The sequence below is a fragment of the Janthinobacterium sp. GW821-FHT03A03 genome (genome assembly GCF_059421435.1).
Genome location: NZ_JBWKUZ010000005.1, coordinates 126,417 through 182,938, shown reverse-complemented (window position 1 = coordinate 182,938; position 56,522 = coordinate 126,417). Strand labels below are relative to the sequence as shown.

Below are 56,522 nucleotides of genomic sequence, written 5' to 3'. Positions count from 1 at the left end.
CGTACTTGCGCAGCGCCGCCTCGACGAAAGGCACCGTGCGGTCCTGCGCAAACTGTTTGCCCGACAGGTTGACGGCCACCTTGATGCTGCCCAGGCCCGCGTCGTGCCACACGCGGATCTGCGCGCAGACGCTTTCCAGCACCCACTCGCCGATGGCCGTGATGGAACCGTATTCCTCGGCCAGCGCGATGAACAGGCCGGGCGGCACCTTGCCCAGCACAGGGTTGTTCCAGCGCAATAACGCTTCCGCGCCCAGCATGGCGCCCGTGCGCAAGCACATCTGCGGCTGGTAATGCACTTCGAATTCGTCGCGGCCGATGGCGCCGCGCAGCTGCTGCTGCATGGCCAGGCGGGCGCGGATATCGCTGCCCATGCGCTCCGTGAAAAACGCATAGTGGTCGCGCCCCATTTCCTTGGCGCGCACCAGGGCCGTGTCGGCATGGCGCAGCACGTCGTCGAGGCTGTTGCCGTCGGCCGGGCACAGGGCGATGCCGATGCTGGTGGTCAGCGCCAGGCGCTCGCCGTCGACGCTGAGCTCTTCGCGCAGGCCGGCCAGGATGGTTTGCGCCAGCGCCAAGGTGCGCCCCAGCAGGGGATCGTCGAGCAGCAGGATCTGGAATTCGTCGCCGCCCTGGCGCGCCACCGTGTCGCCTTCGCGCACGCAGCCCGTCAGGAAGCGCGCCACCACCTGCAGCGCCTTGTCGCCCACGGCCTGGCCGTGCGAGTCATTGATGTTCTTGAAGCGGTCCAGGTCCAGGCACATCAGCACCACCTGCTGGCGGTCGCGCACGGCGCTCACGCGCGCCTGCTCGAAGCGCTCGCGCATCAGCACGCGGTTGGGCAAGCCTGTCAGCGCGTCGTGGTAGGAGAGGAAATCGATCAGGTGCTGCTCGGCCTTGCGCTCGCTGATGTCGAGGAAAACGCCCACGTAGTTGATGACGGCGCCGTCCGGGCCATGCACGGTGGAGACGCTGAGCAGGCAGGGATAGGTGTCGCCGCTCTTGCGCCGGGTCTGCACCTCGCCCGACCAGCAGCCGCTGCTGTGCAGGCCCTGGCGCATGGCCTGCAGCACCGCTTCGCCCGTGTATTCGGCATGCAGGCGCATGATGTCGGTGCCCAGCACCTCGCGCGCGGCGTAGCCGGTGATGCGGGTAAACGCAGGATTCGAGGTGACGATGATGCCGGCCGGGTCGGTGATCAGGATGGCGTCCTGCGTGGCTTCGAAGACCTGGCCCGACAGGCGCAGCAATTCCTCGTTGGCGCGGCGGATCTGCACTTCGCGCGCCAGCGTGCTGGCCACTTGTTCCAGTTCGGCCGTGCGCTCGGCCACGCGGCGCTCCAGGTTGGCGCGCTCCTGCGCCAGCTGCAGCTGCGCCCGCGCCAGGCGCACATGCGCATCGGTGCGGGCGAGGATTTCCTCGGCCTGGAAGGGCTTGGCGATGAAATCGACGGCGCCCAGCGCAAAGCCGCGCACCTTGTCGTCCGTGTCGTACTGCGCCGACAGGAAGATCACGGGCACCTGGCGCAGGGCCGGCATTTCCTTCAGGCGCCGGCACACTTCAAAGCCGTCGAGGCCGGGCATGCGCACGTCGAGCAGGATCAGCTCCGGCGGGCGCGCCTGGGCCGTCCACAGGGCCAGTTCGCCGTTCGGCGCCTGGCGCACCGCGTAGCCGGCGCCGCCCAGCAAATCGCTCAACAGCTTCAGCGACGCCGGCGTATCTTCAACGATCAGTACTTCGCCCTTCGAATTCACTTCCGAAAAATCGCGGTGCATGTAGCAGTTCTCTCAGCTTTGGATGAGGCGCGGCGCTCTGGCGCCACGCTGGACAAGACATTTTTTTGCGGTGAACTACGTACTATCATCATAATCTTTATTGCAATTTAGCACCATCCATCGGCGCCACTTAGTCCGTCTTTTCAGCGAAACCGATGTTGTCAGCCCACACTTTTACGCGAGCGCCAGCGCGCCCTCATTCGCCAGCAAGTCGCACAGCTGGCGGTACTGATGCTGGTCCAGCATGGCTTGCAGCGGCGCCAGCAACGGTGCCGCCGCCGCCGGCAGGGCCGCCAGCAGCGATGCCACCCTGGCCAGGTTCAATTCGCGCAGCGCCACCAGTAAGGCGGCGCGCTCTTCCCCGGCCAGCAGCAGCAAGTCCTGCGCCCGCAGTGCCGGCGGGGCCTCGTGCGCAGGCGCCGCCGGCGGCGGCACGGACGCCTGCACGGGCGCCTCGGCCGCCTGCGCGGGGATGCTGAAACTGAACGTGGCGCCCCGCCCCGGCTTGGACTCCAGCGTCAGCTCGCCTTTCATCAGCTGCACGAATTCGCGCGAGATGGCCAGGCCCAGGCCCGTGCCGTCCTTCGGTCCCGCGCTGTCGGCCTGCACGAAGGGCTCGAAGATGCGCTGCTGGTCCGCCGCGGCGATGCCGATGCCCGTGTCGCTGACGGCGAACGACAACATCCATTGCTCGCCCTCGCGCCGCTCGCCGCGCACGCGCAAGACGACCTCGCCGCCGCCGGCGAACTTGACGGCGTTCGACATCAGGTTGAGCAGCACCTGGCGCAGCCGCGTGGCGTCGAGCAGCACGGCCGGCGGCACGGCGACGCAATCGAGGCGCAGCGCCATGCCCTGCTGCTCGGCGCGCATGCCCAGCATGTCCATCACTTCCTGCAGCAGCGGCGCCAGCGCCACCACCTCCGCCTGCGCCTGCAGGCGTCCCGCCTCGCCCTTGGACAGCTCGAGGATTTCGTTGATCAATCTCAATAAATGATTGCCGGAGCGGTGGATGATGTCGAGATTGCGCTTTTCATCGGCCTGCATGTTGGGCGAGGCGGCCATCAGGCGCGAAAAGCCGATCACGGAATTCAAGGGCGTGCGCAGTTCATGGCTCATGTTCGCCAGGAAGGTGCTCTTGGCGCGGTTCGCCGCCTGCGCCTGGCTGACGGCCACCGACAGCGCGCCCGTGCGTTCGGCCACCAGCTCTTCCAGGTGGTGGCGGTGGCGCAGCAGCTCCAGTTCCGCCTCGCGGTGCGCCGTGATGTCGTAGTTCGAGCCCACCAGGCGCATGGGCATGCCCTGGCCGTCGCGGAAGATCACGGCGTCGGCCTTGATGTAGCGGATGGCGCCATCGGGCCACAGGATGCGGTACTCGTGCGTGAACGCATGGCCTGCGTGCAGCGCCGCGCGCAGGGCCAGCTTTGCCGCCGGCACGTCGTGCGGCACCAGCGCCGCGCGCCAGATCGCTGCCGGCGCCGTGGCGCCGCCCGCATCGGCCTTGAACTGCGTATACATCTGCTCATCCCACTGCAAGTCATCGCTGACGACGTTCCAGTCCCAGATGCCGATGCTGGCCGCGCCCGTGGCCATCTGCACGCGCTCCTCGCTGCGCTGCAGGGCGCGGTAGCGGCTGTCGAGCAGCGCCACCATGTCGCGGATGCTGCGGTACAGGGTCCGCAGCTCGCCCAGGAACCAGGCTTTCGGCGGGGTGCCGAACGCTTCGCTCTGCCCCGCCCTGACGCCGGCCGCATACTGGCCGATGGCGCGCAGGGGCTTGATCATCAGGCACCACATCAGCAGCCAGATGCTGGCCACCAGGATCACGTCGAGCGCCACGATCATGGCGCCGATGGCCAGCGCGCGCTGGCGCAGCTGCGCATGCAGCAGGGCCGGCGTGGCATACACGGTGACGGCGCCGATGACTTGCCCGCCCATCGTCACCGAGCGCCGCGCCACCAGCAGGCCGGGATCGTCGGGCAGCGCGGAGACGCTCTCGAACGCGCCGTCGCCGTTGCGGCGCAGGGCCAGCGTCTCCTTGCCGATGCCGGGCGTGAGCGCGCTGGCCACCAGGTCGCGCTTGCCCAGGGTGCTGCGCATGATGGCCAGCATCTGCTTTTCATCGAGGTTCCACAGCGGCAGTTCGATGGCCACGGCCAGCTGGTCGGCGCTGACCGACAGGCTGCTGTGCAGCTGCTGCCAGCGCTGTTCGCGTTCGGACTCGTAAAACAGCACGGCGAACACCAGCAGCAGCGCGGTGACGACAAAGGTCAGCGCCACGCTGACGGCCAGCACGATGGACACGCCGCCCAGGCGCGCATGCTTGAACGACGGCTGCATCATGCGTCGGCGCCTTGCGCGAACGTCGACGCCACGGGCCGCGCCAGCGCCGCGCACAGCTGCTGGTACTGGTGCTGCTCCAGCATGGCGCACAGATGCGCGGCCAGCTGCGGCCAGCGGGTGGCCACGCCGGCCAGCACGATGGCGCTGCGCCGCAGGTCCAGCGCGCGCACCGATTCGAGCAGCGCCTGCCGTTCGGCCGCATCAAGATGGTCCAGCGCCTGATCCAGATCAAAGGCGTCGGGCGGCGCGCCGTCCGGCGCCTGTTCGCTGGCGGCGGCGCGCTGGAAGCGCAAGCCCAGCTGCTGCTCCAGCATGGCGAACAGGTGTTCCTGCTCGATCGGCTTGCGCAGGAAGCCGTCGGCGCCGGCCGCCAGCGCCTCCTGCTTTTCTTCCTCGAAGGCGGAAGCGGTCATGATCACCAGGCGCGGCTGCGCCAGGCCATCCTGCGCGCGCAGCCAGCGCGTCAGCGCCAGGCCGTCCATGTCCGGCATGCGCCAGTCGCTGAGCACCATGTCGTAGCGCTGCGCCGCCAGCATGGCTTGCGCCTGTGCGCCGCCCGCCGCCTCCTGCAGCAGGAAACCCAGCGGCGCCAGCAGGCCGGAGAGCAGCTTGCGGCAATTCTCGTCATCGTCGACCAGCAGCACCGCGCGGCCGCGCTGGCCGGGCGGCAGGCGCGCCACCCGGCCCGGCGCCTGCGGCGCGGCGGCGGGGCGCAGCACGCACGGCGCGCGCAGGTCGAAGCGGAACACGGAGCCGGCGCCCAGCGCCGATTCGACGCGCAGTTCGCCGTCCATCAGGCGCACGAACTCGCGCGAAATGGTCAGGCCCAGTCCCGTGCCGGCCTGCGCCACGGCGCTGTCGGCCTGCACGAAAGGCTCGAAAATGCGCTCCAGGTCCTCTTCCGCGATGCCGCTGCCCGTGTCGCGCACGGCGAACGCCAGCGCCACCTGCCCATCGTCTTGCGCCTGGCACGCCAGCGACAGGGTCACGCTGCCCTGCTCGATGAACTTGAGCGCGTTCGACAGCAAATTGAGCAGCACCTGGCGCAGCTTGGCGCCGTCGAGGCGCACCAGCGGCGGCACGCCCGAGCACTCGAGCCGCAAGGCGATGCCCCTGTCGCCCGAGCGCATGCGCACCATCTCGACCACCTCGTCGAGCAGGCCGCGCAAATCCACGGGCCCCGTCTGCAGCTGCATGCGGCCCGCCTCGATCTTCGACAGTTCCAGGATGTCGTTGATCAAGGTCAGCAGATGGTGGCCGGCGCGGTTGATGATGGCCAGGTTATGCTTTTCTTCCTCGAACATGCTGCTCGAATCGGCCATCATCTGCGAAAAGCCGATCACGGAATTCAAGGGCGTGCGCAATTCATGGCTCATGTTGGCCAGGAACACGCTTTTCGCCCGGTTCGCCGATTCCGCCTCGGTGACGGCGACGGACAGGGCCGCCGTGCGCTGCTGCACCAGTTCTTCCAGGTGGTCGCGGTAGCCGAGCAGCTCCTGTTCGCTGTGCTTGCGCTCGGAAATGTCGACGATGCCGCTGCGCACCAGGCGCCGCCCTTCCATGGGCAGCCTGACCAGCCGTACTTCGCAGGGAAAGGTGCTGCCGTCGGCGCGCCGCACATTGCGCTCGACGAGGATGGGTTCGCCCAGCATGGCGCGGCGCAAATGCTCTTCCATCATCAGTCCCAGCGGCAGGCCGTCGGGCTGCTCGCCGCTGTACAGGTCGAACGGCCCGCGCGCCAGCAGCGCTTCGCGCGACAGGCCCAGCATGCTCTGCGCACTGCTGTTGGCGTCGACAAAGCGGTCCAGGTCCAGGTCATACACGACGATGGCTTCGGGCGCATGCTCGACGAGGATGCGGAAGCGCTGCTCGCTTTCGCGCGCCTCGCTCTCGGCGCGGCGCAGGCGGCGGCGTTGCAGCAGCAAGGCGCTGAGCAAGCCCGCCATGGCGAGAAACACGGCGCCCGCCGACAGCACGGCCACGCGGTGCTCATGCCACAATTCGGGCGGACGGTTGACGAACAGGGTGTGCGGCGGCAGCCGGCCGATGTCGGCATCCCAGCGCCGCACCTGCTGCCAGTCATACATGGGCACGGGACGCGCGGGCGGCAGCAAGGCCCCGGGCGCGGCGGGCGCCTTGCCAGCCAGCAACTCCAGCGACATCTGCGCCACCTGCTGCGCAGCCCGCTCGATGTGCAGGAGGGAGCCGCCCAGGATGCCCTTGCCCACGTTCGTGTTGTACATGCCGAAGGCGGGCACGTTCGCCAGCCGCGCCAGTTCCCCGGCAAACTGCACGGGCGTGGCGATGGCGCCGGCCGCGTCGCGGTTGACATTGCCCGCCACCAGCACGCTGTCGGCCGGCAGGTGCGCGACGGCCGCGCGCATCTGCGCCAGCGTCAGGCCGTCAAGATACTCCATGGTAACTTTACCCTGCCACGCCTGGGCCGCCTGCTGCATGCTGCGCTTGAGGGCCTGGTCGGCCTCGCTTGCCCCCACGGCCATGACGATGGTCTTAGTATCGGGAAACAGCGCCATCGCCTGCGCCAGGGTGCCGGGAAAATCGACATTCGCCTTTTGCTGCCAGATGGCGGGCGGACTGCCGGGCGGCAAGGCCTGGCCCGAGGTATTGATCGCCAGCACGGGCACGCCGCGCGCCAGCGGCGCCAGGTCCGACAGCAGATAATCGAGCGCCGGCTGCTGCATGGCGACGATCAGGTCGGCCTTGCGGCCCATTATCTTGGTGTATCTTAAAAGCAACAAATCACGCATCTCGCCCCGCTGCGCGGGGTCGCCCTGGGTGTTCAGGTTCAGGTGCTCGACCATGACATCCTCGCTGGCCAGGCCGGCGGCTGTCATGGCGGCCACGTAGGTGCGCGTGTACGATTCCACGCCGGCGCGGCCGTAATCGTAGGCGTTGAGAAACAGCACGCGCTGGCCGTGCAGCGGCGCGGCAGCCGGCACGGCGGCAGGAGCGGCGGCAACGCCGAACGCCAGCAGCAATGCGCAGCAGCAGCGCACCGCTGCCCTGCCCTGCCAGCCGCCCGGCACCTCACGCATCACTCGCCATGCCCATGCTCGTCCTCGCCTGTCACCATGTTTTACCCATGGACTGAATACTCAGCCACCGACATTTACAAAAACATGATAACGTCAACAGGAGGGACAAGTCCATGCTTTGGAGCAATCATTTTCCAATGCAGCACGGCTTGACTGCCCGTGGCCAGCCATGCCGGTGCCATGTGCGCGTTCAGGTGTCCACGGAGCCACTGATGCCGAATAGCTCCAGTTTCAAACCCTTAATGCCGGAAGGCACGTAAATCGCAATCGCTTGCGCCTTGATCATGGTGTCGTACATGCTTCCCCGGTTATCGATAGAAAAATAATAAGTATTGGGCCGCACCGGTACTTCAGCAGGAACCTGCGCCATGTGACGCAGTTCGGCACCGGGCAATGCCCGGGCCAGCAGCAGTTCTATATTATCGGGTGATGAAATCTTGAATTGCAACGGTACCGTGGCGACCAGTTCCAGCGCTGGCATGTCCGCATTCACCGCGAGGCAGAGTTCGGTTTGGCGGTCGATACGCGTTGCCTCAAGCAAACCATAATAGTGGGTATTTTTTTGTTCATCATTGGACAAGCCTATCTGGAAGTAGCGTGACAGCAGCACCGTATCGATCAAATCACGGATGATGCCCTCAAGCTTGCCGAAACCAGGAGCGGGGTCTTCGTGGCGATATGCGGGCAGATCGCTCAAGGTGTATTTTTTAGAAAAGGTCATCAAGCCGCCAGCCAGCGCCATCAACTTTTCAAACAAATACACGGGATGGTGGCGCCGGTAACTGGCGCAATGACTGAGCGTCGCGCCGGCCGTGCTCAACGTATGGAGCATCCAGAAAGACGCAATATCCCCGCCATGAAATTCAACCGTGTTTTTACCGGGCTGACGGTGGCGGCCGTACAGCGCCTCAATTTTCGCGCCCATGCGGTCGATCAGCGAATCGAGCCTTTGCTGCAGCGAGGAATCGGCACTGACGGTCAGGCCAGGCGGCATGAAGGAGGCATCGATTTCAAAACCGCCGTTGCCAGCGCGGTACAAACGGATCACCGGGATGGCAAGGTAATCATTCAGAGGGTCCAGCTGGGACAGCAGATACACGCGTTTTTTCAGGTAAGCCACGTCTATGCTGACTGCCTCGCTGTACAGATCCGGCGTTTCGATATCCGCCTGGACATAGCGCGCCCCTGCCGCGCTCACATTGCCGCCATGGACCTGCAGCGCGGGCAGCGCGGCATAGAAGGTGAAACTGTGTTCGCTGGACGGCAGCTTGGACAAGTCCACTGCGCTGGGCAATATATCGCCAAGCGGAGCGTCAAATATTTCCCCATCCTGAAAAACGAGCGACATGGCGTCCGCCCGCAGGCTATTGTGGGCCAGTGCATCGGCATTCCAGCTGACGCCATGCACGCCCCATAGATGGGGATTCATCAATGAGGCCAGACGTTGCAGGCGGGCTTCATGATAGCGGTCCAGTTGCTGAAATTGCTGGGGGCCGATGGCCAGACCTTCGGACCAAAGTAACTTGGATGGCAAAGTCATAGCGTTCTCCATATTGAGCGTTGGAATCTTGCTGCCTTGCCAGTCTGATGTTGTCAGTTTGAACGTTCTTGATGTTGCGCAGCAACCCTGTTCAATTATTTGCGCAAACGCAATTTACCTTGGAGCAAACGCTCGGATACTGGCCATTCCGCTGCAAAGACACAGGGAAAGAGAGATGGAGGACTTGCTGCCATATTTCGAACGCGAGCTGGTGATGCTGCGGCGACATTGCCGTGAATTCTCCGAGCGCTATCCGAGAATCGCCGGCAAATTGCACATGTCCGGCGAGTCTTGCGAAGATCCGCACGTGGAACATTTGATCGAATCGGTGGCCATGCTGGCGGCACGCATCTCGAAACGGCTCGATGATGACTATCCGCAATTTACCGAAGCCCTGTTCGAAGCCCTGTTTCCGCATTATCTGCGTCCCTTTCCATCGTGCGCCATCGTCCGTCAGTGCGCACCGGCGGCGCAAGCTGGCGTATCGCACCTGCCGGCCGGCAGTGAAATGGATACAGCGCCCGTGCGCGGCGTGCGCTGCCGCTTCAAGACGGTCTACGACATAACGACCGGAGCATCGGTACTGGACAGCGCCGTTTTCGATGCGATGGTCAAGCCGCCGCCGGGCGTGCGCCTGCCGGCATCGGCCAGCTCCTCGCTGAACATCGGCATTCGGCATCTCGATGCGGCGCCCGCGTCCCTGCGCGTTTTCATCGATGGCGAAGCTTCTTTTTCCGCCGCATTGCGCGATGCCTTGTTCATGCATGCCATCTGCGCTTTTGTGTCCATCGACACGACGCAGTGGATGGCCTTGCCCGCCGTGCCCTTGACGCCAGTCGGCTTCGCCGACACGGATGCCTTGATACCTTTTGCAGCCCGTTCGCAGCCGGCCTACCGCATCCTGAGCGAGTATTTTGCCTATCCGGAAAAATTCAATTTCTTTGACATCGATATCGCGGCACTGGGTGCCGCCTTGCCGCCTGGCTGCCAGCGCTTTACCCTGCATCTGTGCATGGCCGGCTTGCGCCCCGATTCCGCTGCGGCGCGCATGTTGTCCAGCATATCCAGCGACAACTTGAGGCTGGGCTGCAGTCCGGCGGTCAATCTCTTCCGCCAGGAAGGCGTGCCGATCGCCGTCACCCGGCAGAAAACCGATTACTCCGTGCTGGCCCATGCTACCCATGCGTATGGGTACGAAGTCGTCTCCGTCGATGCGGTGCGTTTGCTGCGTCAACGCGGCGGCGAGAGCACGCTGACCGAATTTCGCCCCCTGTACAGCCTGCGCCATGGCGAGGGTGCGGCGCAACAAGGCCATTACTGGGTCATGCGCCACGATACGGCTTTGGCCATCAGCAGTCCTGGTCACGAAAAGAAAATCACGCTGATCGACGGCGACTTCCACCCCCTGATCCATGAAAAGGCCAGCTTGTCGCTGTCGCTGACATGCAGTAACCGCGATCTCCCGCTGTCACTCAGATACGGCCAGCCGCAGGGAGACCTGCAGCCATGCGCAGGCGGACCCGCACTACTCATGCTGCGCCGCCCCAGCCAGCCGCGACGTTTTTCCCCAGGCGCGGGCCTGCACTGGCGCCTGATTTCACACCTGGCGCTGAATCATCATGCGCTGGTCCAGGAAGGCCTGCCGGCGCTGCGCGAAATGCTGACGCTCTACGACTTGTCCCAATCGGCCACCTCGCAGCGCCAGATCAACGGCATCGTCGCGCTGGCGCACTCGCCCACCACGACATGGCTGCGGCACAAGCGCGGCACCTCGCTGGCGCATGGCGTGGAAGTGCGCATCACGCTGGACGAAGAAGCCTTTATCGGCAGCGGCATGCATCTGTTTGTGCAGGTGATCGACCACTTCCTTGGCCTGTATGTGCAAATCAACAGCTTCATCGAACTGGTGGTGCTGTCACTGCAAAGCGGAGAGGAGCTGATCCGATGCAAACCAAGAAGCGGACTGCAGAATCTGGTGTAATGCTGCACTTGCTCGCCGAGCCATACCGCTATCAGTTCGTGCAGGCGGTGCGTATTCTGCTGTGCTGGCTACGCAGCCAGAACGTGAACCATACACAAGCGTTCAGCCAGGTGTTGCGCTTCAAGAACAGCCTGTCCTTGACTTTTCCAGCCAGCGAAATCGAACGGCTTGCGCTTGATGAAAGCGAACAGGTGAGCCTGGTACCGGCGTTCATGCGTTTTCTGGGCGCTGGCGGCACCTTGCCCTTGCACCACTCGGAGCGCATCGCCGCCTACCTTTTGTCGAGCAAGGACGCCGGCGTCTCGGCCTTCCTCGACATCTTTTCACACCGCATGGTCTCGCTGTATTGCCAGGCATGGGAAAAATATCGCCTCGAGTCGGCACGCGAGACCCATGCAAAAGATGTGCAACTACCGTTGCTGACAGCACTGGCTGGCGTACGGTCCGATGCGCTGCCATCGAACGGCGAAGCTGGCGCCGTGACGCAGGACGTCGCGGCCTGGTACGCGGGCCTGCTGCGCTGCCGCCCCGTTTCGGCTCAGGCGATTGCCCCCGTGCTGGCCGAGTACTGCGGCGTACCAGTCTCCCTGCAACAATTTGTCGGTGGCTGGGACTATCTGGAAAAAAACCGGCGCAGCCTGCTGGGCAGTGCCAACTTCACCCTGGCGCGCGGCGCAACCCTGGGCTTGCGGCTTTGGCGCCACGACATGCGCGTCTGCCTGCATATCGGCCCGCTGGATCCCGCCGGTCTGCAACGCTTCCTGCCGCGCAGCGCGGGCGCGGCGGCACTGGCAAAGATGCTGGTGCTGTTTGGCGTACCAGACTTGCAATATGAAGTGCGGCTGATACTGAGCCCGCCATGCATCCGCCCCCTGCTCCTGAGCGCCAGCCCTTCAGACAGGCGGCGCCTGGGCTGGACGACCTTCCTGACTACGCCACAAGGCAAGGTACGCGGCGCGCAGGTCCGTTATTTGCTGCAACCGGCTTGAGCAGTTTATCCCTGGAAAGTGAGGCAAGCATGAAACATGCGGGACGCGGCGTCATCCGGCTCGGAGACGCAACCGATCACGGCGGCAAGGTCACCAGCGCATCGTCGGGCAGCACCGTGATGGGGAAGCCGGCGGCGCTGGCCGACGACATGACTTTCTGCCCCAAATGCAAGGGCAGCTTTCCCATCACGCCGGACGGCGCCGGCGCAAAGCACATGGGCAAGCCGTACGCCTATGACGGCGACTCCACCGCCTGCGGCGCCCACCTGATCACATCGTTATAACGGAGGCAGGCCATGCATGCAAGCATACCGGCGGCGCTATCGGTCTTCGACCTCGCCGCGCAAGAGCGGCGCCTGCTGCAAATCGACTTCCCCCATGACGATGGACCGGATGGCGCCATCCTGCTGGTCAATTCGCTGTCCGCCAGGGAAGAGGTGTCGCGCGATTTCCGTTTCGAAGCCGAACTGCTGTCGGACGACGCGCACATCGCGCTCAAGGCCATGATGGGCCGCATGGTGACCGTCTCGATGGTGCGCGGCGACGGCACGCTGCGCCATTTTAATGGCTATGTGGGCGAATTTTGCCTGCTGCGCGCCGACGGCGGCTTCGCCTGGTACCGGATGGTGCTGCAACCGTGGCTGGCCTTTGCCCGGCTGCGCCAGGACAACGTGTCCTTTCATGGCCAAAGCGTCATGCAGCTGACCGAAACCACGTTTGCGCACTACGGGCAGCGCGACTGGAAAACCAGCATCCATGGCGACGATCCGCAGATCACCTGCGCCAACCAGCACAATGAAACCGACTACAACCACCTGCACCGGCGCTGGGAAGCCCTCGGCTGGCATTACTGGTACGAACACCGTGCCGATGGCCACACCTTATGGCTCGCAGACAACAGCATCCTGGCCGACACGCTCGCCACGGCATCCGGCGACGGCGCCATGCGTTTCCACTCCGAGTCGGGTTCCCTGGAAGACGACGGCCTGCAACAATGGCAAGCCGTGCGCCGGCTCGGCTCCGGGCAGCTGACCTTGGCCAGTTTCGACTATAAGAATCCGCAGCCACGCCTTGCCAGCGGCTACTCGCTGAATCGCCAGGGCGACGTCTTTGCCCACGAGCTGTACGAAAACACGGGCGCCTACGGCTACAAGAATGTCGACGATGGGGAATCGCTGGCACAACGCCGCATGGAAGAAAGCGACCATCTGCGCCAGTATTTCGAGGCGGCAGGCAATCACCGTGGCGCGCAGCCCGGCCTTTGTTTCCGTCTCGACGGCCATTTCAGCGCCGAGGAAAAGCGCTGTCAGCCTGGCCAGGAGCGCCCGGACAATATTGCCGAACGCGAATACCTGATCCTGTCGGTCGAGCATAGCGCCAGCAATAACTATCAGGCAGGCCCCAGCGCGCCTTCGCACTACGTCAACACCATGACCTGCGTGCGGCGGGACATCCGCTGGCGCCCCGGGCGCGGCTACAACAGCACGCCCTGCATCGTTGCCGGCGTGCAGACGGCACTGGTGGTCGGACCGGCCGGGGAAGAGATTCATACCGACGCCCTGGGACGCATCCGCCTGCAATTTCACTGGGACCGCCTGGGCACATTCGATGAACGCAGCTCGCCATGGATAAGGGTCATGATGCCCATGGCGGGAGCGCAAATGGGACAGATCGCCTTGCCGCGCGTGGGCCAGGAAGTGGTCGTGCAATTTCAGGACGGCAATATCGACCACCCCATCGTCATCGGCGTGGTCTACAACAGCGCCAATCCGCCGCCGTGGCAATTGCCGCAGCAGCGCGCGCTGTCCGGCGTGCGCAGCCGCGAACTGGGCACCCGCAGCGCCAATCATCTCGTGCTTGACGACACCAAGGGCGCGATCCAGGCACAGCTGCGCAGCGAGCACCAGGACAGCCGGCTTTCATTGGGCAACATCACGCGCATCGACGACAACGCCGGCCGCAAGGAAGCGCGCGGCGCGGGTTTTGAATTGGCCAGCAACGCCTGGGGCGCCCTGCGCGCCGCCAAAGGCATGCTGATCACCACAGAAACACCGGCAGGCGCCGCTCCGATCAAGCAGCTCGACGAAACGCAGTCCCGCCTGGCGCAGGCACGCCAACTGCACGAGGGACTGGCCGGCATGGCCGTCGACGCAGGCGCGCAGGACAGTACCGCACAGCAAGGCGCCGTGGCCGACGCCATCCAGCGGCAAAACGCCGCCATCAAGGGCAGCGGCGGCGATTTCCCGGAACTGTCCGAACCGCATCTGGTGCTGGCCAGCCCGGCCGGCATCGAGCTGAGCACGGCCCAGTCCATCCACCTGGCCGCCAGCGAGCATGTGGCGCTCACCGGCAGCAAGCATATTGCACTCGCCAGCGGCGACAGCATGTTTGCCAGCATCGCCAAAACCTTCAGCCTGTTCGTGCACAAGGCCGGCATGAAACTGATCGCGGCCAGCGGCAAGGTAGCCATCGAGGCCCAGAACGACGAGGTGGAAATCCTCGCCCGGAAAGTGCTGTCGCTGATCAGCGAAGCGGACTGGGTCAACATCAAGGGCAAGAAAGGCGTACGCCTGCACGGCGCCAACCACATGCTGGAAATCAGCGACAAGGTGCAGTTCTTCACCTCCTCCCCCGTGCTCTTCAACGGCAACCTGGAAACCCTGGCGCCGAAGAGCGTGTCGCAGGAATTCAATGAACGGCCAGTAGCTCGTTTTGACCAGGCCGTCCGCTTATTGCACGTCGATGGTACACCCGCCCCGGATATAGCTTTTGAGTTAATACGCGAAGATGGCCACAGAATCAGTGAAAAGAGTAGCGGTGACGGATGCACCCCAGTACAAAAAGGTGACGGCATGGATAGCTACACAATACGCTACAAGGGAGAACTTTCATGAGTGACGAGACGGATCTGAATGAACACGGCAATCACCAAGGCGAATTTCGACAGAGTGTTGGCGGATGGGCTGAGTACACAGTCAATATGACAGAAATAAACGATACCATCCGACATGACGTAACCATTCCACCCAAGAAAATAATTCCTATCATATTTCTACCTGGAGTTATGGGTAGCAACTTAAGAATGACAAAAAAACGTCAAGATTACCTGAAACGACCGGATAACAGATCGTGGAGGCCTGATGATATGGTCGACAAATCAGGAAATTTGGCAGTTGCAACCGGTAGCGGTTTGGGTGGTTGGTTCAGGAGTGCATCGCCCAGAGATCGACAATTAGCTTTTGATCCGAACGAAACTGAAGTTGAGTACTATCAATACTCAATTGAAAATGAACGTTTCTTTCCGGGTGGAGACGTCACCAAAGGATCCGATGTACGTCACAACAACGTTCCCGATGATTTTCTTGGAGTTCCCCCACTGATTTCTGTTAGTCCCAAAAAAAATGCACAGATAGATGCGATTCAAAGACCTGGAGTGTCGGGAAGATTCATCCCTCGTGAGATGCGTGAAACTCCGGCACATATTGCACGGTGGCGTGGATGGAGCGAAGTTCTATTCGCCGGCGCCTATGGCGAAATGCTTCAAAAAACAGAATTCTTCATGAATAACATAACAAAAAAAGGACAAATTTTGCCTCATTGGAAAATTGACCCGTCCGATCAATCCACCGGCAGATACTCATATGGTCAACAAGCCTATCCGTCTGTTGCCAAGCTTTTGATAAAAAATCCAAAAGAATTTGGCGGCCCTTCCGGAACAGCAATTGAAAATTCCGACATGCTAAAAATTGCTCCATGTTGGTATCCGGTTCATGCGCTGGGATATAACTTCCTACAGAGCAATGGCATTTCTGCCGCTGTTATTGCCGAACGAATACGCGGCATAGTAATAGGCTATCAGGGGTGCGGCTTCAAATGCAACGAGGTAATTCTCGTCACGCACAGCATGGGAGGATTACTCGCCAGAGCCTTAATACATCCTAGATATGGAAATATGCTTAATGATAAGGCTGTAAAAATACTTGGAATATACCATAACGTGATGCCTGCCCTGGGGGCCGCCAGTGCATACAAACGCATGCGTTTCGGTTTTCAGGAAAAAAGTGGTCCATTAAATACTCTCGCAGCCCAAGTTATTGGCGTTGACGGCGAACACGCGACGGCGATTCTCGCAAACACGCCAGCACCTCTAGAGATGTTGCCTGGTATGGCATATGGTCAAGAGTGGCTCAAGGTTGTTGACGCAAGTGATAGATTACTCTGGAGTTGGCCACGAGGTAAGGACAGTGCGCTGGAAAGTATTTACCTGCAACCTGCGAATGCTTGGTGGAGGCTAATCAATCCCTCGTGGGTGAATCCTGCAAATATTCCGCTCAACAAAGGAGGAGGTATCGACAATGTCATGCAACGATTGAAAGATGCTTCCATTCTGTTGAAGGAAATAGATAAAATTTTTCATCCAAATACATACGCAAGCTATTGTGCATCAAAGGAGTTCCTAAGCTATGGTGAAATTACTTTCAAAGTTATTGAAGGCTTAGAAATTAGAAACTCATCTAACCCGGAAAATATTACTCCTCCACCCAACAAGTGGAGGCTACTGACTGACGACGCAAAAGGCAACCTCACTGTGCAAGCAGGAACACGTATTTTGAAGCTGAAATTACAACACGCAAATTCTGCTGGCGATGAAACCGTTCCGTCGGATCGTTCAGCAAGACATATACCTGGAAATAAATTTATCCACGGAGAGAAATCTGGAACCGGGTACGAACATCAAAATAGCTATACTCATCCACATGTCCTGGCATCTATGCTTTATTCAATTGTGCAAATTGCAAAAACAGCAAAATGGGAATGAACATGCCTAATCATAAAAAATTCTTCATGCTCCTAATTTCATTTTTTTTAATACAAGCAAAGGCAAATGAAATTGAACCACACAAAATACATGAGGCAAGAAAAATGAGCAAAAATAGAATCCAAGGAAGAAAAATAGATGCCCTATTCCAAAACACAAAAAAAATATGCTTTGGAAGATACCTGATAATCCTACCAAGCGAAGCAGAATTAATAATCGGCAATTCAGCAGTAGATCTATTTAAAGGCGGCCCGGAAAATTTAAAACACCAGGCAGAAATTGATCTAAAAAGAATAAAATCCCTTAACTTATCCCCTGAAATTATTTACAATGGCAATGGCCCAATAGAAAACAGCTGGCAAATTCGATACTACAATAGCAGCTCAGCCAAAGAAGCTAATTTTACAATTTACCGAACTTTAATAAATAAAGGGGATTTTATATTTGCCATAGGCGATGCAATAGGTGATGGCGACACCGAAATGGCAACTACGGAAAGACAATTCCTTCAAGCAAAGAGTCTGCGCTTGCGTGCTACGGAAGAAATTCCGGTCGAGCCAGGCCTTTGCGTAGAACATGGATTCATGATTGAAAATCAATATAAATATCAAGAAATAGACGACGTAGGTATTTATTTACCCAGCTTGCCAGATGTAACTTTCTCCATCAGTTCAAATAAGGACGCATACGGCGACTACCCGCCGAAAGAATTTGAATCAAGGTTGCGTGGAGAACTATCACTACTCAGTCGCATACAAGACGCAAAGAAGATTCAAGGCAAGAACTATCCCAGTCGTACCTTGCTGCGTGAAGGCAAACGACAAGTGCAACATTGGCAGGGAGAGGAATCGCTGATACGACGAACAGATGGCGTGCACGATTTTGAATGGGCCCTGGTCGGCAAACCACGCGATGTCGCGTATCCATCTGTGCTGGAGGCGCATATGTACACCAAAGTCGCCCACAACATGGTCGGCGCCGCCGAAGCCGCGTCGCTGACCGACGAAGAGGCCATCGCCTTGTGGGACAAGCTGCTGTCCGGCCTGAAGTTCCGGGTGAAGGTGCCGGGCGCGCCGCCGGGCTCGTACTACATCGATCCGGACAAGCCGGCGCAGTGACGGCCAGGTAAGCGTGGCATCAGCATAACTAGCCGAATGCAGTCATCGTACTTTTGTCCGGGAAGCCTTCATGCTCACCTTGTGTACCACCCGACCTTCCGACTTTGCCGCACAAGAGCCGCATCTGCTGAAACCAGTTTTCCTTCAGAGGCCAAATTTCTTTCCGACGACGCATATATCACTCTCGAGGCCAAGTGATGCTGGCGCTCAGGATAGCACCGGACAACAAGGCTCCGCCGCAGGCGATTTCCCGGAGCTGTCCGAACCACATTTGCTGCTGGCCAGCCCGGCAAGCATCGAACTGAGCACGGCCCAGTCCATCCACCTGGCCGCCAGCGAGCATGTGGCGCTCAGCACCGGCAAGCATATTTCACTCGCCAGCGGCGACAGCATGTTTGCCAGCATCGCCAGCTACATCATTCGCTATAAGGGAGAACTGCCATGAGCAAATGTGATGACTTGAATAAGCGCGGCAATCATCCTGCAAAATTTAGTCAGGGCGTGGGAGGATGGGCGGAACTCGCCGTTTCGATGACGGAAACGAAAGATACCGCGCGACACGATGTCACCGTGCCGCCAGGCAAAGTCATTCCTGTCATTTTCCTGCCAGGCGTGATGGGTAGCAATCTAAGGATGAGCAGGGTTCGCCAAGAAGAATTGCGCCGTCCGGACAATCGGGCTTGGCGGCCAGACGATATGATGGGTGCGGGAGGCAAGGCCGCTGTCCTCACAAGCAATGGCCTGGGGGGCTGGTTCAAAGATGCGTCGCCACGGCAGCGTCAATTGGTGTTCGATCCCACAGAAACCGAAGTCGAGTATTACCACTATACCGAGAGCAATAGCCGCTTCGATCCAGATGGTGCGGAAACCAAAGCCGCGGATGCGCGGCATCAAAATGTGCCCGATAGTCTTTTCCCCATCCCACCCTTGATTGGATCCTATGGAGTATCTCCAGGAACGGGACCATTGCAAGCTCAAGCACGCGCCCGTCAAAGTCCCGCTCAAATAGCACGCTGGCGCGGGTGGAGTGAGGTGCTTTTCGACGGCGCATACGGAACCATGTTGCGCACCACAGAACAGCATCTAAACAATATGATTTCCAACGGAGAAGTACATCCGTTCTGGCGCAGGACAAGTGGCCTTGGTGCCATGCTAATGCAAGACCCAACAACTTTCGGTGCGTCATCTGGCAAGGCCATTAATGTCAACGACTTGAAGAAAATTTCGCCCTGTTGGTATCCAGTGCACGCGATGGGCTACAACTTTATAAAGAGCAATGGTGAATCTGCTATCACCATTGCAGAGAGGATACGCGGCCTGGTCAAAGGCTACCAGCAACGCGGATTCAAATGTAACGAAGTCATTCTCGTCACGCACAGCATGGGTGGTTTGCTGGCCAGGGCGTTGATACACCCCTGCTATGGAAACATGCTTGGCGATAAGGATGTAAAAATCCTCGGTATTTATCACAACGTGATGCCGACCATTGGCGCCGCAGGAGCGTATAAACGCATGCGTTTTGGCTTTCAGGAAAGAGAAGGTTCCATTGCCGAAATAGAGGCCAAAATTCTGGGAATCAATGGTGTACATGCTACCGCCATTCTGGCCAATGCACCGGCGCCACTGGAAATGTTGCCAGGTGCGGCATATGGCCAGAATTGGCTGAAAATTGTAGATGCACAGGATAAAGTTTTATGGAGCTGGCCACGCGATAAGGCCACTGCACTGGAAAGCATTTACCTTCAACCCGCCAATGCGTGGTGGAGGCTAATCAATCCAAAATGGGTAAACCCCGCAGACCTTCCTTATGAAAAAGGTGGGGGTATAGAAAGAACAATGGAGAGAATAACATCCGCCTCAAAATTTCTATCGTCCATAGAAAAAAATTCCACCCAAAGACTTATGCAAGCTATTGCGCTTCCCGAAATTTTTTAAGTTACGGCGATGTCGTATTTAAATTAATTGAAGGTCTTCATAGTGGCTCAAATGATCCGTGGAATAAATTCGAGCCGTTACCTGAAAAATGGAAGTTACTTGAAGATGATGCAAAGGGACAACTCCTCGTCCAGGCCGGAGATAAATTCTTAAAGTTAAGGCTACAAGCAGCTAATGCACGCGGTGATGGAACGGTGCCGTCAGACCGTTCTGCCCAGCATATCACAGGCACACTTTTCGTACATGGCACGGCGGAAGCGAACGGTTATGAACACCAGAACAGCTACGCAGATACAAATGTAATGGCATCCATGCTGTATTCCATCGTACAAATTGCCAAGACGGCAAAATGGGAGTAAGCCATGAACAATAAGATAGAGAAAACAATTTTCCTCACGATTACGGTTATTGCGATGGTATTCCTATCCGCCTACGCGAAAAAAAATTTAGCCAAGGAGATCATAATGCCTGAAAATTTCAAAATCAGCAAACGCCTGGAGACACTATTTTTAAAAACAAAAATAGTATGCTTCGGGCGCTATGCCCTAGAGGTTCCGCAAGAAGCACAACTCATATCAGGAGGGACAACAATTCTTTCGGAAATCAAGACCATACCAGGCGGAATAACAGAAAAAAACGAACGCATAGCAGAAGAAATTGAAAAAATAAAAAAAGATGACCCAACCTCTGAAATTACCTACAATGGAAAAGGTCCAATAGAAAATAGCTGGCAACTTCAATACTATGATGGAGAATTCTCCAAAGAAGGTGGGCGTTTAATCTTCAAAACCTACATCACAAAAGGAAACCATATATTCATTCTTGACGGATCAACACGAAAAGGTGAAACAATAGCAGATTCCATAGAAAATCAAATGGTTCGCGCTAATAACTTACGTCTGCGCGATGAAAATGAAGTTCCCAAGGAACCTGGCTATTGCGTCAAAAATGGTTTCATGACCGACAACAAATATGATAGTCAGGAAATGGCAGATGCAGGCCTGTATTTCCCCAGCTTTCCAGACGTGACTTTTTCCATCACATCAAATAAAAATGCCTACGGTGACTATCCTCCTGCCGAATATGATGCAAAAGTACGCGGGAAATTATCATTACTTGCTCGTATTCAGGAAGCAAAAGACCAGCAAGGCAAGAACTACCCTCCTCGTACTCTGCTACGCGAAGGCAAGCGTGACGTGCAGCATTGGCATGGCGAGGAATCGTTGATACGGCGTACCGATGGCGTGCATGATTTTGAATGGACGCTGGTCGGTACGCCGCGCGATATCGCCTATCCAGCGGTATTGGAAGCATCCATGTACACCAAAGTCGCCCACAACATGGTCGGCGCCGCCGAAGCCGCGTCGCTGACCGACGAAGAGGCCATCGCCTTGTGGGACAAGCTGCTGTCCGGCCTGAAGTTCCGGGTGAAGGTGCCGGGTGCGCCGCCGGGCTCGTATTACATCGATCCGGACAAGCCGGCGCAGTGACAATTGACAAGCTCATGCTGGCGCCGTGCCAGCCGTTGCGCTAGCATGCTCCTTTTGCCCGGAAAGCCGCCATGCCCATCACCCTGCGCCCCGCCCTGCCCGACGATATCGATGCCCTGTGGGCCCTGCGCACGGTGGCCGTGCGCGTCAGCTGCGCCACGCATTATGCGCCGGAGCAAATTGCTGTCTGGACGGCTACGCCCGTGCCGGCATCGTATGCGGCCATGCTGGCTGCCGGTGGCGGCATCGTCGCCATGCAGGACGGGGCCATTGCCGGCTATGCCATGCTCGATGCGGACAAGCAGGAAGTCGATGCCGTGTTCGTCGATCCCGCCCACGCGGGACTCGGTATCGGCAAGCGCCTGCTGGCGGCGCTGGAGCAGCTGGCGCGCGGGCGCGGCATAGTGCGCCTGCACCTGTCCGCGTCGCTCAATGCGGAGCCGTTTTACCGGGCCGCCGGTTTTGTTGCCTTGCGCGCGGAAGCGTATGCGCACCCGAGCGGCATCAGCCTGGCCAGCGTGGCGATGGAAAAGGAGTTGACGCCCGCCTGAACCTTCAGTCAGGCACCGCGCCTGCCTCCGACTCTGCCAGGCATTGCTGCAGTTTCGCGATCAGGGCGCGCACTTCGTCGTCGCCCAGGTCCAGCGGATCGCCGTGGGCGCCCACGGCGATCAGGCAGATGGCCGAGCCGTCGTACCAGGCGTCCAGGCGTTCCTCGCGTTCAGCGTTGCGCTCACTCATATTGTTCCGCCTCACGTTGCAAATCCCTCAGTAAATCGGCCGGCGCCGCGATGGCGCCCGCTCCTTGCGGCGCGGGAAACACGGACGCCAGCTGGCCGTTGATCGCCATGCCGGGCAGCCACCGGGTCAACAATTCGCCGAGCGCGATGGCGCGCGGCTGGAAAAGTTCCCACCCGCCGCTGGCGCAGGCCTGCGCAAACGCCGCCTCCGGCCAGAACGGTATCGCCACCTTGCCATGGGCGTGCGCCGTGGCCCAGCCGTCGTGGTACAAGCCCCACACTTCTTGCGTGTCGGCCACCTTGCGCACAAGGTAGGCATGGCGCTCGGCGGACGGCAGGCCCAGCACCTGCTTGAACTTTTCAGGATGCACGGTTTCCCCCTGCCTCGTCCCATACCCGCAGCTGCGGCGCGCACCAGCCCGTCACCATGTCGAGGGCGTCCAGTATCGCGTCTTCCCGCGCCTCCTCCTGCGCGCCGTCCCGCACGGACGCGCGCAGTTCCTGCAGCAAGGCGGTCACTTGCGCGGCCGTCACGCCGCTGGCGTGGTAGCGCAGCAGGATGGCGCGCAGAGCATGCAAACCTGCCCTGGCATCGAGCGCGGCGAGCAAGTCCCGGTCGATGTCGGCGATGATGGTTTGCGCCATGTCAATCCGCCTCCCAGGCGATGGCGGGCGGCCGCGCGCCGCCCGTCCTGAAAAAGTCGGCAAAGGCATGCTGGCAGTGTTCCACGTCCACGCACCAGCTTTCCGGATATTCATCCACCTGGCCGTTCGCCAGCAGGTAGCTGCAAACGCCCTCGGCCTCGTCGTCGCCCAGCGAATGAAAACTCAGGTCATCCTGCCCCGACAGATACATCAGCCAGGCGTTGCCGCCATTGCGCAGCATGCACAGGGCCGGGCCCTGCTCCGCATCGGCCGCCAGGGTCAGCCACAGCTCGCACTGGGCCAGGGCGCGCGCTTCCTGCAGCATTTGTTCCAGCGCAAGGATACTGTCAACGGCACGCGCCTCGCCATGCAGGTTCAATGCCATCGTCATGTTGTGCTCCCGCTCAAATCGTTCATCGCCAGCGCCGTGCTCAGGTAAAGCTTGCCGCTCAGGTCCTTCAATAAACTGCTCTGGCGCAGGCGGTCCATCACGGGCCCCTTCACTTCAGCCAGGTTCAGGCTGATGCCGCGCTTGGCCAGTGTGCTGTTGAGCTCGATCAAGCCCAGCAAGGCCGTACTGTCGATCTGATTGACTGCCGACAAGACCAGCACCAGGTGGCGCGCCGTCGGGTGCCCCCGCAGCTCGTCTTCCACGCGCTCCGTGACGGCTTCGACGTTGCCGAAGAACAGGCCCGCATCGATGCGCAGCAGCAGGACGTCGGGCAAGGTTTGCGCTTCATAGCGCTCCACGTTGCGGAAGTGCTCGCTGTTCGGAATGCGGCCCAGCACGGCGATATGCGGGCGGCTGGCGCGCCAGATCAGCGTCCCCATCGACAGCAGCACGCCGATCACCACGCCCGCTTCCACGCCCAGCACCAGCACGCCGGCCGTCGTCGCCAGCAGGGCCAGCGCATCGCTGCGGTCATAGCGCCACGACAGTTTCAAGGTATCCCAATCCAGCAGGCTGGACACGGCAAAGATGATGGTGGCCGCCAGCACGGGCAGCGGCAGCAGTGCCAGCCAGCCCGTGGGCGCCACCAGCGCCAGCGCCAGCAGTCCCGCCGTGATGATGCTGGCCAGCGGCGTGTGCGCGCCGGCCTGGAAATTGACGGCCGAGCGCGAAATCGACCCCGTGACGGGAAAGCCGCCCGACAACGCGCTGGCCACGTTGGCCGCGCCCAGTCCCAGCAGTTCGCGGTTCGTATGCAGTTTTTCGCCGCGTTTTTGCGCCAGGGTCTGGGCGGCGGACATGCTCATCAAAAAGATGATGAAGGCGATGAGGAGCGCCGGCGACAGCAAGGTGCGCCAATGGGCGCTGGAGGTGGCCAGGTTCAGCCCGGGCAAGCCGCTGGGCACATGGCCCGTCGTCTGCACGCCCATCGCTTCCAGGCCGCAATAAGAGACCAGTGCGATGCCGGCCAGCACCAGCGCCATCGGCGCCAGGCGCGCGCCCACGTCGGCCGCCACCTTGTTCAGGCCGCAGCGCTGCAGCAGGCGCGACGCGTAGCGCCTGGCCAGCCACAGGAACAGCAGGCCAGACAGCCCCAGCACGAGGCTGGGCGTGTGCCAGTGGGGTAGCGTTGCGCCCAGCAGGGGCGTGATCTGGCCCCAGATGATCAATATCGCGGCGCCGTTGCTGAAGCCGCTGATCACGGGACGCGACAAAAAGCTGGCCATGAAGCCCAGCCGCAGCACGCCGCACAGCAGCAAAACGAGGCCGCTGATGAAGGCCAGCTGGGCTGCCAGCACGATGTACAGCGAGGAGCCGGCGTCGGCCAGCGGCGCCAGGGCCGCGGCCGTCATCAGGGAAACGATGGCCATGGGGCCTACCGACTGCGTCATGCTGCTGCCGAATAAGGCGTACAGCACGGGCGGCAAGATGCTGGCGTAGATGCCCACCACGGGCGGCAAGCCGGCCACCAGCGCGTAGGCCATGCCTTGCGGCACCATCATCATGGCGACAACGATACCGGCGGTGATATCCCCGGCCAGCAGAGGACGCCGGTATTGCCTGAGCCAAAGCAGCATGAGTGATCCTGAAATCTGAAAACCGAAGCCTATCATGCGACGGGGCCGGCTGACAGGGGGGCGCGACAGGCATTGCCTCAATGACAATGCCAGCCCGCCACGCTCGGTACATCTTTCCTGTAGGAAAAATTACCGCCGCCATGTTTGCGGCACTCTGTTAGCGAGCGCACCGTAAGGCGCGCGTGCGCCGCCGATACTGGAGGCCAGCATCAGGGAGGCCAGCATGAGCAACGAGAACAAGGATCAAACCGCCGGTAACTTGCAGCGCACCGTCCAGCAGGAGCAGGATGGCCGCGACGCGGCCGGCGCCGCCAGGCGGGAGAGCAAACAGCCCGTGCAGACGGGTAGCCGCAGCCAGCCCGGCACACCCCTGCCCGCCCAGCACCTGGACAAGCCCGGCGTCGAGGGGCAGATGCAGCTGAAACCGCGCTTCCTGGCGCCCGACTATTGCGGCAGCGGCAAGCTGGCCGGCATGGTGGCCGTCATCACGGGCGGCGATTCGGGCATCGGCCGCGCCGTGGCCGTGCTGTACGCGCGCGAAGGGGCCGACGTCGCCATCATTTACCTGAACGAACACGCGGACGCCAACGAAACCAGGCGCTACGTGGAGGCGGAAGGCCAGAGCTGCCTGTTGATTGCCGGCGACGTGCGCGAACCGGGCTTTTGCCAGCAGGCCGTCAGCCAGGTGATGGACAGGTTCAGCCATATCGACGTGCTGGTCAACAACGCCGCCTTCCAGGAACACGCCGCATCGCTGCTCGACCTGAGCGAGGAACGCTTCGACCTCACCATGAAAACCAATGTCTACGGCTATTTCCACATGGCCAAGGCCGTGCTGCCCCACTTGCAGCGGGGCGCGGCCATCATCAACACGGGTTCGGTGACGGGTTTGCAGGGGTCGAAGCACTTGCTCGACTATTCCACCACCAAGGGCGCCATCCACGCGTTTACCATGGCGCTGGCCGGCAACCTGCTCGACAAGGGCATCCGCGTGAACGCCATCGCGCCCGGGCCCGTCTGGACGCCGCTCAATCCGGCCGACAAAACGCCCGAGGAAATCGCGCAGTTCGGCGCCGACACGGACATGCGCCGTCCGGCCCAGCCCGAGGAACTGTCGCCCGCCTACGTCTTTTTAGCCGCGCCCGCCTGTTCCAGCTACATCACGGGCATCGTCCTGCCCGTCACCGGCAGCGTGGGAGCGTAAGCGATGGCGCGCGCACTGTGGAAAGGCGCCATCAGCTTCGGCCTCGTGCACATCCCCGTCGAGCTGATTTCGGCCAGCCTCGACCATGAGCTGGATTTGTCCATGCTGGACCGGCGCGACTTCGCGCCCATCGGCTACAAGCGCTACAACAAGCAGACGGGCAAGGAAGTCGGGTGGGACGACATCATCAAGGGCTATGAATACAAGACGGATGAATACGTGGTGCTGTCCGATGAAGACTTGCGCCAGGCGAACGTGAAGGCCACGCAAACCATAGCCATATTGACCTTTGTCGATGCGGCGGAGGTGCCGCTGACCTTTTATGAACACCCGTATTATGTGCTGCCCGCCAAGGGCGGCGAGAAAGTCTATGCGCTGCTGCGCGAAACCCTGCGCCGGGCGGACAAGGTGGGTATCGCCACCGTAGTCATGCGCACCAAGCAGCATTTGTGCGCGCTCGTCTGCGTCGGCGACGCCATCGTGCTCAACACCCTGCGCTATGCCGATGAAATCCGCACCACGGATGACCTGGACTTGCCCGCAAGCACCATGAAGGGGGCCGGTATTTCCGACAAGGAACTCAAGATGGCCCTGTCCCTCGTCGAAGGCATGAGCGAAGCGTGGGAACCGGAGCAATACCACGACAGCTACCGCGAAGACGTACTGGCGCTGGTCAAGAAGAAGATCAAGGCGAGGCAGACCAAGACCATCACTGCTGCCGCGCCCGCGCCGGAAGAAGAACGCGGCAGCAATGTGATCGACCTCGTCGCCCTGCTGCAGCAAAGCCTGGGCAAGGCCGGCAAAGGCGGCGCCAGGGCCGCGCCGCGCAAGGCCGGCACGGGCAGGCGCAAGCTCGCCTGAGACACCCCTGCTGCATGCACAACGCTTTCATAAATGCATTGACTTTAGTCAAGCTTCTCGCTACGTTATGCACACGGCCTGCCACCCGGCAAGCACTGTCTGGCATGCGGGAAAAATGGATATTGAGTTAGATCAGCTTATCCTCAGCGAAGCCCCCGGCGGCGTCGTCGTCACGACTGCGGACCATGCCGTCGTGCGCTGGACCATGGGCGCGCAGCGCATCTTCGGCTATACGGACGACGAAGCCATCGGCCGCAACCTGTGGGAACTGATTTCACTGCCGGGACAGGCCGAGGCGGACCAGGCCATTGAAAACCGGCTGGCCCTGCAAGGCAGTTGCGACCACGAATCGCTGCGTCGGCGCAAGGATGGCGAGTTCATCTATGTCGACGTCACGTGCAAGCGCGTGAGCATGGGCCAGGATGGCCCCGGTTACCTGATTTCCACCATGAAGGACACGACCTTGCTCAAGGCCCTGCGCGACGCCCAGTTCGTCGATGCGCGCTACCGCGTGCTGTTCGAATCGACGCCCGACAGCGTCATCATGGTCAACGCCACGGGCGCCATCGTGCTGGCCAACCTGCAGGCGGAGCGCCTGTTCGGCTACGCGGAAGGCGAATTGAGCGGCAAGCAGATCGACGCCCTGCTGCCGCAGCGCTTCCGCCATGCGCATGTGGGCCACCGCTCGCGCTATTTCGACCAGCCGCGCACGCGCACCATGGGGGCGGACCTGGAACTGCTGGGCTTGCGCAAGGATGACGTCGAATTCCCCGTGGAAATCAGCCTGTCGCCCATCCAAACGGAAATCGGCTCCTTTGTCATCAGCGCCATCCGCGACGTCAGCGACCGCCGCCGCGCCGAACAGAAGTTTCGCGGCCTGCTCGAATCGGCGCCGGACGCCATCGTCATCGTCAACGGCGATGGCGAGATCGTGCTGATCAACTCGCAGACGGAGCGCCTGTTCGGCTATACGCGCGCCGAACTGCTGGGCAAAAACGTCGAAGTGCTGATCCCCGCGCGCTACGCGGCCGACCACCCGCATCACCGCCAGAGCTTTTCGGCCGCCCCGCGCGCCCGCTCCATGGGCGCCGGCCTGGAACTGTACGGCTTGCGCCGCGACGGTACCGAGTTTCCCGTCGAAATCAGCCTGTCGCCGCTGGAAACGGAGGAAGGCGTGCTGGTGTCGTCGGCCATCCGCGACATCACGGAGCGCAAGCGCATCGAACGCACGCTCAACGAACAGAAAATCGAACTGGAGCGGGCCAGCCAGGCCAAGGACCGTTTTCTCACCAGCATGTCGCACGAATTGCGCACGCCGCTCAACGCCATCCTCGGCTTTGCCCAGCTGCTGGCCAACGAATCGCTGCCCGCGACTGTCGTGCAAAAGCGCGCCTTCGTGCAAAACATCGTTACTTCGGGCCGCCACCTGTTGACGCTGATCAATGAAATCCTCGACCTGGCGAAGATCGAATCGGGCAGCCTGAGCCTGTCGATCGAGCCGGTGGCGCTGCCCGCGCTGGTCGAGGAAGTGCGCGTGATGGTGGAGGAGCAGGCGCAGCAGCGCAAGATCGACATGGTCTTTTCGACGTGCGAGCAGCTGACGGTGCGGGCCGACCATACGCGCCTCAAGCAAGTACTGCTGAACCTGCTGTCGAACGCCATCAAGTACAACCGCCCGGCCGGCAAGGTGGAGCTGGAAATCTCGCAGCCGGACCCGCAGCGCGTGCGCATCGCCATCCGCGACACGGGCAAGGGCCTGGATGACGCGCAGATGGCCGAACTGTTCCAGCCGTTTAACCGCCTGGGACAGGAAGCGGGCAGCGAGGAAGGCACGGGCATCGGCCTGGTCGTCACCAAGCGCCTCGTCGAGCTGATGGGCGGCGGCATGGGCGTGCACAGCTGCGTCGGCGTGGGCAGCGTGTTCTGGATCGAACTCGACACCATGGCCCCGCTGCCGCCCAGCCTGCTGGCGGAAACGGAAGACCTGGCCGAGTCCGGCGACGACGCCGGCGACGATGCGGGCGGCCAGGCCCTGCTGCTGTACGTGGAAGACAATCCGGCCAGCCTGCGGCTGGTGGAAGACATCGTCAGCTTCCTGCCCCACCTGCGCATGATCTCGGCCACCGATGCGCGCCACGGCATCGCACTGGCGCTGGAACGCCGGCCCGACGTCATCTTGATGGATATCAATCTGCCCGGCATGAACGGCAACCAGGCGCAGCGCATCCTGCGCAACGATCCCCGCACGGCGCACATTCCCGTCATCGCGCTGACGGCCAACGCCATGAAGGGCGACATCCGCCACGGCCTGGCCGCGGGCTTTTTCCGCTATCTGACCAAGCCCGTCGAGATTTCCCTGCTCAACGCGGCCATCGACGAGGCGCTGCAGATGGCGCGCACGGTGCTGCCGTTCAAGCCGGCGGACTGAAGCCGAGCTTTTTCATGGCCCCGTCCAAGCCCCTGGCGCTGCGCGCATAGCCGTCCCACGGCGCATTTCCCACGTCGAGGCGGCTATGGACGTTGCTCACGGTCCAGTGGTCGCCCGCCTTCAGCTTGTCGAGCTCCTCCCAGGCCAGCGGCACGGAAATGCCCAGCCCCGAGCGCGTGCGGGCCGACCATGCGCACACGGTGGTGGCGCCCCGTCCGTTGCGCAGGTAATCGATGAAAATCTTGCCGACCCGGTTGGCCGGTCCGCTTTTCAGCACGAAACGCTGGGGAATGAGCTGCGCCATGTGCGCCACGATGGCTTGCGCAAACGCCTTGACCGTATCCCAGCCGTATTGCGGACGTATCGGCACGACCACGTGCAAGCCCTTGCCGCCGCTCGTTTTCAGCCAGGCGGGCAAGCCCAGCTCCGTCAGGAAGGCGCGCAGCAGCACGGCCGCCTCGCGGATGGCGGGCCAGGCCACGCCCTTGCCCGGATCCAGGTCGAACACCAGGCGGTTCGGCGTGTCATAGGCGCGGGCCAGCGCATTCTGCGTGTGGAATTCCACCACGTTCCACTGCGCCGCCGACAACAAGCCTTGCATGGTGGCAACTTCCAGCATGGGTGCATGGTCCGGGTCGAGGCGGGGATCGAGCTGTCGCACGCCTGGCATGGCCGAGGTATCCGCATGCTTCTGGAAAAACAATTCTCCGCCCACGCCGGCCGGCGCGCGCACCAGCGACACGGGCCGGCCGCGCAGATGCACGAGCATCAGCTTGCCCACCAGCGCGTAGTAGCGCACCAGGTCGATCTTCGTCGCGCCGCTGTCCTGGTCGATCACGCGGTCCGCATGGCTGACCTTGAAACGGGACGGCAGGACGCTGTCCCGCGTGGCATTGCTGTGCATGTTCTTCTCCCTGTCGATGCGCTGCGCCCGCTCGCGCACGATGGCGGCCGGCTGTTTGTCCTGGCGCAAGCCGTGAAACACGGCATGGCGCACGGCGCCGCCGCTGGTCCATTGCGCAAAGCTCACTTCGGCCACCAGCTGCGGCCGGACCCAGATAGGCTGGCGCACGCCGCCCGCCTTGCCCGCGAACGGGCTCGCCGCGACGGCCAGCGCATCGAGGCGGCGGCGCAAGTCGCGCAGGACCGCGTCGTCAAAGCCGCTGCCCACGTTGCCCGCGTAGCGCAGCCGCCCCTCATCATCGTACACGCCCAGCAGCAGCGAGCCTATGCCGACGCGCGCGCCCTGCGGCGCCGTGTAGCCGCCGATGACGAATTCCTGGCGCAGCCCGCATTTGAGCTTGATCCAGTCGCCGGATCGCCGCGTGACGTAGGGTGAACCGCGGCGCTTGCCGATCACGCCTTCGAACCCCAGCCGGCAAGCGTGGGCCAGCAGTTGCTGCGGCGCAGCATCGAGCGCCGCGCTGAAGCGCACCAGCGGCGAGGCCGGCAAGCGCTGCAGCAGCTGCTCCAGCAGCGCCCGGCGCGCCTCGACGGGCTGGCCCCGCAGATCATGGCCGTCGAAATACGCCACGTCGAACAGGTAATACACGATCTCGCTGGTCGTTTCCGCATCGAAGGCGCGCTGCAGGGCGCCGAAGTCGGACTGGCCGGCGGCGCCCTGGACGACGATTTCGCCGTCATACCAGCCCGGCGGCAGTCCCAGCTCGTCCAGCGCCTGCCGCAGCTTCGGCAGTTTATGCGTCCAGTCATTGCCATTGCGCGTGATCAAGGCCACGCCATGACCGTCGCAGCGGGCCAGGATGCGGTAGCCGTCGAATTTCAGTTCGAAGATCCAGTCCTGCGCATCGGGCGGCGGAGTGTCAGCCAGGGTGGCCAGCTGGGGCGACAGGGTGGCCGGCAGCCTGGCGGCCGGCGCCGCCGCCGGCTCCACGGCCCTGCGGCGCCTGGGCATGGGCTTGTTCGCGACGCTGTCGGGGAATTCGTCGACGACGGAAAATTCGACGGCCGGCCGGGCAAACGCGTCCTTTTCCTTGATCAGCAGCCAGGCCGGCTGTTTTTCTCCCCTGCCCTTCATGCGCACCAGCACCCAGTTGCCGTGCATCTTGTGGCCGTGCACAGTGAATTTCAAGTTGCCAGCCGCCAGCGCCTTGCGCGCGTCCGGCGTGGCCGGCTGCGGCTGCCACGTGCCCTTGTCCCAGATGATGACCTTGCCCGCGCCATACTGTTTTTCGGGGATCGTGCCCTCAAAGCTGGCGTAGGCAATCGGATGGTCTTCCACCTGCACCGCCATGCGCCTGTCGCGCGGGTCGTAGCTGGGGCCTTTCGGCACGGCCCAGCTTTTCATGGTGCCGTCCAGCTCCAGGCGAACATCGTAGTGCAGGCGGCTGGCCCAGTGCTTCTGGATGACGAAGGCGAGCCCGTCGCCCGCCGCCTCGCCGCCCTCCGCAGGCTCGGGCGTGACGGCGAAATTGCGCTTGGCCTGGTAGGTCTTCAAGGCGGCTTTCATGGCGAACCCATGCAGTGAGAATGGTTTGAGTCTAGGCCGGCGGCGCGCGGCGCGCGGTACGCCAGCTAACAGAGCGCCCATGGCGCCCACGGTACGCACGGTGTGGACACACCAAGTGTAAGTATTTGTAATTGGCTGTCAACGCAATTGCCGCGCGGCGCGTTTTTGCCTCAGTGACAGGGGAAATGCATCTCCTGAACTACAACCCACTTCTTGAGGAACTGCACCATGAAAAAAGTAATCGCTACTCTGATCGCCGGCTTGTTCGCTACCGCAGCCTTTGCTCAAACCCCAGCGCCAGCAGTGCCGGCCAAGGCCGAAGCCAAGCACACCAAGGAAGTGGCTAAAGCAGAAGCAAAAGAAACCAAGGCCGTCGTGAAAGCCGATGCGAAAGAAGCGGCCGTCGCCGCCGACGCGAAAGCCGATGTCGCCAGCGCCAAGGCCGATGCGAAAGCCACCAAGGCCAAGGCCCATCACAAAGCGAAAAAAGCCAAGGCCAAGGCTGACGAAGCGAAGACTGAAGCGGCCGCAGCAGCAGCCAAATAATCCCCTCAGCGCGTTTTTTGCGCCACACAAAAAGACAGCTTCGGCTGTCTTTTTGCATTTTCATGCCCGCATCATGCGGCAACGGCAGATAAAAAGCTTGATTGTAAGAAAGTGTAAACGAGGTCAACGGCACGCTTGCGGGGCGCGTTTTCTGCTCAGTGATACGGGAATCATCCCGGCACCGACAGAGACACCAGACAAACCACCACCGAGGACTGCACCATGAAAAAAGCAATTGTTACCCTGATCGCCGGCCTGTTCGCCACCGCAGCCTTCGCCCAGACGCCCGCCACACCCGCCGCCTCCGTTCCGGCGAAAGTGGAAGCGGCCCACGCCAAGGCCGCCGTGAAAGCGGACGCCAAGGAAGCGCAAGCCGTCGTCAAGGCCGATGCAAAAGAAGCGAAAGCCGTCGTCGCCGCGAAAACGGACGTCGCCAGCGCCAAGACGGAAGCGGCCGCCACCAAGGCCAAGGCGCACCATAAAGCCAAGCAGACCAAGGCCAAGGCTGACGCAAAACTGGCATCGGCCACCGCCGCCGCACCAGTTTCGGCCTCGGCTCCGGCTCCAGCCAAGTAATCCAGTACCCGAATTCATTCGTCACTCCACCTGATAGGATTTCATCATGAAAAAAGTTATCGCCGCCCTGTTCGCCACCCTGTTCGCCACCGCCGCTTTTGCGCAAACCCCGGCCGCTCCGGCAGCCTCCGTTCCCGCCAAGGCGGAAGCGGCCCACACCAAAGCCGTGGCCAAGGCTGACGCCAAGGAAACCAAGGCCGTCGTGAAAGCCGATGCGAAAGAAGCGGCCGTCGCCGCCGACGCGAAAGCCGATGTCGCCAGCGCCAAGGCCGACGCGAAAGCCACCAAGGCCAAGGCCCATCACAAAGCGAAAAAAGCCAAGGCCAAGGCTGACGAAGCGAAGACTGAAGCGGCCGCAGCAGCAGCCAAGTAATCCCCTCAGCGCGTTTTTTGCGCCACACAAAAAGACAGCTTCGGCTGTCTTTTTGCATTTTCATGCCCGCATCATGCGTCAACGGCAGATAAAAAGCTTGATTGTAAGAAAGTGTAAACGAGGTCAACGGCACGCTTGCGGGGCGCGTTTTCTGCTCAGTGATACGGGAATCATCCCGGCACCGACAGACACACCAGACAAACCACCACCGAGGACTGCACCATGAAAAAAGCAATTGTTACCCTGATCGCCGGCCTGTTCGCCACCGCAGCCTTCGCCCAGACGCCCGCCACACCCGCCGCCTCCGTTCCGGCGAAAGTGGAAGCGGCCCACGCCAAGGCCGCCGTGAAAGCGGATGCCAAGGAAGCGCAAGCCGTCGTCAAGGCCGATGCAAAAGAAGCGAAAGCCGTCGTCGCCGCGAAAACGGACGTCGCCAGCGCCAAGACCGAAGCGGCCGCCACCAAGTCCAAGGCGCACCATAAAGCCAAGCAGACCAAGGCCAAGGCTGACGCAAAACTGGCATCGGCCACCGCCGCCGCACCAGTTTCGGCCTCGGCTCCGGCTCCAGCCAAGTAATCCAGTACCCGAATTCATTCGTCACTCCACCTGATAGGATTTCATCATGAAAAAAGTTATCGCCGCCCTGATCGCCACCCTGTTCGCCACCGCCGCTTTTGCGCAACCCCCGGCCGCTCCGGCAGCCTCCGTTCCCGCCAAGGCGGAAGCGGCCCACACGAAAGCCGTGGCCAAGGCTGACGCCAAGGAAACCAAGGCCGCCGTGAAAGCCGATGCGAAAGAAGCGGCCGTCGCCGCCGACGCGAAAGCCGATGTCGCCAGCGCCAAGGCCGATGCGAAAGCCACCAAGGCCAAGGCCCATCACAAGGCAGCCAAGGCCAAGGTCAAAGCGGATGAAGCGAAAGCGGCAGCAGCGGTACCCGCGGCACCAGCACCAGCGAAGTAAGCGCGGCAGCGGCCACGCGAGCGCATCCGCCGGGTCTGCGCTCCCGCGGCCACTTCGCCCGCAAGATCAAGGACAGCTTCGGCTGTCCTTTTGCATGGCGCAGCGCCACCTGGCGCATTCTGCGCCGCCGCTTCATGGAAACGCGATAAAACGGCGCGCACGCGAGACACCGGCAATCCGCCCCTCGCCACGAAAGCTACGTGCAGCGCCATTCGAAAGACATCCTGCAGGCGGATACGCGGTAGTTGTAAGCGTTTGTAATGACCGTCAACGCAAGCGTCCGGGGGCGCGTTTTATGCTCAGTGACACGGGAATCATCCCGGCACCAACAGACACACCAGACAAACCACCACTGAGGACTGCACCATGAAAAACGTAATTGCTACCCTGATCGCCGGCCTGTTCGCTACCGCTGCCTTTGCCCAGACGCCAGCAGCGCCAGCAGCCTCGGTCCCCGCCAAAGTGGAAGCGGCCCACACCAAGGCCGTCGTGAAAGCGGACGCCAAGGAAGCGCAAGCCGTCGTCAAGGCCGATGCTAAAGAAGCGAAAGCAGTCGTCGCCGCGAAAACGGACGTCGCCAGCGCCAAGACCGAAGCGGCCGCCACCAAGTCCAAGGCGCACCATAAAGCCAAGCAGACCAAGGCCAAGGCTGACGCAAAACTGGCATCGGCCACCGCCGCCGCACCAGTTTCGGCCTCGGCCCCGGCCAAGTAATCCAGTACCCCAGCACCCGGTTTCATTCGCCACATTACCTGATAGGATTTCATCATGAAAAAAGTCATCGCCACCCTGATCGCCACCCTGTTCGCCACCGCCGCTTTCGCCCAGACGCCAGCCGCACCAGCAGCACCGGCCGCTCCAGCAGCTTCCGCCGCAGCCGTTGCGCCGGCAGCCAAGGCTGAAGCACCGGCCGCGCCGGCCGCCGTCAAGCCAGCGACGCACAAGAAAGCCAAGCATCACAAGGCGAAGAAGGCGGCCACTGGAGAGAAGGCAGTTCCAGCCACGCCGGCAGCCTCCGCAGCGGCAGCCGCGCCAGCCAAGTAATCAAGGTCGCGCAAGCCAAAAAGACAGGGTTTCCCCTGTCTTTTTTTTCGCCCGCTTTTTCGTGTATTTGTTTCGGCATCAGCACCGTGTCCATGACATTGATCACGCCATTCGATTGATACACATCATAGGTACGGATGTTGGCGCTACATGCTCCAGGCCCCCGCCATGGGGCCATGGCGGCAAAGGGGGCGCCGGCGGCCAGCATGGAAACGATGAACAGTGCTGCGGGAACGAAGGTGCGCATGATGATCTGCTGATCGCTTATGACCTGCGGCGCATGTTTGCACAGTCATTTACGCGACCTGTCCGCAAACGGATTCGACTGACTGAAAACAAAAAAACGGCGCCGTGCCGTGCACGACGCCGTTTTCACGATGTTTTCCTCGCCGCGGGCCGGGAATGCCGGCCCGCGGTGCCGGAAACTAGTTGGCCGCGACCTGCGGCTCCGTCTCGCCCCAGCCGCCGCCCAGGGCGCGGATCAGCGCCACCGTGGTGACGGCGCGGTTGCCGCGCAGTTGCACGGCGTTGCGCTCGATGGCCGCCAGGTTGCGCTGCGCGTCGAGCAGGTCCAGGTAGCTGGAACGGCCCGCGTCGTACAGCTTTTGCGCCAGGTCGGCCGAACGGCGCGCCGAGACGACGGCTTCGTCGATCTGCTGCGTCTGGCCCGACAGGATGCGCAGGCCGGCTAGGTTGTCTTCCACCTCGGCGAAGGCCACCAGCACGCTCTGGCGATACGTGGCCACCGACTCTTCCAGCTGCGCTTCGCTGCGCGTCACGGCAGCCTTGTTGCGGCCGCCGTCGATGATGGGCATCGACATCAGGGCGCCCAGCAGCCAGGAGCGGCTGCTCCACTTGAAGATGTCCGAGAAGGTATCGGACGCGCCGCCGCCGGAAGCGTTCAGGGTCAAGGCCGGGAACATGGCCGATTTGGCCACGCCGATGCGCGCATTCGACGCTTCCATGGTGCGCTGCGCCGACGCGATGTCGGGACGGCGCTCCAGCAGCGAGGACGGCATGCCGGCCGGGATCACGGGCAGGAAGCCGCTGTCCTGCAGCGGGTTGACGCCCGCCGTGAAGCTGGCGGCCGGTTTGCCCAGCAGGACGGCCAGCGCATGCTCGCTGGTGGCGCGCTGGCGCTGCAGGCCGATGGCTTCGGCGCGCACGGTCGACAGCTCCGTGCGGGCACGGGACAGGTCGAATTCGCCGATGTCGCCCAGGTCATAGCGGCGCTGGTTCACATGCACGCTTTCCTCGCGCAGGCGCACCGTCTGCTCCAGAGTCGCCAGTTCGGCGTCCGTGGCGCGCAGCTGGAAGTAGGTCTGCGCCACGTCGGCCTGCAAGGACAGCAGCACCGAGCGGTAAGTCGCTTCCACGGCCAGCGCATCGCTGCGCGAGGCGCTGACGTTGGCCGCCACCCGGCCGAACAGATCGACTTCGTAGCTGGCCGTCAGGCTGGCCTGGTAGACGTTGGTCGCCGCCACCGGCGCGCCGTTCGGCAAGCCGAGCGACACGGCGGAAGCGCGGTTGCGCTGGCCGCCCACATTGACGCCCACTTGCGGGATGCGGTCCGCTTCGGCGATGCCGGCAATGGCCCTCGCCTGCTTGACGCGGGCGGCGGCGACGGCCAGGTTGGCGTTCGCCTGCGTGGCCTCATTAATCAGGCCAGTCAAGGCCGGATCATTGAAGGCCAGCCACCACTCGCCGCGCGCCTGGCGCTCCGCCGGCACGCCCTGCTTCCAGCGCGTGCCGTCGGCCGCCGTCTGCACGGCGGGCGCTGGCGCTTCCTTGAACGCCGCCGGCGTGTCGATCTGCGGCTGCTTGAACTCGGGCGCCGCGCACGCCGCCAGCAGCACGGCAGCGGCCATGGCGCTCAAGACGGGCGCCGCGCGCCGGATGATTGCATTGGTTTTCAATATATATCTCCTTCCAGGTTCAATGCTGGCGCAGCAGTTGGCTTGGCGGCAGCATCGGCTGGTTTTTTCTCAAAACGCTGCGCCAGGGTGCGCAGCAGAACATAGAACACGGGCGTCAGGAACAGGCCGAAGAAGGTCACGCCCAGCATGCCGGCGAAGACCGCCACGCCCATCGCATGGCGCATTTCGGAGCCGGCGCCGTGCGAGAACACCAGGGGCACCACGCCCATGATGAAGGCGATCGACGTCATCAGGATCGGACGCAAACGCAGACGGCACGCTTCCAGCGCCGCTTGCACGACGGTGCGGCCATGCTCTTCCAGTTCGCGGGCGAATTCCACGATCAGGATGGCATTTTTTGACGCCAGCCCCACCAGCACGAACAGGGCGATCTGGGTAAACACGTTGTTGTCGCCGCCGGTCAGTTTGACGCCCAACAAGGCGCACAGGATCGACATCGGCACGATCAGGATCACGGCCAGCGGCAGGGTCCAGCTTTCATACTGGGCGGCCAGCACCAGGAACACCAGCAGCACGCACAGCGGGAACACATAGATCATCGTATTGCCGGACAAGATGTCCTGGTAGGTCAGCTCCGTCCATTCATACGAAATCCCCTGCGGCAGCACTTCCTTGGCGATGCGTTCCAGCGCCGCTTGCGCCTGGCCGCTCGACACGCCAGGGGCGGCGCCGCCGTTGAAATCGGCTGCGGCGTAGGCGTTGTAGCGCTGCACGCGGTCAGGACCATAACTATCCTTGACGCGCATCAACGACGACAGCGGGATCATTTCGCCTTTGTCATTACGGACTTTGAGCTGCGCGATATCCTGGGCATGTGAACGGAAGGCCGCATCGGCCTGCACGCGCACCTGGTAGGTGCGGCCAAACTGGTTGAAGTCATTCACGTACAGCGAACCGAGGTTGATCTGCAAGGTCTGGTAGATCGTTTGCAGCTGCACGCCCATCTGCTTGGCCTTCACGCGGTCGACGTCGGCGAACAGCTGCGGCACGTTGATCTGGTAGCCCGAGAACACGCCCGCCAGTTCCGGCGTCTGGTAGGCCTTGGCGGCCAGCGCCTGGGTGGCGTTGTACAGCGCGTCGTAACCGAGATTGCCGCGGTCTTCGATCATCATCTTGAAGCCGCCGATGGTGCCGAGGCCGTTGACGGGCGGCGGCGGGAAGACCATGATGAAGGCGTCCTGGATGCCGCCCAGGCGCTTGTTGATCTCGGCCGCGATGGCGCCGCCCGACAACTCCTTGGTCGAGCGCTCGTCGAACGGCTTCAGGGTGGCGAAGACGATGCCGGCGTTCGGCGCATTGGTGAAGTCGTTGATCGACAGGCCGGGGAAGGCGATGGTCGATTCGACGCCGGGCACCGACTTGATGACGTCGGACATGCGGCGCACGACATCTTCCGTGCGGTCCAGCGAGGCGGCGTCGGGCAATTGCGCAAAGCCCACCAGGTATTGCTTGTCCTGCGCCGGCACGAAGCCGGCCGGCACGGACTTGAAGGTGAAGATGGCGGCAACGACGAGCAGCGCATACACGCCCAGCGAGGCGCTCTTGCGGCCCAGCACGCCCTTCACGCCCGCTTCATAGCGGTGCGAGGCGCGGCCGAAGAAGCGGTTGAACCAGGTGAAGAAACGGCCGAAGACCTTGTCCATGCCGCGCGTCAGCGCGTCCTTCGGCGCATCGTGCGGCTTGAGCAGTGCGGCCGACAGGGCCGGCGCCAGGGTCAGCGAGCTGAAAGCGGAGATCACGGTCGAAATGGCGATGGTCAGCGCGAACTGGCGGTAGAACTCGCCCGACAGGCCGGGCACGAAGGCGATCGGCACGAACACGGCGCACAGCACCAGGGCGATGGCGACGATGGGACCGCTGACCTCTTTCATGGCCTGGATGGTGGCGTCGCGCGGCGACAAGCCATCCTCGATGTTGCGCTCGACGTTTTCCACCACCACGATGGCGTCATCGACGACGATACCGATGGCCAGCACGAGGCCGAACAGCGACAGGGTGTTGATCGAGAAGCCGAAGCCCAGCATCACGGCAAAGGTGCCGACAATCGACACGGGAACGGCCAGCAGCGGAATGATCGATGCGCGCCAGGTTTGCAGGAAGATGATCACCACCAGCACCACCAGGGCAATCGCCTCCAGCAGGGTATGGATCACGGCTTCGATGGACGAACGCACGAATTGCGTGGGGTCGTACTCGATCCGGTATTCCACGCCTTGCGGGAATTCTTTTTTCAGCTCGTCCATCTTGGCGCGCACGTCGGAAGACAATTGCAGCGCGTTGGCGTTCGGCGCTTCAAAAATACCCATGCCGACGGCAGGATTATTGTTCAGCAGCGAACGCAGCGAGTAGCTGTTGGCGCCCATTTCCACGCGCGCCACATCCTTGAGGTGCGTCACGGCGCCGTCGGCATTGGTGCGCACGATGATGGCGCCGAATTCCTCGGGCGTCTGCAGGCGGCCCTGGGTGTTGACGGTCAGCTGGAAGTCCGAGTTCTTCGCTGGCGAGGCGCCGATCACGCCAGCGGCCACCTGCACGTTCTGCTCGCGGATGGCGTCGACGACGTCGTTGGCCGTCATGCCGCGCGCCGCCACCTTTTGCGGATCGAGCCAGATGCGCATGGCGTAGTCGCCGGCGCCGAAGATCTGGATGTCGCCCATGCCGGGCAGGCGGGCCAGCTGGTCCTTGACGTTCAGCACCGCGTAGTTACGCAGGTACATGTCGTCATAGCGCTTGTTCGGCGAGACCAGGTGCACCACCATGGTCAGGTTGGGCGAGGACTTGACGGTCGTCACGCCGATCTGGCGCACTTCCTCGGGCAGGCGCGGCAAGGCGCGCTGCACGCGGTTCTGCACCTGCGTCTCGGCCTGCTCGACGTTGGTGCCGATCTTGAAGGTCACGGTCAGCATCATCGCGCCGTCGGACGTGTTTTGCGAGGACATGTAGAGCATGTTCTCGACGCCGTTGATCTGCTCTTCGAGCGGCGCGGCCACGGTTTCGGCGATCACTTTCGGGTTGGCGCCCGGGTATTGCGCGCGCACCACCACCGATGGCGGCACGACGTCGGGATATTCGGAGATGGGCAGGCCGAATATCGACAGCAGCCCGGCCACGAATATGACGATCGACAGCACCGCCGCGAAGATCGGTTTGTCGATGAAAAAGCGGGAAAAATTCATGTTTATTCCTTGGAAGTCGATGCTGCCTTGGCGGCGATCTTGGCGTCTTTTGCTTCAGGTTTTGCAGGGGCGACGGGCGCGGTCGGGTCGAAATCCATCGCCACCATCTGCGGCGTCACCGGCGCGCCGGGGCGCACGCGCTGCAAGCCGTTGACGACGATTTTTTCGCCCGCCTTCAAGCCTTCGCGCACCACGCGCAAGCCGTCCGAGGTCGGGCCCAGCTTGACGGCACGGTATTCGGCCTTGTTGTCGGCACCCACCACGTAGACGTATTTGCGGCTCTGGTCCGTGCCGACGGCGCGGTCGGAGATCAGCAGCGCCGTGCTTTGTGCGTGCGGGCCGTTGCCGCCATCGAGCTGAATGCGCGCGAACAGGCCCGGCACCAGCTGGCGCTCGGCGTTGGCGAAGGTGGCGCGCATGCGCACGCTGCCCGTGGCCGGGTCGAGCTGGTTGTCGACGAATTCCAGCTTGCCCTCGTGCGGGAAGCCCGTTTCGTTGGCCAGGCCTACCTTGACGGTGACGGGCGTGCCCTTTTGCGCCGTGCCGGCCACGCGCAGATAGGTATCCTCATCGCCGTCGAAGCTGGCGTAGATGCGGTCCGTCGACACCACCGACGTCAAAATGGCGGAGGCGTCGATCAGGTTGCCGACGGTGATTTCCGCCTTGCTGACGCGGCCGCTGATCGGCGCCTGCACCTGCGTGTACGACAGGTTCAGCCTGGCCGCTTCATACGCGGCTTGCGCCGAGCGGACATTCGCGTCCAGCTCTTTCAGGCCCGAGGCCTTTTCATCGAATTCGCGCTGGGCGATGGCTTTTTCGGCCAGCAGCTTTTCAGCGCGCGACAGTTCCAGCTTGGCCAGTTCCGCCCTGGCGCGGGCGGAAGCGGCCGTGCCTTCGGCGCGCGACACTTCAGCCTGGAAGGGGCGCGGATCGATGACGAACAGCACATCGCCCTTTTTGACTTCGCTGCCCGGCTTGAAGTTGACGGCCGTGATGAAGCCGCCGACCCGCGAGCGGATTTCCACGCGCTCGATCGCTTCCAGGCGGCCCGAGAATTCCTGCGTTTCCGTGATCTGTTTTTCAACGACGGCGGCGGCCGAGATGGGCGGGCCGCCGGCCGCTGGCGCGTCGGGCACCTTGCTGTTGGCCGTATCGCAGCCGGCCAGGCTCACGGCCACGAGGCCTGCCAGCGCAAGCGAGGCAGCCAGGGGCTTCAGCAGAGTGGAAAATTGTTGAACGTTTTTCATTTTATTTCCCTGTTTTATGAAAATTTCTAATGGTATGGGCGGCAGGAAGCAACCCAGCTAAAAGTGGAAACTGCAGCGTATGGTGGTGCCATGGCGCCCGACGGCGCTCGATCAAAGGTAAACAGGCCGCCCGCTGTTTAAAAGCGGACGGGGACGACGAAGCTGGCTGTGCGAGCGCACAACGCAGACAGGATGGGAACTACACTGCGTAGTGTAGCAACCGAAACTCAAAAAGTAAACTGATTAGTGTAAGTTTTTTTGCGGTGCCGCAGATGGCGGCCTCATGACTCGGGTTCCTGCCCGAGTCCGGCGACGAAACTGCTAATTTCGCTCAATACCTGCACCTTGCAGGCGCATTCATTACGGGCGCTGGCGTCCTGCAGCGGCGCGGCAGCCATGCGCCGCACGGTGGTCTTGATGCCGCAGGCAATCAATTTGCTGCCGTATTGTTCAGCCTCGTCGCGCAATGGGTCGTCTTCGCTGGACAATATCAAGGCCGGCGGCAGGTTCTTCAGGCGGCTCGACTGCAATGGCGACGCGTACGGATGGGTACGGTCAGCGGCATTCGGCAGGTAGCCGCGGTAGGCGGCGGCGCACTGGTCGGCCACTTCGGCCTGGTCGGGGCAGGTCGGCAAGGAGCGCATCGAACAGGTCGACAGGCCGGGATCGAGCATGGGCATGATCAGCACCTGGCCCGCGAGGGGCGGTCCGCCCCGGTCGCGCGACATCATGGCGCACACGGCTGCCAGGTTGGCGCCCGCTTCGATGCCCGACACCACCATCTGCTTGCCCGTCCAGCCCAGCTTGGACTTGTTCTTTTTTGCCCACAGCAGCACGGCATGCGCGTCTTCCACGGCGGCGGGGAATGGCCGTACCTTCGCCAAAGTATAGTTCGCTGCCAGCACCACGTGGTCGGGGTTGCTCAGCACGAGGCAGCGCAGGAAGTCGTCCGCATCGTCCAGGTCGCCGGCCACAAAACCGCCGCCATGGAAGAAGACCATCAGGTTCGGCTGCTTGGCGCCCGGCACGCCGGCCGTGTAGACGCGCGCGCCGAGCGCATCCTGCGCGCCCTGCACCTCGATGTCGCGTATCTTCAGCGCCTGGCCAGGTGCCAGTTCGGCCGCGTAGTCGGCAAACGTCATTGCGCCACCACCGGCTGCACCGCAGCATCGCGCACCGCGTCGTTCAGGCACAACAGGGCGACGCCGCCCACTTCATGGGTCAGGGCGCTATAGGCACTGGCTTCGCTTTGCGCCGCCAGCGAGTAAGCATCCGTCGATACCATCGCGGCCAGAGCGAGCGAGCTCATAGCGAGAGCAAGCACTGCAAAGATTCCATTCCGGTGACCCATGATATTTCTCCTGTGAACTTCCTGCGGCAATCACATTTATGCTGCAGTACAACAACTATAGACTTGATCTACAATCTGATAAAGAGTGCAATGCCGAATTGATTGTTCAGAATTCTGAATAATCGCGCAGAAAGTGATAGGAAATCAAGTGAACAAGCTGCAAGCCATGGAAGTCTTCATTCAAGTCGTCGATGCGGGCGGCTTCACGCGCGCGGCGGAAAACATGCAGCTGCCGAAAGCCACCGTGTCGACCCTGATCCAGTCGCTGGAAAGCAGCCTGTCGGTCAAGTTGCTCAACCGCACCACGCGCCACGTCAGCATCACTTCCGACGGCGCCGCCTACTACGAACGCTGCGTGCGCATCCTGTCGGACGTGCGCGAGGCCGAGGAATCGCTGTCGCGCACGCGCTTGAGCCCCAGCGGACGGCTGCGCGTGGACGCGCCCACGGCCCTGGCCAGCGAACTGATCATCCCCGCCCTGCCCGACTTCTTCGCCCGCTACCCCGATATCTCGCTGGAACTCGGCTGCAGCGACCGGCCCGTCGACCTGATCGAGGAAGGCGTCGACTGCGCCGTGCGCGGCGGCGAACTGGGCGATTTGAACCTGATCGCGCGCCGCGTCGGCGTGCTGCATTTCATTACCTGCGCCGCGCCCGGCTACCTGGCGCGCCACGGCACGCCGCAGCACCCGAACGACCTGGCGCAGCACCGGGGCGTGAATTTTTTCTCCGCCAAGACGGGCAAGACCTTTGAATGGGATTTCACGCGCGCCGGCGAACGCATCCAGATGTCCATGCCCAGTCATATCGCCCTGAACGACTCGAACGCCTACGCGGCGGCCGGCCTGGCCGGCCTGGGCATCGTGCAAATGACGCATTTCATGCTTGCGCCGCTGCTGGAACAGGGCAAAATGGTGGAATTGCTGGGCGATTGGGAATCCGACCCGCTGCCCATCCACGTGATCTATCCGCCCAACCGCCACCTGTCCGCCAAGGTGCGCGTGTTTGTCGAATGGGTCGCCGACATGTTTACCAACCACCCGGCCACGCAGCTGAAGGGCAAGAGCGCCCTGCCCGCGCGCGCCGCCCTGACCGAGGCCCAGCCATGACCGCAGCAAGCACACCGCCGCACCCGCACCGCATCGTCTTTCTCGACCGCGACAGCCTGATCGCCACCGTGCGCCCGCCCGGCTTCGCCCACAGCTGGGAAGAATATCCACATACCAAGGGCAGCGGGCAGACGGTATCCCGCCTGCAAGGCGCCACCATTGCCATCACGAACAAGGTGCCGCTGCGCGCGGCCGAGCTGGCGCAACTGCCCGACCTGAAGATGATCGCCGTGGCCGCCACGGGCACGGACATCCTCGACCTGGCCGCCTGCCGCGAGCGGGGCATCGTCGTGGCGAATATCCGCGACTACGCGCGCGCCACCGTGCCCGAACACACCCTGGCCCTGATGCTGGCCCTGCGCCGCCAGCTCATCGCCTACCGCTTTGATGTGGAAGCGGGCCTGTGGCAGGCGTCGGACCGCTTCTGCCTGTTCGGCCACCCGATCCGCGACCTGGCCGGCAGCCGCCTGGGCCTGCTCGGCTACGGCGCGCTGGGCAAGTCCGTGGCCCAGCTGGGACGCGCCTTCGGCATGCAGGTGATCGTCCACAACCGCTCCCCGATCCAGGAGGACGGCGTCAAGGAGGTGAGTTTTGACGAACTGCTGGCCACCTCCGACGTCCTGAGCCTGCACCTGCCCCTGACGGACAAGACGCGCAACATCATCGGAGAGCAAGAGCTGGCGCGCATGCAGCCCACGTCCCTGCTGATCAACACGGCGCGGGGCGGCCTCGTCGATGAAGCGGCGCTGGCCCAGGCATTGACGCAGGGCGTGATCGCCGGCGCCGGCTTCGACGTGCTGTCGAAGGAACCGCCGCCGCCCGACAATCCGCTGTTGAATTTGCGCCTGCCCAACTTCATCCTCACCCCGCACACGGCCTGGGCCAGCGGTGAAGCCATGCAGAAACTGGCCGACATCCTGATAGGCAATATCGAAGCGTTCGAACGCGGCGCTCCAGTGAACGTGATGGCATGAGCATACTGACCGAACTCGATGAACTGCTGCGCGGCGACGACGAGGAATACGACCGCCTCGACCTGTTTCTCGAAGCGGACGAGCTGGTCGGACAGCTGCGGACGGCCGACGCGCCCGCGCTGCTGGCCCTGTGGCCGCAACGCAGCCTGTGCTGGCAGCGGCGTTTCACGCAAGCGAGCACCAACATCGACGGCGCCGCGCTGCGCGCGCTGCTGGCCGGTTTGCTGCAGATCAAGGAGACGCCTCACGGCGTGTTCGAACTGATGTCGCGCTTGCCTGCGACAGCCGACGCCTCCCCGCTCAGCGACGCGCTGCTCGATTATGCCGAGCAAGCCTGGCATGCGGACCAGGGGCGGCACCGGCAAATCCAGATCAGCTGCTGGAGCTGCGGGCTGTCGGGACGGCTGTTGAAGCGGCTGGGGTTGGCGTCGTGGCAGGAAGCGGGCTTGTAGGCGCTACGGCGCGGCGGGATGCTCGAAGCTGAAACCCGGCGCGTAAGCATGATAGCCGTCGAAATCGCCCTTGCCGATGGCCGCGCCGGCGCTGCGCGCAATCGCATACGCCATGCTGAAGTGAAAGTAAAAATTCGGCAAGATGTACAAATTCAAATATTCATTGGCTGGCAGCGCGATGTCGGCAAAGCCGGCGCGGTCGCGGCAGATGCGGTCTGGCGGCCCGTCGAAGCGCTCTGCGGGAATGTCCTTGAGGTAGCGCATGGTCTGCGCGATCTGCTCCTGCAGGCTGGCGGCGCCGCTGAAATCGGCCACCTCCAGCCCCGCCAGCGGGCAGCAGCCGCGCAGCGAAAAACTCACGGCCGCGCGCACCTGCTGGGCGAACGGCAGCATGTCCGGGTGCAGCCGCGCCGCCAGCAGCTGCGGTTGCGCGTCGAGCTTGTCCAGCATGGCCGACAACTGGCCCAGCGAACGGCAAAAGATGGCGACGGGGTGGCTGTTCATCATTTCCTCATGCAAGATTCAAGATGACAAGAGTGTGCCACAGGCACCCGCGTCCCCGCAGCGTTATCGCCGGTGCTTGCTGAAAAATTCCCACATCACCTCATTCGCATCGATGGCGCGCGTGGTCTTGCCGATGGGCAGGCCAATATTAAAAGCGTCGGCGCCCGGCCAGGTGTGGCCGCCCTCCTTGACGGTGAGCAAGGCCACGCCGGCGCCGCCCGCACCCTGCTCCAGCCAAGTCACTTGCGTGGCGTCGCCGGCAGGACCTGGCATCAGGCGCGGCTGCGGCGCGGCGCCGTCGATGCCGTTGTGCCTGCGCCAGTAGGCAAACGTGTCTTCGGCCGACAGGTAGCTGGCGGCCTTGCCCTCGAACAGCACGACCTTGTCGGCCGTACCCTGTATCAGCAGCATGCCGACCTTGTCCTTCTGAATGTGATGCTGCCGCACCGGTTCCGGCATGGGCGCCCCCACCGAGGCGACGGCGGCGAACTGCTGCGGCAGCTCGGCCGCCAGGCGCAGGGCAAAGAAGCCGCCGCGCGACAGGCCCGTCGCATACACGCGTTTCTCGTCGACGCGGTAATCCTGCTTGAGCTTGCTCAACATCGCCTGCGTAAAACCGACGTCATCGGTGCCCGCCAGGTAATCCATGCCGAAGCCCACGTTCCAGTCCTGCCTGATGCCTTGCGGGTAGACGACGATGAACCGGTGCCGCTCGGCCGTCTTGTTCATCTGCGTGTACAGCATCTGTTCCGCCATGCTCATGCCGCCGCCATGGAAATTGAAGACGACGGGAAACGCCTGCCGCGGCGCCTGGTCGTAGGCGGCGGGCGTGTAGACGATGTAGCGGCGTTTTTCGTCTTTGTGGACGAGACTGCTAACTTGCGCCAGCGCGGGGAAGCTGGCGCACGCCAGCACCAGCAGACTGATAAGACATTTCATGCGGTTTTCTCCGTTGATCAAGAGCTTGCAGCTTACGCATGCGCCGGTGAAATCGCGGTGAAATCTCCGTGCTTTTTACTGTTTCTGGAGGGGAAGGATGTCGACGCGGTACTGCGCTTCGCCGGGATGGAAAACAATGTCCCAGCGCATGGCTTTTGCCAGGCGCAGCAGCAGGTTCTGGCCGTGCGCGAAACCGTGGATGCGCCGCGGCTGTCCCGCCGTCACCGTATTGACGATGCTCAGGCGGCCTTGCGCAAACGCAATGCTGATGCGGCAAGCGGGGCCGCCATGGAACAGGGCATTCGCCAGACAGTTATTGATAAGCAACATCGTCAGCTGCGGGTTGCCGATCACCGCCAGCCGCTCGGGCAAGTCCAGCGCCAGCAGGCTGGCATCCCAACGATGTTCGTCGAGCAGGCGCAGCAGGCATTGCTCCAGGCAGCCGCGCAACTCGACCACCTCGCCTGGCAGTTGCTCGGCCCGTGCCAGCGCGAACAGCACGTCGATGGTGGCGCGCATGTCGTCGACGCCCTGGCGCAGCTGCGCCTGCCCGTCTGCCGCCAGGGGCAGCGCGCCGGCCAGCGCCAGGCTGTTGTGCATCAAGGTCAGCGGCGTGCGCAGTTCGTGGCTGACGTCGCGCGCGAATGCCTGTTCCCGCCGCAACACTGCCTGCAGTTCGGCAAACGTGCTTTCCAGGCGGCGCGCCAGGAAACCGATCTCGTCGGGACGGTCGCGCCCGCTGAAGTGCACGGCGCCGCCGGGCGCCAGCTGGCGGGCTTCCCGCGCCAATCGCTGCAAGGGCCGCACGAGGCGGCGCGCCAGCCAGTACGCCAGCAGCAGGGCCAGGGCGACCAGCGCCAGCGCCACGCCCAGCACGACACCGCCCACTTCCCGCACCAGGCGCTGCACCACCAGCACGGGCGCCACGTCGGCCAGCAGATAGGCGCGCCGCGGCTGGCCGGCAGCAGCGAGGTCCAGCGCCAGCACGTGATAATGCTGGCCCGTATCGGTAAATATTTCCGCGCGCGGGGCCGATGCTGGCATTTGTCTGCGCACCGCTTGCGGCAAGTCAAGGTAGCGGCCATAAACCGTGATGAGGTCGCTGCCAGACGGCGTCAGCTGACCGTGCTGGCGCAAGCGCTGGCTGACGGCCACCGCCTCGCGTTCGAGCAGGCGCTGCACCAGCATGTCTTCCGTCACGTAGGCGATCACCAGCGCCAGGCCCGTGTAGCACAGGCACAGCACGACGGTGAAGCCGGCCAGGGCGGCGAACAGGCGCTGCCGGATCGACTTAGCCATCGCTGGCCGCCCCGTCGAAGGCCAGGCGGTAGCCCAGCTGCGGTATGGTCACCAGCACGCCCGCCGCGCCAAGCTGTTCCAGCTGCTTGCGCAGCGCGTAGATATGCGATTTGAGGGCGTCGCTGTCGGGCGGCTGGCTGCCCCACAGGGCTTGCAGCAGGGCCGAGCGCGATACGGCGTGCGGATGCTCACGGCATAGCAGCAGCAGGATTTTAAAGCCCGTCTGTGTCAGCGGCAGCGGTGCGTCACGGTACATGGCGCGTCCTGCGCGCGTCTGCAAGGTGAATGGCCCCACGCGCATTTCCTGGCGCACGTGCAGCTGCCGCCGGCGCGCCAGCGCTTCGCAGCGCAAGGCCACCTCGCGCAAGTCGAAGGGCTTGGTCAAATAATCGTCGGCGCCGTCGCGAAAGCCGCGCGCCTTGTCTTCGTAAGAGTCGCGCGCCGTCAGCATCAGAACCGGCACATTGCTGGGCGCGGCCGCCTTGATGGCGCGGCACACTTGCAAGCCATCGATGTCGGGCAGGTTCAGGTCCAGCAACACCACGTCATAGGCGTTGCGCGTGGCCAATTGCACGGCCAGCGCGCCCGTGCCCGCATGGTCCGTCTGCCAGCGCAAGCCGTCGAGGAAATCGAGCACCTGGCGCGCGATGGCCAGGTGGTCTTCCACCAGCAGGATACTCAGGGACGCTTTGCTCATGGCACGCCGGCAAGGCGCGCATACAGCCAGAAGTTGCCCGATTTTCCGCGAATTTGCCGGTAGCAACGCAGATAGCCTTCCCGCTCGAAAGCGCAGCGTTCGAGCACGCGCAGCGAACGCTCATTGCTTTCCAGCACGGTCGCCTGGATGCGCAGCAAGTCCAGGCGCCGGAAGCCCCAGTCCACGACGGCGTCCACGATGGTCGTGGCCACGCCCTGCCCCCACACGGCGGGCGACAGCTCGTAGGCGATCTCCGCCGTGCGGTGCTGCGGGGAAATCGCATTCAAGCCGATGGTGCCCACCAGCTGGCCGCCCTCGCGCAGCACCACGGCCAGGCGCATGGGCGAAGACGCGTCTGCCGATGCGTAGTCATCGAAATTGGCTTGCAGGTCGTCGATGCTGCGCAAGTCCCAGCTCGTGTGTTTGATGACGACAGGGTCGGCCAGGCAGGCATACCAGGCGGGCGCATCGCTGCGTTCCAGGGGGCGCAAGGTCACCAGGGGGTGAGTGGAACAGGGCAAGTCAGCCGGTTTCATCGTTTGCTCCTGGAATAGTCAATCGACGGGGCAATCGGCGGCCAGCCAGGCATGGAAATCATCGGCGGCCCGCTCAAAATCGTCGCGCCGCATCGAGCCGTGGCCCGCCAGGTACACGGCGCGGTCGCCGCCATCGAGGGCCAGCATGACGGCGCGTGCGCCGCTGTCGTCGCCGATGGTCATGTAGCCAGGGCAACATTGCTGCACATCATAGGTTTCGTTGCGCTCCCGCAAGCTTTCCAGGCCATACAGCAGCACCTGTTCGCCGCGCAGGCCTTCCTGCCAGTCCTTGATAAAGCTCAGGTAATGCGCCGGCAAGGCATGGCCCAGCCAGCGCTGGACGGCGTCGATGTCTTGCCCGCTCACGCACCGCCCTTGCGCCGCGCTTCCCACTCGCGCCGCAGCAAGCCGTACAGTGCCGAATCGCTGACCTGGCCGCCGACGATCCAGCGCTCCGGCAAAAAGCCTTCCTTATTAAAACCCTGGCGCTCGAGGGCGCTGGCCGAGCCGGCGTTGAGCGGGTCGATATCGGCTTCCAGGCGGTTCAGGTCGCGCTCGACGAAGGCGAATTCGATCAGCGCGGACAGCGCTTCGTGCATATAACCGTTGCCCCAGTACGGGCGGCCCAGTGCGTAGCCGATCTCGGCGCGGCGGTTCTGGCGGTGCTCGGAAAACAGGCTGCAGCTGCCCAGGTATTCGCCCGTCGCCTTCAGCTCGACGGCAAAGCGGAAGAATTCCTCTTTCTCGAAAGCGGCGCTGTCCTCGGCGATCTGGCGCGTGGCGCGGCTGATATCTTCCCACGGCGGTTCGCTGAAATAGCGCATCACTTCGGGGTCGGCATGCATGGCGAACTGGGCCGACTCATCCGAGGGTTGCGGCTTGCGCAGGATCAGGCGTTCAGTGGTGATGGTCTTGCTGTAAGTCATGGCGCTCCAGTCTGGCGGCAGTGAACGAATGCTTATTATTTCATGCAACTATAACGATGTGGCAATTTTGTGACGCAGATTTTCATGTAGTATGGCAATGTTTCCACCATATCATTGATGCAACTTCGCGATTCGTCCAAGCACGCAGTAGCAGCAAACACCGATGCCGACCTTATCCCTCCCCAGAATCCGCCTCACCATGCCGCTTGCCCTCGGCGCACTGGCCGTCTGGCTGGCCCTGAGCCTGGGCGGCCGCTGGCTGGAATCGTCCGGCTACGCATTGCCGGGCGCAGCCGTCACCGGCCGTATCGGCCTGTCGTGGGCGCTGGCCGCCCTGTTCGCGCTGGCGCTGCTGCTGGCATCCAGCCAGCGCCGCGAAGCGGGCCTGTGCGCACCGCAACCGTGGAAAAGCACGTGGCTGGTCTGGCCGCCCCTGCTGTATGCGCTGCTGATGCTGTTGCTGGCCTGGGCCGGCGGCTGGCCGCAGCCGCGCGTGCTGCTGATCGTCGCGTGCAACGCTGCGCTGGTGGCCGTCTCGGAAGAGCTGATGTTCCGCGCCATCTTGCTGCAGGGAATGCTGGACCGCTACGCCGTCTGGCCCGCCGTGCTGATGTCCTCGGCGCTGTTCGGCCTGGCCCATACGGCCAACGGCCTGGCCACGGGCGACGTCAGCGGCGCCCTGTGGCAAGCCGTGGCCGCCACCCTGCAGGGCGTCGGCTATGCGGCCATCCGCCTGCGCACCCGCTCCATCTGGCCCATGGTCCTCGTGCATGGACTGTGGGATTACGCGCTGGTGACGGCCACCTTGCCGCACCCGGCCGAAGACGGCGCATCGATCCTGCCGTACGTCGCGCTGCTGGCCGTGCTGCCCCTGTGCCTGTACGGCGTCTACCTGCTGCGCCCCAGCCAGCGGCCGGTCATCTCTCAACTGCAACTATAAGGACTGCGCATGGCGTTTTTTTTCCGTGATTACGAGGTATTCCTGCTGCTGGCCGCGCCCGATGCCATACCGCTATGGGATGCGGCGCAATGGACGCCGTTTGCCGCCAGCCTCGACGGCCTCGTGGCGCAGGCGAGCGCGAGGGGCAAGGCCGGCGTGCGCAGCCATCAATACAATCCCAAGGGCAAGTCGATTCCCTTTGGCCGCCTGGGCTGGGACGCCAAATCGCACGCCAAGTGGACGCACACGCCGGCCACGACGCAAGCGCGCTTCATGAGCCTGGAAGCGTGGGCGCCCACCTGGACCGTCTGCGAAAAGGACGACCAGGCGCCCGACCTGTTCCTCGCCCTGGCCAACGAATCGCTGCTGGGACTGGCAGGCAAGCCCTTGCAGTTCAGCCAGCGCCTGGTGTGCGCCATCGCCACGGACATGGGCCCGGAAGCGGCCGCCACCTTGCGGCAAGCGCTGGCGCAACTGGCCGCGCAGCAAGACGCCGTCGTCTTCGCCCACACGCGGCGCCAGTGGGGCCGCGCCTCGTCGTATGGCGGTTTCACGGGCGCCATCCAGGACATGCTGATCGGCGGCCTGTTCCGGCAGGACGACCCGCATGCACGGCCGCTCGATGACGCCGCGTTCCAAGATGCGTGGAGCAAACTCGACATCCACCATGCATGAACGGATGCCCATGCCACGCCTGATCTGCGCCATCGTGCTGTGCTGGAGCGTCCATGCGGGCGCCTTTGAGCTGAGCGGCATTATCCGCAGCAATGGAACGCCGCTGCCGCAAGCCATCAGCATCGTTGCCGAGCGCATGCACGGCGAGCCGCAGATACATGGCACGGTCGAAAATGGCCGCTACCGCATTGATGTACCGGAAGGCGCCACCCTGGCGCTGCTGCTGCAATCGCCCGGCTGGGAAGCGGAACCCAAGCTCATCTTCAACGCGGCCACGGCGGGCGCGCTGGACTTCCTGCTGTATCCGGCGGCAGTGCCCGAAGCGGCGCTGGCAGCCGAATTGCGGACCATGGAACAGGAAGACCAGGCCCTGCGCGCGGGATTCCCGCCTACGGGGCCGGACCTGGCCACGCGCCAGCGCATGCTGGCCACGGATAAGGCGCGCGAGCAACGCTTGCGGCAAATCATCGCCAGCAAGGGCTGGCCCACGCAAACGATGGTCGGCTACAAGGCGGCGGGCAGCGCCTGGCTGATCGCCCAGCATGGTTCCAGTGCCTTCCTCAAGACCAGCCTGCCGCTGATGCGCGCGGCAGCGGCAAGGGGGGAAATCACGCCCTCGAAGCTGGCCCTGGCGATCGACCGCGACTTGAGCAATGACAAGCTGCCGCAGCTGTACGGCAGCCAGTTCCGCACGGATAGCACCGGCAAGACGGTCCCCGTCCCCATCGACGATCCGCAGCGGCTGGAGCAGCGCCGCGCCAGCATGGGCATGGAACCGTATGCGCAGTACCGGCAATTGTTCGAGTAAAGACCAAGTATTGACAGTGCCATCCATCGCATGGCATCGTTAGCCCATGCCATCGCCATTCCCGCCCCTGCCATCGATTATTGCCGCCATTTCACACATGGTGGCTGGACAGGAATGACATTGACCAAGCCGCCTGCAAGGCGGCTTTGATCTGCAGCAAACAATCAAGACGTCTCGCAGGTTTTATTTTTCACTTCAGCGAGCGACCATGCACACCACTTCCAGCACCCCGGTTACCCCCACCCTGCACCTCGTGTGCGGCAAGATTGCCTCGGGCAAATCCACCTTGACCAGCCAGCTTGCGCAAGCGCCACATACCGTGCGCATCAGCGAAGACAGCCTGCTGGCGCAGCTGTATCCGGGCCAGATCGCCAGCCTGGCCGACTATGTCGCCTGCGCGGCGCGGCTGCGCGCGGCCGTCGCGCCTCTGGCCCTGCAGATGCTGCGGGCGGGCGTGTCCGTCGTGCTCGATTTCCCTGCAAATACACCCGCCAGCCGCGCCTGGATGCGCGAACTGTTCCGGCAGGCAGGCGTGCCGCACATGCTGCACTACCTGGACGTGCCGGATGAGGAATGCAAGGCGCGCTTGCGCCAGCGCAATGCCAGCGGCTTGCACCCGTTTTCCACCAGCGACGCCGATTTTGACGCCATCACGCGCCACTTCGTGCCGCCCGCCACAGCGGAAGGTTTTCACATCGTGCGCGTGACGGCTTAGAACGTGCCCGGCAGCAGGATTTTCTTGTCCACCTGCTGCAGGTCGCGCAAGCCGCAAAACGCCATCGTCAAATCGAGTTCGTTGCGGATGATGTCCAGGCATTTGGTGACGCCCGGCCCGCCCATGGCGCCCAGGCCATACAGGAACGGGCGGCCGATGTAGACGCCCCTTGCTCCAAGCGCCACGGCCTTGATTACGTCCTGGCCCGAGCGGATGCCGCCGTCCATGTGCACCTCGATCTGGCTGCCGACGGCGTCGACGATGGCGGGCAAGGCTTCGATCGACGATTGCGCGCCGTCGAGCTGGCGCCCGCCGTGGTTCGAGACGATCAGCGCGTCGGCGCCGCTTTCCACGGCCAGGCGCGCGTCTTCCGGGTCCATGATGCCCTTGATGATCAGTTTGCCGCCCCAGCGCTGCTTGATCCATTCCACGTCCGCCCACGACAGGCTCAGGTCGAACTGCTGCTGCGTCCAGGCCGACAGCGACGACATGTCGGACACGGACGTGGCGTGGCCGACGATGTTGCCGAAACCGCGGCGTTGCGTGCCCAGCATGCCCGCCACCCAGCGCGGCTTGGTGGCCATGTTGAGGATGTTCGGGATGGTGAGCTTGGGCGGCGCGGACAGGCCGTTGCGCAAGTCCTTGTGGCGCTGGCCCAGCACCTGCAAGTCCAGGGTCAGCACGAGCGCGCCGCATTTTGCCGCCTTGGCGCGGTCGATCAGGCGGTTGATGAATTCGCGGTCTTTCATCACGTACAGCTGGAACCAGAACGGTTTTGTCGTGTTCGCCGCCACGTCCTCGATCGAGCAGATGCTCATGGTCGACAGCGTGAACGGCACGCCGAAGCGCTCGGCCGCCTGGGCCGCGAGGATTTCGCCATCCGCATGCTGCATGCCCGTCAAGCCCGTGGGCGACAGGGCCACCGGCATCGAGACGTGCTGTCCCACCATGGTCGAGGCCAGGCTGCGGTTTTCCAGGTTGACGGCCACGCGTTGGCGGAACTTGATCTTGGCGAAATCGCTGTTGTTGGCTCGGTACGTCGATTCCGTCCAGGAGCCGGAATCGGCGTAGTCGTAAAACATGCGCGGCACCCGTTTCTGGGCCAGCACGCGCAAGTCTTCGATGCAGGTGATGATACTCATGCGTTTCCTCGGTCGATGGCAAGTCAGGCCATGATCGTGCATTTGCCGGCAATTGTCTATCCGGCAGGCAAGCCTGACGGACAGAGCGTGGCTTACCGCGTGGCTTACCAGTCGCGCGCGCCGAGGATCCGCTCGCCCAGCGTGCTCAAGCGCGCCTGCGGGTAGCGCAGCTTTTCCTTTTCCTCGGGGTCGCCGGGAAAGGCGTAGCCCTGCGGCGCGCTGCGCTCGCGCCAGCTTTGCACCCTCCAGTCGCGCAGACTTTGATTGTCTTCCTGCGCTGGCGTAAAGGAAATATATTGCGCCAGGCGCACCTGGTCCGTGGACGTGTTCGGGCGGATGCCGTGCGCCAGCAGGCTGTTGAAGATCAACAGTTCTCCCGTCTTCATGGCGATGAATTCCATCGGGTAGGGCACCGTCGCCAGGTCCGGCTGCCAGGGATTGCGGTCTTGCGGCACCGTCTTGCGCCAGCTCAATAAATTATTGAACAGCTCCGGATAGCACTGGAAACCGCCGCTCTCGGGCGAGGTGTCGGACAGGGCCAGCACGCCCTGCACGTTGACGGGCAGCGGGTCGAGCGTGGTATCGGCATCCCAGTGGATGAAGCCGCCAAACTTGCGCTTGCCATGGTTCGGCGTGTTCAGGTTGGCGCGGTCGATCGTTACCCACAGATCCTGGCGGTCCCAGATGTCGACGAAGGCGTCGACCACGCGCGGGGTCTGGCGGTTATCCCACAGGGTCTGGTGGTGATAAGCCTCGACCATGCCGGAGCCGTTGAGTTCCTTCATCGCGTGGTCGCGCAACTGCTCCCGGTTCCAGGTGGAGGGATCGTGCTGGTCGAGTCCCTGGAATTCCCACAGGAAATCTGTTGTGCGCCGCACCTGGTCGGGCGACACGGCATCCTTGACGATGACGTAGCCGTAGGTTTGCCAGTGCAAAAAGTCGCTGTCGGACAGCACGCGCAGGGGCAGCTGCTTTTGGATGTCGCGCAACTGCGTCTGTTCCGTGTACGCCACGGACGGGTTGCCGGGACGGTCTTCGCCGTATTGATATGGGTTCTGCATCGCTGTCTCCTGGGTTGGTGTGAGACAGATTGTGCGCTGGCGCGGCACCGTAAAATGCGCGCCGGGCGGCCGATACTGATACTATCCTGACTATTCATACGCTTCAAACGTCACAATGACGCCTTTATTCGAACAAGTCACGATACCGGCAGGCCACTCCTGGGGCTTGCTGTGGCGCGAACTCGACGCCATTCCCTTCCTCTGGCATTACCACCCGCAGTTCGAGCTGACCCTGACGGTCAATGCGCGGGGGCAGCGCTACATCGGCGACCACCTGGGCGACTTCGAACCGGGCGACCTGGTGCTGCTGGGGCCGAATTTGCCGCACACCTGGTCGGCCAGCGAGCGCATCGACGGCGCGCAACCGATGCTGGCCGTCGTCGTGTGGTTTTCATTGGAGTGGCTGGAGCGGCTGGCGGCCTGCTTTCCCGAATTGCACGGTCTGCGGCAACTGGCGGCCCGCGCCGGCCCTGCCCTGCATTTTTCAACGGACACGAGCGCGCGCAGCGCAGCCAGACTGCTGCAATTGAACGCCCTGCCCGTGCCGCAGCGCTTGCCGCTGCTGCTCGACGTGCTGCTGGACCTGGCGGGCGATGCGGGCGCGCGGCCGCTGGCCTCGACGGCGCAGGCGCCGCTGCCCGATGGGCAGCACCAGCGCATGGCCGGCGTGCTGGACTTCATGCACGCGCATTTCCGCGAAGAAATCGCACTGGACACCCTGGCACAGAAGGCGGCCCTGTCGCTGGGCGCGTTTCACCGCCGTTTCAAGCGCCACGCGCATTGCACGCCGGGCGAGTACCTGGCGCGGCTGCGCATCGGCCGCGCCTGCCAACAGCTGATCGAGAGCAATCACGCCATCGCCGTCATCGCGCAGGAGGCGGGCTACCGCAACCTCGCGCATTTCAACCGCCAGTTCCGCGCCGCCAGGCAGATGACGCCGCGCGCGTTTCGCCAGCAGTACCGGCGTGCCGCCAACGGCGCGGCGTAAAGCCGCGCCAGAAACGAAAAAGGGGACCAGATTTTACAATCTGATCCCCGATATTCTGGTGCGGCTGGCAGGAATTGAACCCACGACCCCTTGGTTCGTAGCCAAGTACTCTATCCAGCTGAGCTACAG

At 62.8% G+C, this 56,522-nt stretch carries 52 protein-coding genes and 1 pseudogene (1 of these 53 only partly in view); 28 read left to right on the top strand and 25 right to left on the bottom strand.

The features are described from left to right. The 4 genes from AC07VI_RS13140 to tssK all read right to left on the bottom strand — a co-directional run. Window positions 1–1,774 carry the 5' portion of a two-component system response regulator gene (locus AC07VI_RS13140; RefSeq protein ID WP_494808798.1) on the bottom strand. It extends 437 nt beyond the left edge of the window, so only the first 1,774 of its 2,211 coding nucleotides appear in the window; it begins with the start codon at window positions 1,772–1,774; its stop codon lies off the left edge, out of view. 174 nt (window positions 1,775–1,948) lie between these two features. Beyond that, on the bottom strand, window positions 1,949–4,114 hold the full coding sequence (locus AC07VI_RS13135; RefSeq protein WP_086144761.1) for a sensor histidine kinase: 2,166 nt from the start codon (window positions 4,112–4,114) through the stop codon (window positions 1,949–1,951). Continuing rightward, window positions 4,111–7,170, bottom strand: a complete 3,060-nt coding sequence (locus AC07VI_RS13130; RefSeq protein WP_099420560.1) for a sensor histidine kinase — start codon at window positions 7,168–7,170, stop codon at window positions 4,111–4,113. Before AC07VI_RS13130 ends, AC07VI_RS13135 begins: the two co-directional genes overlap by 4 nt. 190 nt (window positions 7,171–7,360) lie before the next feature. Further along, entirely contained in the window at window positions 7,361–8,710 is a 1,350-nt protein-coding gene (tssK, locus tag AC07VI_RS13125) for a type VI secretion system baseplate subunit TssK (protein WP_099375950.1), read from the bottom strand. A 175-nt stretch (window positions 8,711–8,885) separates the two neighbouring features. Between tssK and tssF the strand changes: the two genes are divergently transcribed. The 10 genes from tssF to AC07VI_RS13075 all read left to right on the top strand — a co-directional run bounded on the left by tssF (window position 8,886) and on the right by AC07VI_RS13075 (window position 21,593). Next, entirely contained in the window at window positions 8,886–10,691 is a 1,806-nt protein-coding gene (gene tssF, locus AC07VI_RS13120) for a type VI secretion system baseplate subunit TssF (protein WP_492994829.1), read from the top strand. Further along, window positions 10,691–11,680, top strand: coding sequence for a type VI secretion system baseplate subunit TssG (gene tssG / locus AC07VI_RS13115; RefSeq protein ID WP_492994831.1), 990 nt, complete (start codon window positions 10,691–10,693; stop codon window positions 11,678–11,680). Before tssF ends, tssG begins: the two co-directional genes overlap by 1 nt. 29 nt (window positions 11,681–11,709) lie before the next feature. Continuing rightward, window positions 11,710–11,964 carry a PAAR domain-containing protein gene (locus AC07VI_RS13110; RefSeq protein ID WP_086146604.1) on the top strand — a complete coding sequence of 85 codons (255 nt, stop codon included), beginning with the start codon at window positions 11,710–11,712 and terminating at the stop codon, window positions 11,962–11,964. 12 nt (window positions 11,965–11,976) lie between these two features. After that, a complete protein-coding gene (locus tag AC07VI_RS13105) occupies window positions 11,977–14,574 on the top strand; it encodes a type VI secretion system Vgr family protein (RefSeq protein WP_492994833.1) in 2,598 nt (865 codons plus the stop codon). Then, window positions 14,571–16,499 carry an esterase/lipase family protein gene (locus AC07VI_RS13100; protein ID WP_086146606.1) on the top strand — a complete coding sequence of 643 codons (1,929 nt, stop codon included), beginning with the start codon at window positions 14,571–14,573 and terminating at the stop codon, window positions 16,497–16,499. The genes AC07VI_RS13105 and AC07VI_RS13100 overlap by 4 nt, the downstream gene beginning before the upstream one ends. A gap of 2 nt (window positions 16,500–16,501) precedes the next feature. Continuing rightward, window positions 16,502–17,617: a T6SS immunity protein Tli4 family protein gene (locus tag AC07VI_RS13095; RefSeq protein ID WP_492994836.1), complete on the top strand. Its 1,116-nt coding sequence runs from the start codon at window positions 16,502–16,504 to the stop codon at window positions 17,615–17,617. Between the two features lie 70 nt (window positions 17,618–17,687). Next, on the top strand, window positions 17,688–18,062 hold the full coding sequence (locus AC07VI_RS13090; protein WP_086146607.1) for a DUF2345 domain-containing protein: 375 nt from the start codon (window positions 17,688–17,690) through the stop codon (window positions 18,060–18,062). Further along, window positions 18,059–19,552: an esterase/lipase family protein gene (locus AC07VI_RS13085; RefSeq protein ID WP_492994838.1), complete on the top strand. Its 1,494-nt coding sequence runs from the start codon at window positions 18,059–18,061 to the stop codon at window positions 19,550–19,552. Before AC07VI_RS13090 ends, AC07VI_RS13085 begins: the two co-directional genes overlap by 4 nt. Before the next feature lie 362 nt (window positions 19,553–19,914). Next, window positions 19,915–21,042 (top strand): T6SS immunity protein Tli4 family protein, encoded by a 1,128-nt coding sequence (locus tag AC07VI_RS13080; protein WP_492994840.1) that lies wholly within the window; start codon window positions 19,915–19,917, stop codon window positions 21,040–21,042. A gap of 71 nt (window positions 21,043–21,113) precedes the next feature. After that, a complete protein-coding gene (locus tag AC07VI_RS13075; protein WP_086146608.1) occupies window positions 21,114–21,593 on the top strand; it encodes a GNAT family N-acetyltransferase in 480 nt (159 codons plus the stop codon). Between the two features lie 4 nt (window positions 21,594–21,597). Here AC07VI_RS13075 and AC07VI_RS13070 read toward each other — a convergent pair whose 3' ends face one another. Genes AC07VI_RS13070 through AC07VI_RS13050 form a run of 5 tightly spaced genes read right to left on the bottom strand, consistent with a single transcriptional unit; the run spans window position 21,598 to window position 24,455 of the window. Next, window positions 21,598–21,783: a hypothetical protein gene (locus AC07VI_RS13070; RefSeq protein WP_492994843.1), complete on the bottom strand. Its 186-nt coding sequence runs from the start codon at window positions 21,781–21,783 to the stop codon at window positions 21,598–21,600. Continuing rightward, a complete protein-coding gene (locus AC07VI_RS13065) occupies window positions 21,776–22,153 on the bottom strand; it encodes a DUF2750 domain-containing protein (protein WP_086146609.1) in 378 nt (125 codons plus the stop codon). Before AC07VI_RS13065 ends, AC07VI_RS13070 begins: the two co-directional genes overlap by 8 nt. Continuing rightward, window positions 22,143–22,427: a hypothetical protein gene (locus AC07VI_RS13060; RefSeq protein ID WP_086146610.1), complete on the bottom strand. Its 285-nt coding sequence runs from the start codon at window positions 22,425–22,427 to the stop codon at window positions 22,143–22,145. Before AC07VI_RS13060 ends, AC07VI_RS13065 begins: the two co-directional genes overlap by 11 nt. A gap of 1 nt (window position 22,428) precedes the next feature. After that, window positions 22,429–22,818: an Imm1 family immunity protein gene (locus tag AC07VI_RS13055; protein WP_099420567.1), complete on the bottom strand. Its 390-nt coding sequence runs from the start codon at window positions 22,816–22,818 to the stop codon at window positions 22,429–22,431. Continuing rightward, window positions 22,815–24,455 carry a SulP family inorganic anion transporter gene (locus AC07VI_RS13050; protein ID WP_086146612.1) on the bottom strand — a complete coding sequence of 547 codons (1,641 nt, stop codon included), beginning with the start codon at window positions 24,453–24,455 and terminating at the stop codon, window positions 22,815–22,817. Before AC07VI_RS13050 ends, AC07VI_RS13055 begins: the two co-directional genes overlap by 4 nt. A 223-nt stretch (window positions 24,456–24,678) precedes the next feature. Here AC07VI_RS13050 and AC07VI_RS13045 point away from each other — a divergent pair, with 223 nt between their 5' ends. From AC07VI_RS13045 to AC07VI_RS13035, 3 genes are all read left to right on the top strand, one after another. Next, the gene (locus AC07VI_RS13045; protein ID WP_086146613.1) at window positions 24,679–25,659 is read left to right on the top strand and encodes an SDR family oxidoreductase; all 981 of its coding nucleotides are present in this window, start codon (window positions 24,679–24,681) and stop codon (window positions 25,657–25,659) included. Window positions 25,660–25,662: 3 nt separating this feature from the next. Next, complete coding sequence (gene ku, locus AC07VI_RS13040) at window positions 25,663–26,520, top strand: non-homologous end joining protein Ku (RefSeq protein WP_086146614.1); 858 nt, start codon at window positions 25,663–25,665, stop codon at window positions 26,518–26,520. A gap of 115 nt (window positions 26,521–26,635) precedes the next feature. Then, a complete protein-coding gene (locus tag AC07VI_RS13035; protein WP_086146615.1) occupies window positions 26,636–28,948 on the top strand; it encodes a PAS domain S-box protein in 2,313 nt (770 codons plus the stop codon). Here the strand turns inward: AC07VI_RS13035 and ligD are convergent. Further along, window positions 28,932–31,418, bottom strand: coding sequence for a DNA ligase D (gene ligD, locus AC07VI_RS13030; protein WP_492994848.1), 2,487 nt, complete (start codon window positions 31,416–31,418; stop codon window positions 28,932–28,934). The genes AC07VI_RS13035 and ligD overlap by 17 nt on opposite strands. Window positions 31,419–31,646: 228 nt before the next feature. Here ligD and AC07VI_RS13025 point away from each other — a divergent pair, with 228 nt between their 5' ends. The 7 genes from AC07VI_RS13025 (at window position 31,647) to AC07VI_RS12995 (ending at window position 34,918) form a co-directional block, all read left to right on the top strand. Continuing rightward, the gene (locus AC07VI_RS13025) at window positions 31,647–31,964 is read left to right on the top strand and encodes a hypothetical protein (RefSeq protein WP_076571722.1); all 318 of its coding nucleotides are present in this window, start codon (window positions 31,647–31,649) and stop codon (window positions 31,962–31,964) included. Window positions 31,965–32,186: 222 nt separating this feature from the next. Next, a complete protein-coding gene (locus AC07VI_RS13020; protein ID WP_099420825.1) occupies window positions 32,187–32,540 on the top strand; it encodes a hypothetical protein in 354 nt (117 codons plus the stop codon). A gap of 46 nt (window positions 32,541–32,586) precedes the next feature. Next, a complete protein-coding gene (locus tag AC07VI_RS13015) occupies window positions 32,587–32,913 on the top strand; it encodes a hypothetical protein (protein ID WP_492994851.1) in 327 nt (108 codons plus the stop codon). A gap of 222 nt (window positions 32,914–33,135) precedes the next feature. After that, window positions 33,136–33,489: a hypothetical protein gene (locus AC07VI_RS13010; protein ID WP_193068885.1), complete on the top strand. Its 354-nt coding sequence runs from the start codon at window positions 33,136–33,138 to the stop codon at window positions 33,487–33,489. A gap of 46 nt (window positions 33,490–33,535) precedes the next feature. Beyond that, a complete protein-coding gene (locus tag AC07VI_RS13005) occupies window positions 33,536–33,874 on the top strand; it encodes a hypothetical protein (RefSeq protein WP_492994853.1) in 339 nt (112 codons plus the stop codon). A gap of 366 nt (window positions 33,875–34,240) precedes the next feature. Continuing rightward, on the top strand, window positions 34,241–34,588 hold the full coding sequence (locus AC07VI_RS13000; RefSeq protein WP_086146620.1) for a hypothetical protein: 348 nt from the start codon (window positions 34,241–34,243) through the stop codon (window positions 34,586–34,588). A gap of 54 nt (window positions 34,589–34,642) precedes the next feature. Then, window positions 34,643–34,918, top strand: coding sequence for a hypothetical protein (locus AC07VI_RS12995; RefSeq protein WP_086146621.1), 276 nt, complete (start codon window positions 34,643–34,645; stop codon window positions 34,916–34,918). A 70-nt stretch (window positions 34,919–34,988) separates the two neighbouring features. Here the strand turns inward: AC07VI_RS12995 and AC07VI_RS12990 are convergent. The 6 genes and pseudogenes from AC07VI_RS12990 to AC07VI_RS12965 all read right to left on the bottom strand — a co-directional run. Beyond that, window positions 34,989–35,066 (bottom strand): annotated as a pseudogene (locus tag AC07VI_RS12990) (fasciclin domain-containing protein); the annotation flags it as partial. Window positions 35,067–35,343: 277 nt separating this feature from the next. Then, complete coding sequence (locus AC07VI_RS12985; RefSeq protein WP_226936011.1) at window positions 35,344–36,786, bottom strand: efflux transporter outer membrane subunit; 1,443 nt, start codon at window positions 36,784–36,786, stop codon at window positions 35,344–35,346. 44 nt (window positions 36,787–36,830) lie between these two features. Next, window positions 36,831–40,031 (bottom strand): efflux RND transporter permease subunit, encoded by a 3,201-nt coding sequence (locus AC07VI_RS12980; RefSeq protein ID WP_492994856.1) that lies wholly within the window; start codon window positions 40,029–40,031, stop codon window positions 36,831–36,833. Window positions 40,032–40,033: 2 nt separating this feature from the next. Beyond that, window positions 40,034–41,278 (bottom strand): efflux RND transporter periplasmic adaptor subunit, encoded by a 1,245-nt coding sequence (locus AC07VI_RS12975; protein WP_086146624.1) that lies wholly within the window; start codon window positions 41,276–41,278, stop codon window positions 40,034–40,036. A gap of 281 nt (window positions 41,279–41,559) precedes the next feature. Next, the gene (locus AC07VI_RS12970) at window positions 41,560–42,420 is read right to left on the bottom strand and encodes an alpha/beta hydrolase (protein ID WP_086146625.1); all 861 of its coding nucleotides are present in this window, start codon (window positions 42,418–42,420) and stop codon (window positions 41,560–41,562) included. Continuing rightward, on the bottom strand, window positions 42,417–42,587 hold the full coding sequence (locus tag AC07VI_RS12965) for a hypothetical protein (protein ID WP_157792285.1): 171 nt from the start codon (window positions 42,585–42,587) through the stop codon (window positions 42,417–42,419). The genes AC07VI_RS12970 and AC07VI_RS12965 overlap by 4 nt, the downstream gene beginning before the upstream one ends. A gap of 190 nt (window positions 42,588–42,777) precedes the next feature. On the opposite strand from AC07VI_RS12965, the gene AC07VI_RS12960 reads away from it, so the two are divergent. The 3 genes from AC07VI_RS12960 to AC07VI_RS12950 are packed head-to-tail and all read left to right on the top strand — an operon-like array spanning window position 42,778 to window position 45,163. Beyond that, window positions 42,778–43,737 carry a LysR family transcriptional regulator gene (locus AC07VI_RS12960; RefSeq protein WP_086146626.1) on the top strand — a complete coding sequence of 320 codons (960 nt, stop codon included), beginning with the start codon at window positions 42,778–42,780 and terminating at the stop codon, window positions 43,735–43,737. Further along, window positions 43,734–44,711 (top strand): D-2-hydroxyacid dehydrogenase, encoded by a 978-nt coding sequence (locus tag AC07VI_RS12955; protein ID WP_492994859.1) that lies wholly within the window; start codon window positions 43,734–43,736, stop codon window positions 44,709–44,711. The genes AC07VI_RS12960 and AC07VI_RS12955 overlap by 4 nt, the downstream gene beginning before the upstream one ends. After that, a complete protein-coding gene (locus AC07VI_RS12950; protein WP_086146628.1) occupies window positions 44,708–45,163 on the top strand; it encodes a hypothetical protein in 456 nt (151 codons plus the stop codon). Before AC07VI_RS12955 ends, AC07VI_RS12950 begins: the two co-directional genes overlap by 4 nt. Before the next feature lie 3 nt (window positions 45,164–45,166). Here the strand turns inward: AC07VI_RS12950 and AC07VI_RS12945 are convergent, their stop codons facing one another. From AC07VI_RS12945 to AC07VI_RS12915, 7 genes are all read right to left on the bottom strand, one after another. Beyond that, complete coding sequence (locus AC07VI_RS12945) at window positions 45,167–45,670, bottom strand: DUF1993 domain-containing protein (protein WP_226935899.1); 504 nt, start codon at window positions 45,668–45,670, stop codon at window positions 45,167–45,169. 60 nt (window positions 45,671–45,730) lie between these two features. Beyond that, window positions 45,731–46,606 (bottom strand): extracellular catalytic domain type 1 short-chain-length polyhydroxyalkanoate depolymerase, encoded by an 876-nt coding sequence (locus AC07VI_RS12940; RefSeq protein ID WP_086146653.1) that lies wholly within the window; start codon window positions 46,604–46,606, stop codon window positions 45,731–45,733. Between the two features lie 75 nt (window positions 46,607–46,681). Beyond that, entirely contained in the window at window positions 46,682–47,905 is a 1,224-nt protein-coding gene (locus tag AC07VI_RS12935; RefSeq protein ID WP_492994862.1) for a sensor histidine kinase, read from the bottom strand. Then, window positions 47,898–48,602 carry a response regulator transcription factor gene (locus tag AC07VI_RS12930; RefSeq protein ID WP_086146631.1) on the bottom strand — a complete coding sequence of 235 codons (705 nt, stop codon included), beginning with the start codon at window positions 48,600–48,602 and terminating at the stop codon, window positions 47,898–47,900. The genes AC07VI_RS12935 and AC07VI_RS12930 overlap by 8 nt, the downstream gene beginning before the upstream one ends. Continuing rightward, window positions 48,599–49,138 carry a GNAT family N-acetyltransferase gene (locus tag AC07VI_RS12925; protein ID WP_086146632.1) on the bottom strand — a complete coding sequence of 180 codons (540 nt, stop codon included), beginning with the start codon at window positions 49,136–49,138 and terminating at the stop codon, window positions 48,599–48,601. The genes AC07VI_RS12930 and AC07VI_RS12925 overlap by 4 nt, the downstream gene beginning before the upstream one ends. An 18-nt stretch (window positions 49,139–49,156) precedes the next feature. Next, window positions 49,157–49,504: an SMI1/KNR4 family protein gene (locus AC07VI_RS12920; RefSeq protein WP_086146633.1), complete on the bottom strand. Its 348-nt coding sequence runs from the start codon at window positions 49,502–49,504 to the stop codon at window positions 49,157–49,159. Next, window positions 49,501–50,064: a GNAT family N-acetyltransferase gene (locus AC07VI_RS12915; protein WP_086146634.1), complete on the bottom strand. Its 564-nt coding sequence runs from the start codon at window positions 50,062–50,064 to the stop codon at window positions 49,501–49,503. The genes AC07VI_RS12920 and AC07VI_RS12915 overlap by 4 nt, the downstream gene beginning before the upstream one ends. A 163-nt stretch (window positions 50,065–50,227) precedes the next feature. Between AC07VI_RS12915 and AC07VI_RS12910 the strand changes: the two genes are divergently transcribed. From AC07VI_RS12910 to AC07VI_RS12895, 4 genes are all read left to right on the top strand, one after another. Then, window positions 50,228–51,004 (top strand): CPBP family intramembrane glutamic endopeptidase, encoded by a 777-nt coding sequence (locus AC07VI_RS12910; RefSeq protein WP_086146635.1) that lies wholly within the window; start codon window positions 50,228–50,230, stop codon window positions 51,002–51,004. A gap of 9 nt (window positions 51,005–51,013) precedes the next feature. Beyond that, window positions 51,014–51,679, top strand: a complete 666-nt coding sequence (locus tag AC07VI_RS12905) for a hypothetical protein (protein WP_086146636.1) — start codon at window positions 51,014–51,016, stop codon at window positions 51,677–51,679. Window positions 51,680–51,689: 10 nt separating this feature from the next. Continuing rightward, complete coding sequence (locus AC07VI_RS12900) at window positions 51,690–52,487, top strand: DUF6624 domain-containing protein (RefSeq protein WP_492994867.1); 798 nt, start codon at window positions 51,690–51,692, stop codon at window positions 52,485–52,487. A 208-nt stretch (window positions 52,488–52,695) separates the two neighbouring features. Continuing rightward, a complete protein-coding gene (locus AC07VI_RS12895) occupies window positions 52,696–53,202 on the top strand; it encodes a P-loop nucleotide/nucleoside kinase family protein (RefSeq protein ID WP_099375766.1) in 507 nt (168 codons plus the stop codon). Here the strand turns inward: AC07VI_RS12895 and AC07VI_RS12890 are convergent. Together AC07VI_RS12890 and AC07VI_RS12885 are read right to left on the bottom strand one after the other, a co-directional pair. Next, complete coding sequence (locus tag AC07VI_RS12890) at window positions 53,199–54,344, bottom strand: alpha-hydroxy acid oxidase (protein WP_086146639.1); 1,146 nt, start codon at window positions 54,342–54,344, stop codon at window positions 53,199–53,201. The two genes, AC07VI_RS12895 and AC07VI_RS12890, sit on opposite strands and share 4 nt — an antisense overlap. A 104-nt stretch (window positions 54,345–54,448) precedes the next feature. Continuing rightward, the gene (locus tag AC07VI_RS12885) at window positions 54,449–55,405 is read right to left on the bottom strand and encodes a phytanoyl-CoA dioxygenase family protein (protein WP_492994870.1); all 957 of its coding nucleotides are present in this window, start codon (window positions 55,403–55,405) and stop codon (window positions 54,449–54,451) included. 115 nt (window positions 55,406–55,520) lie between these two features. Here AC07VI_RS12885 and AC07VI_RS12880 point away from each other — a divergent pair, with 115 nt between their 5' ends. Continuing rightward, on the top strand, window positions 55,521–56,393 hold the full coding sequence (locus AC07VI_RS12880) for a helix-turn-helix domain-containing protein (protein WP_099375767.1): 873 nt from the start codon (window positions 55,521–55,523) through the stop codon (window positions 56,391–56,393). Window positions 56,394–56,522 lie beyond the last annotated feature (129 nt).

Excerpts from the sequence above, each read along its gene's own strand:
- AC07VI_RS13135 (WP_086144761.1), bottom strand. The coding sequence starts at position 4,114 with ATGATGCAGCCGTCGTTCAAGCATGCGCGCCTGGGCGGCGTGTCCATC.
- AC07VI_RS13130 (WP_099420560.1), bottom strand. The coding sequence starts at position 7,170 with ATGCGTGAGGTGCCGGGCGGCTGGCAGGGCAGGGCAGCGGTGCGCTGC.
- tssK (WP_099375950.1), bottom strand. The coding sequence starts at position 8,710 with ATGACTTTGCCATCCAAGTTACTTTGGTCCGAAGGTCTGGCCATCGGC.
- tssF (WP_492994829.1), top strand. The coding sequence starts at position 8,886 with ATGGAGGACTTGCTGCCATATTTCGAACGCGAGCTGGTGATGCTGCGG.
- tssG (WP_492994831.1), top strand. The coding sequence starts at position 10,691 with ATGCTGCACTTGCTCGCCGAGCCATACCGCTATCAGTTCGTGCAGGCG.
- AC07VI_RS13110 (WP_086146604.1), top strand. The coding sequence starts at position 11,710 with ATGAAACATGCGGGACGCGGCGTCATCCGGCTCGGAGACGCAACCGAT.
- AC07VI_RS13105 (WP_492994833.1), top strand. The coding sequence starts at position 11,977 with ATGCATGCAAGCATACCGGCGGCGCTATCGGTCTTCGACCTCGCCGCG.
- AC07VI_RS13100 (WP_086146606.1), top strand. The coding sequence starts at position 14,571 with ATGAGTGACGAGACGGATCTGAATGAACACGGCAATCACCAAGGCGAA.
- AC07VI_RS13095 (WP_492994836.1), top strand. The coding sequence starts at position 16,502 with ATGCCTAATCATAAAAAATTCTTCATGCTCCTAATTTCATTTTTTTTA.
- AC07VI_RS13090 (WP_086146607.1), top strand. The coding sequence starts at position 17,688 with ATGCTCACCTTGTGTACCACCCGACCTTCCGACTTTGCCGCACAAGAG.
- AC07VI_RS13085 (WP_492994838.1), top strand. The coding sequence starts at position 18,059 with ATGAGCAAATGTGATGACTTGAATAAGCGCGGCAATCATCCTGCAAAA.
- AC07VI_RS13080 (WP_492994840.1), top strand. The coding sequence starts at position 19,915 with ATGAACAATAAGATAGAGAAAACAATTTTCCTCACGATTACGGTTATT.
- AC07VI_RS13075 (WP_086146608.1), top strand. The coding sequence starts at position 21,114 with ATGCCCATCACCCTGCGCCCCGCCCTGCCCGACGATATCGATGCCCTG.
- AC07VI_RS13070 (WP_492994843.1), bottom strand. The coding sequence starts at position 21,783 with ATGAGTGAGCGCAACGCTGAACGCGAGGAACGCCTGGACGCCTGGTAC.
- AC07VI_RS13060 (WP_086146610.1), bottom strand. The coding sequence starts at position 22,427 with ATGGCGCAAACCATCATCGCCGACATCGACCGGGACTTGCTCGCCGCG.
- AC07VI_RS13055 (WP_099420567.1), bottom strand. The coding sequence starts at position 22,818 with ATGACGATGGCATTGAACCTGCATGGCGAGGCGCGTGCCGTTGACAGT.
- AC07VI_RS13050 (WP_086146612.1), bottom strand. The coding sequence starts at position 24,455 with ATGCTGCTTTGGCTCAGGCAATACCGGCGTCCTCTGCTGGCCGGGGAT.
- AC07VI_RS13045 (WP_086146613.1), top strand. The coding sequence starts at position 24,679 with ATGAGCAACGAGAACAAGGATCAAACCGCCGGTAACTTGCAGCGCACC.
- ku (WP_086146614.1), top strand. The coding sequence starts at position 25,663 with ATGGCGCGCGCACTGTGGAAAGGCGCCATCAGCTTCGGCCTCGTGCAC.
- AC07VI_RS13035 (WP_086146615.1), top strand. The coding sequence starts at position 26,636 with ATGGATATTGAGTTAGATCAGCTTATCCTCAGCGAAGCCCCCGGCGGC.
- ligD (WP_492994848.1), bottom strand. The coding sequence starts at position 31,418 with ATGAAAGCCGCCTTGAAGACCTACCAGGCCAAGCGCAATTTCGCCGTC.
- AC07VI_RS13025 (WP_076571722.1), top strand. The coding sequence starts at position 31,647 with ATGAAAAAAGTAATCGCTACTCTGATCGCCGGCTTGTTCGCTACCGCA.
- AC07VI_RS13020 (WP_099420825.1), top strand. The coding sequence starts at position 32,187 with ATGAAAAAAGCAATTGTTACCCTGATCGCCGGCCTGTTCGCCACCGCA.
- AC07VI_RS13015 (WP_492994851.1), top strand. The coding sequence starts at position 32,587 with ATGAAAAAAGTTATCGCCGCCCTGTTCGCCACCCTGTTCGCCACCGCC.
- AC07VI_RS13010 (WP_193068885.1), top strand. The coding sequence starts at position 33,136 with ATGAAAAAAGCAATTGTTACCCTGATCGCCGGCCTGTTCGCCACCGCA.
- AC07VI_RS13005 (WP_492994853.1), top strand. The coding sequence starts at position 33,536 with ATGAAAAAAGTTATCGCCGCCCTGATCGCCACCCTGTTCGCCACCGCC.
- AC07VI_RS13000 (WP_086146620.1), top strand. The coding sequence starts at position 34,241 with ATGAAAAACGTAATTGCTACCCTGATCGCCGGCCTGTTCGCTACCGCT.
- AC07VI_RS12995 (WP_086146621.1), top strand. The coding sequence starts at position 34,643 with ATGAAAAAAGTCATCGCCACCCTGATCGCCACCCTGTTCGCCACCGCC.
- AC07VI_RS12985 (WP_226936011.1), bottom strand. The coding sequence starts at position 36,786 with ATGGCCGCTGCCGTGCTGCTGGCGGCGTGCGCGGCGCCCGAGTTCAAG.
- AC07VI_RS12980 (WP_492994856.1), bottom strand. The coding sequence starts at position 40,031 with ATGAATTTTTCCCGCTTTTTCATCGACAAACCGATCTTCGCGGCGGTG.
- AC07VI_RS12975 (WP_086146624.1), bottom strand. The coding sequence starts at position 41,278 with ATGAAAAACGTTCAACAATTTTCCACTCTGCTGAAGCCCCTGGCTGCC.
- AC07VI_RS12970 (WP_086146625.1), bottom strand. The coding sequence starts at position 42,420 with ATGACGTTTGCCGACTACGCGGCCGAACTGGCACCTGGCCAGGCGCTG.
- AC07VI_RS12965 (WP_157792285.1), bottom strand. The coding sequence starts at position 42,587 with ATGAGCTCGCTCGCTCTGGCCGCGATGGTATCGACGGATGCTTACTCG.
- AC07VI_RS12955 (WP_492994859.1), top strand. The coding sequence starts at position 43,734 with ATGACCGCAGCAAGCACACCGCCGCACCCGCACCGCATCGTCTTTCTC.
- AC07VI_RS12950 (WP_086146628.1), top strand. The coding sequence starts at position 44,708 with ATGAGCATACTGACCGAACTCGATGAACTGCTGCGCGGCGACGACGAG.
- AC07VI_RS12945 (WP_226935899.1), bottom strand. The coding sequence starts at position 45,670 with ATGATGAACAGCCACCCCGTCGCCATCTTTTGCCGTTCGCTGGGCCAG.
- AC07VI_RS12940 (WP_086146653.1), bottom strand. The coding sequence starts at position 46,606 with ATGAAATGTCTTATCAGTCTGCTGGTGCTGGCGTGCGCCAGCTTCCCC.
- AC07VI_RS12935 (WP_492994862.1), bottom strand. The coding sequence starts at position 47,905 with ATGGCTAAGTCGATCCGGCAGCGCCTGTTCGCCGCCCTGGCCGGCTTC.
- AC07VI_RS12930 (WP_086146631.1), bottom strand. The coding sequence starts at position 48,602 with ATGAGCAAAGCGTCCCTGAGTATCCTGCTGGTGGAAGACCACCTGGCC.
- AC07VI_RS12925 (WP_086146632.1), bottom strand. The coding sequence starts at position 49,138 with ATGAAACCGGCTGACTTGCCCTGTTCCACTCACCCCCTGGTGACCTTG.
- AC07VI_RS12915 (WP_086146634.1), bottom strand. The coding sequence starts at position 50,064 with ATGACTTACAGCAAGACCATCACCACTGAACGCCTGATCCTGCGCAAG.
- AC07VI_RS12910 (WP_086146635.1), top strand. The coding sequence starts at position 50,228 with ATGCCGACCTTATCCCTCCCCAGAATCCGCCTCACCATGCCGCTTGCC.
- AC07VI_RS12905 (WP_086146636.1), top strand. The coding sequence starts at position 51,014 with ATGGCGTTTTTTTTCCGTGATTACGAGGTATTCCTGCTGCTGGCCGCG.
- AC07VI_RS12900 (WP_492994867.1), top strand. The coding sequence starts at position 51,690 with ATGCCACGCCTGATCTGCGCCATCGTGCTGTGCTGGAGCGTCCATGCG.
- AC07VI_RS12895 (WP_099375766.1), top strand. The coding sequence starts at position 52,696 with ATGCACACCACTTCCAGCACCCCGGTTACCCCCACCCTGCACCTCGTG.
- AC07VI_RS12890 (WP_086146639.1), bottom strand. The coding sequence starts at position 54,344 with ATGAGTATCATCACCTGCATCGAAGACTTGCGCGTGCTGGCCCAGAAA.
- AC07VI_RS12885 (WP_492994870.1), bottom strand. The coding sequence starts at position 55,405 with ATGCAGAACCCATATCAATACGGCGAAGACCGTCCCGGCAACCCGTCC.
- AC07VI_RS12880 (WP_099375767.1), top strand. The coding sequence starts at position 55,521 with ATGACGCCTTTATTCGAACAAGTCACGATACCGGCAGGCCACTCCTGG.